Origin of the sequence: Mycetocola sp. (assembly GCF_025464835.1) — a bacterium.
Classification (GTDB): domain Bacteria; phylum Actinomycetota; class Actinomycetes; order Actinomycetales; family Microbacteriaceae; genus Mycetocola_A.
Genome location: NZ_JAODMP010000011.1, coordinates 1 through 54,435, shown reverse-complemented (window position 1 = coordinate 54,435; position 54,435 = coordinate 1). Strand labels below are relative to the sequence as shown.

Below are 54,435 nucleotides of genomic sequence, written 5' to 3'. Positions count from 1 at the left end.
CTGTGCCTGCAGCGCTTTTGCTTTGGCATCCACTTTCAGTGTGGCCGACTCGGCGATGGCGGAAATCTTCGTGGAAAGTTTCGGTGTAGTGCTCACCCTGAAAGGGTATCGCGTGCCGTATGCGCCGAACCGAAGGCGGGCGTCAGGATTGCGTGCCCTGCTCGGCCAGATAGACGTCTGGCCTTTCTCCGCAGCGACCGGATCCATGTGGCCGAGCTCGAGGATGTTCCCGCCCGGATCCTCGAGGTCACGGGAGTACATGAAGCCGTGGTCCAACCCAGCAAGGCGCTGAAGGTCCGCAGCAAGTCGACAGGCTCGGCGCAGGAACGCACATGTAGCGGCCTCAGTCGATGATGATGTGTGACCGAAAAACCGAGCGGGGCCGCTCGTCGCCGGACGCGTCAGAGAGGAAAGTAAGGCCTAGGTTCGGCCGCCTTGTTCCATGGACGCCCGAGGATCTGCCTGTCGACGCGCAACCGTATTGGCCCCGAAGTTGAGGCGGAACACGTTGCCGAGAAAGCGCAAACTCCTCTTCCGATGCGCCATCCCGTGCCGTAAGATCCATGACCCGTTCTGAGAGCATGTCTGCCACGAACGAGCACGCAGGCAGTCGGGGCGCGCAGGCGTGTCGTAATATCGGAGCCGTGATGAGACGGAGGATCTGATGCCGAAGGCGCCCACTGTCTACGACGTCGCGGATCTCGCTGGGGTGTCGATCGCGACCGTGTCACGTGTGTTCCGTAAGCCGCACAAGGTGTCGCAGGCGACCAAGGACCGCGTGGACGCTGCCGTCCTGGATTTGGGCTATGTGCCGAGCGGAAGCGCTCGCAGCTTGGCAGCGCGACGGGCCGGTGCGATCGGGTTGTGCTTTCCCGACTTCGACGGGATCGACGGTGGGCCGGCCCCGATCGCGTATGCGGATGGCAAGGTAATCGCGCGACTCGACCCGCCCGAGGACGTCGAACCGAGCGGGAACCTCTACATCAGCGAGGTAATGCTTGGCACGGAGATCGAGGCGTGGCGGCACGGCATGGCTGTGACTATCGCGGTGGCGCGGGGGGAACGGGGCAATGAGATCTTCGACAACCTCGCTGGTCGTGTCGATGGCATGGTCACGCTCTCGCAGACGGTGCCCGAGGGGCTGCTCGCGCACATCGCCCGGCGCATCCCGGTTGTGGTCATCGCCGGTCCGCGCGCAGGGGACGACTACGATCACATCGGCACCGACAACGTCGCCGGGATGGAGGCGATGACCAAGCACGTCGTCGACGTGCACGGAGTCCGCGACGTGGCCTTCGTCGGAGGCCCGGCCGACTCCCCGGACGATCGCGACCGCTTCGAGGGGTTCCGAATGGGGCTGCTGGCCGAGGGGATTGAGGCGCCGTCGGAGCCGCTCCTGCGAGGTGACTTCACCCGTGGTCACGGCCGGATGCTCGGCCGTCGTTTGGTCGAGGCGGGTCCGGTCCCGCGGGCGCTCATGTGTTCGAACGACCAGACCGCCCTTGGAATCCTCGACGCCCTGCTTGCCGCAGAGCTGCGGGTGCCCGAGGACGTCATCATCACCGGCTTCGACGGCATCGACGCCTCGGAGATGTCACGACCGCGGATCACGACCGTGCGTCAGCCCATGCGTGAGCTGGGGCGCGCGGCGGTGGACACCCTGCTGCGCAGACTGGGCGACCCGCTGATGCCACCGCAGACCAGGACCTTGCCGGTCACGGTTCTGCTGCGCGAGAGCTGTGGTTGCCTCCCCTGACCCAGGCAGTCATCGTCACCGTCCATCCCGCCGGCTCCCGCCTGGTGTCGAATCAGGAGTTGCGCAATGGAATGTATGCGCATACATTAAGCTAGACAACACAACTTGCCGACGTGATTCGCATGGATGCGCACCGCCCGGCCGAGGTGACGAAGATGACACTAAGGAGAAGACGTCCATGATCGATGGCACCCGTCGGACGCGCACGCGCCTGACTTCCGCTCTGGGGCTGGGGCTCGTCGCAGTCCTGTCGCTCAGCGCCTGTGCGGCTCCCGAGCCCGGATCCAAGACCGGAACGGCAGGATCGAGCTCACTCATGCTCGCCGCAGACAACGGTTCGCCGACGTTCGTCAAGAACTTCAACCCGTTTGTGATCGAGAAGCGCACCACCGCGACCATCATCAACGAGCCCCTCATGGTCGTGAACGCGCTCGACGGCAAGTCGACGAACTTCCTGCAGACGAACTACACGCAGCCCGACGCCAAGACGATCGTCTCGGACATCCGCGAGGGAGTCACCTGGAGCGACGGCGAAGAGTTCACCGCTGACGACGTCGTCTTCACATACAACCTCCTCAAGGAGTTCCCTGCCCTCGACAGCACCGGTGTCTGGTCGCGTCTCGAGTCCGTGAATGCCGAGGGCCAGAAGGTCACCTTCACCCTCCACGCCGAGGACTCTTCCGCGCCGATCATCGTGCTCGCCGTCCCGATCGTCGCGGAGCACCTCTGGGCCGACGTCGCGGACCCGGCCACCTTCACCAACGAGAGCCCGATCGGCACCGGGCCGTATACGCTCGGTGACTTCAACGCGAACCAGTACAAGCTCGAGAAGAACCCGGACTACTGGCAGGCCGACAAGGTCGCCGCCGAGCAGCTCGTGCTCCCCGCCGCGAACTCGCAACTGGACATCGTCAACAACGGTTATGACTGGGCCTACGCCTTCATGTCGGACGTCGAGAACACCTGGGTCGCCGCCGATGAGGGCAACCAGTTCTGGTTCCCCGCGGGTGGCACGGTCGCCATCGCGCCGAACCTCACAAAGGCTCCATACGACGACCCGAACTTCCGCAAGGGCATGTCCCTCGCGCTCGAGCGCGACAGCATCGCTGACAACGCCTCGGAGGGCACCGTCGATGCCGCCGGGCAGCAGGGTCTCCTGCTGCCGACGCAGGCCGAGTGGCTCACCGACGCGATCCCCGACGAGGGCATGGTCACGCAGGACACCGCCGCCGCCGAGGCGGCCTTCGCCGAGGCCGGCTACACCATCCAGGACGGCAAGCTCGTCGATGCGGACGGCAACCAGGCCACGATGACGATCACCACGCCGAACGGCTGGACCGACTGGCTGCGCGCAGTCCAGGAGATCCAGAAGCAGTACACCGCAATCGGCATCGACGTGAAGATCAATCAGCCGCAGCCCGCCGCCTACTTCCAGGCGGTCCAGAACGGCGATTTCGACGTCGCGATGACGTCCTTCGGCGGCAATGGCTCGGTCTACCAGGGCTACTACAACCTGCTGAGCTCCGACTTCCTTCAGCCGGTCGGCACCTCTGCGTCGTCGAACTACCAGCGGTACTCCAACCCGGAGGTCGACGCGATGCTCACCGAGTTCCGCACGACCGTCGACGAAGCCCGCCAGAAGGAGCTCGCCGGCGAGCTCCAGGAGGTCATGTACAACGACGTTCCGGTCATCTCGGTTTACTACGCAGGCCTCTGGGGTCTCTTCTCCGATAAGAGCTTCACCGGGTGGCCCGACGCCGACAACCCCTACATGACGCCGACGCCGTACACCTCGGCAGCGCTCGTCATCCTGACCACCATCACGAAGGCGGACGGCTGAGAGGTTTCCCCTCCGGCTGAGCGAGGTGCCCGTCAGCCCGCGCACCTCGCTCAGCTCCGCCCTATCCGCAATCTCCCGACGAAGGCGAGCACCCTGTGTGGTATCTCCTGCGCAAGCTTGGCTTGCTGCTCCTGACCGCGTGGGCCGCGATCACACTGAACTTCCTGCTGCCGCGGCTCATGCCCGGCACACCGGCTGACGCAGCCATCGCGAAGCTGGCGCAGAACGGCCCCGTTGACCCCGCGACCCGAGCAGCCATCGAGGCTCAGCTCGGCGTGCCGACTGGCGACGCCTGGTCGCAGTACGTCCAGTACCTCGGCAACGTGTCGCGCCTCGACTTCGGGGTCTCCTACACGTTCTTCCCGCAGAGCGTTTCCACGCTCGTCATGAATGCGCTCCCGTGGACACTCGTCATGGTCGGTCTCGTGACGATCATCGCGTTCGTCGTCGGAACCCTGCTCGGTGTCCTCGCCGCCTGGAAGCGCGGTACGTGGCTCGACACGCTACCCACGCTCGGTGGTACGTTCACCTCGGCGTTCCCATACTTCTGGACCGCCCTGCTGGTCGTCTTCTTCCTCGGCTACCAGCTCAAGTGGTTCCCGACGTCGGGCGCCTACGGCCTCGAGTCGACCCCCAACCTCAGCCTCGCCTTCATCAGCGACGTGATCGGGCACGCCTGGCTACCCGCCCTGACCATCCTCATCACCTCGGTCGGTGGCTGGATACTCGGGATGCGCAACAACATGATCAATACCCTCGGCGACGACTACGTGACATTCGCCGAGGCGAACGGTTTGCGCAGCCGCACCGTGGCCGTCAAGTACGCGGCCCGCAACGCGATCCTCCCGAATCTCACGGGCTTCGGCTTGTCGCTCGGTGGTGTGGTCGGTGGCTCGCTGCTCGTCGAGCAGGTCTTCAACTACCCCGGTGTCGGCTATCTGCTCTACAACGCCGTCACGAACCAGGACTTCCCGCTCATGCAGGCGCTCTTCCTCATGCTCACGATCAGCATGCTGCTCGCGAACTTCCTGGTTGACCTCTTATACGGACTCTTGGATCCGAGGACCCGCCGATGACTGTTGCAGTGAACCTCCCCGAGCCCACAGGCTCGACCCCGCCCCACCAGCCCCCGCGCGGAGCTGACACCGTGGTGCCCGAGCCGCACGGGCCCGCCTCGTCGCTGCGGGTCCTTTCGCGTGGTGCCGCGACGATCTGGAGCAATAAGAAGGCCCGTATCGGCGTGGTCCTGCTCCTCGCCTTCGTGGCTCTCGCAATTTTCGCGCCGCTCATCGCGCCCTACGGTGCGAGCGAGAACGGCTTCGGCCGCAACGAGGCTCCCTCCGGCAGCCACTGGTTCGGCACCACGGCCGCCGGCGAGGACGTCTTCTCGCAGATCGTCTTCGGCGCCCGGATCTCGGTGCTCGTCGGTTTCATCGCTGGGTTCCTCTCGACGCTCATCGCCGTCGTCGTCGGTCTTTCGTGGGGCTATATCCGTGGCCCGATCGCCGATGTCATCAACTTCGTCGTCAACCTGGTGCTCGTCATCCCGGGACTGCCGCTCATGATCGTCATTGCGGCCTACCTGCAGAACGGCGGCATGACGATGATCATCTTCGTCGTCGTGCTCACCGGCTGGGCGTACGGGGCCCGTGTGCTCCGCTCCCAGACGCAGTCCATCCGCGGTCGTGACTTCATCACTGCGGCGCAGTTCGCCGGAGACGGCGCGGCACGCATCGTCTTCCACGAGATCCTGCCAAACATGACCTCGCTCATCACCGGCAGCTTCTTCGGTGCGGCGACGTCCGCGATCCTTGCCGAGTCGGGTTTGTCCTTCCTCGGGATCGGCGACACGACGACCGTGAGCTGGGGATCCATGCTTTTCTGGGCGTCGAACTCCAACGCACTGCTCACCGGCCAGTGGGTGCTGCTTTTCGCACCCGGCCTGTGCATCGCGCTGCTCGCCACCTCGCTCACCCTCATCAATTTCGGGGTGGACGGCCTGTCCAACCCGCGCCTACGGGAAGGATCGGGACGATGAGCCTGCTCGAAGTCAACGGCCTGTCGGTCGTCTACGAACCGCGCGGCGCCGAGCCGACCTACGCGGTCAGGAAAGCCTCCTTCTCCCTCGAGCGTGGCGAGTTCGTCGGCCTCGTGGGGGAGTCCGGCTCCGGCAAGTCGACCCTCGGCTTCGCGGTCACCCGCCTCGCCAAGGCGCCGGCGCGCATCTCAGAGGGCACGATCCTCTTCGACGGTCGCGACATCGCGAGCATGGAAGAGGAGGAGCTACGCAAGCAGCGCCGCGGCGGCTTCGCGATGGTGCTGCAGTCGGGCATGAACGCGCTCAACCCAGTGCGCTCAATTCGCAAGCACTTCGGCGACATCTTCGCCGCGCACGGGCACGTACCCAAGACCAAGCGGCTGGCGCGAGCCTACGATCTCCTCGAGAAGGTCGAGCTGCCTCGCACTGTCCTCGACCGCTTCCCGGGTGAACTCTCGGGCGGCATGCGACAACGCGTCTCGATCGCCCTTGCACTGTCGCTCGAGCCCCAGCTCATGGTCTTCGACGAGCCGACCACCGCGCTCGACGTCCTCGTCCAGCACGCCGTCATGGGAACCATTCGGGACCTGCAGAAGTCCGAGAACTTCACCGCACTACTGATCAGCCACGACCTCGGCATCGTGCTGGAGTCGACGTCACGGGTCATGGTCATGAGCGAGGGCGTCATCGTCGAGGACGGGACCTCGCAGCAGATCCTGCAGGCCCCGCAGCACCAGTACACGCAGATGTTGCTCGGCCACTACGCCGACCCACGCGCTGAGGTCGTCCAAGTGCCGGGGCTCGTCGTGCGTGGCTCGACAATCTCGACCACCGGGCACAGCTCCGTCGTCGCCGCCGTCTCGCCGGAGCGCGGCGAGACGGCGACCGGTACGCCATCCGCACCAGCCCGGCGTCGGGCGGGGCGGCCCGAGGCGTCGGCGATCGTGGTCGACGGCGTCACCAAGGTCTACCCGCGACCGCGCCGCGGCCAGGACGCGGTAACGGCCGTCGACGGCGTTTCCTTCACGCTCGAGCAGGGCCAGTCCATGGCCCTGGTCGGAGCGAGCGGCTCGGGCAAGTCGACCCTCGCCAAGCTGGTCACCGGCATCGAGCGTCCGACGTCCGGCACGATCCACTTCGGTGAGGCCCGAGTCGACACGCTGCGGCGCAAGGGGCTGCGGGGGCTGCGCCGGGAGGTGCAGATGGTCTTCCAGGACCCGTACTCCGCGCTGAACCCGCTGCATACGGTCGAGTATGCGCTCATGCGCCCCGTCCTCAACTACACCGGACTGCACGGCGGCGCGGCTCGCACCCGCGTCCTCGAGCTCCTTGAGACCGTCGGCCTGACGCCCGTCGAGCAGTTCGCGGCGAAGCTCCCGCACGAGCTCTCCGGCGGGCAGCGTCAGCGCGTGGTCATCGCGCGGGCGCTCGCCTGTGACCCGCAGGTGATCATCGCGGACGAGCCCGTCTCGATGCTCGACGTGTCCTTGCGTGCCGGCGTGCTCGCGCTGCTGGATGATCTGCGGGTCACGTTCGGCGTCTCAATGCTTTACATCACCCATGACCTGCTCTCCGCCCGGCTGGTGACCGACCAGATCATGGTCCTCAACCAGGGCCGGGTCGTGGAGTCAGGACTGACCGCCCAGGTGCTCCGGTTCCCCGAGGACCCCTACACGATGGAGCTGCTAGATGCGATCCCGCAGCCGCATCGCGCCGGGGCCAGGCGATGACCGGCACCGGAAAGGGCGGGACGCGCGACCGTGTCCGCTACCTGCTCGGCTCCTTCCGGGCCACGGTCGCCGGGCGCGCCGCGCACACCACGTCCTGACCACACCCATCCCCAACAACCAAGCGAGGTACCCATGCTGCACTTCCCCGAAGGATTCCGTTGGGGATCCGCGACCGCCGCCCATCAGATCGAGGGCAACAACGTCAATTCCGACTGGTGGCGCCGGGAGCACCTCGTCGACTCCACGATCTCTGAGCCGAGCCTCGACGCCTGCGACAGCTACCACCGCTTCCGTGAGGACATGCAGGTGCTCGTCGACGCGGGCCTGAGCATGTACCGTTTCTCGATCGAGTGGGCTCGCATCGAGCCCGAGAAAGGCTTCGTCTCCCAGGCAGAGCTCGCCCACTACCGCCGCATGGTCCTCACGGCCCGGGAATTCGGCCTTGAGCCGATGATCACGCTGCACCACTTCACCATCCCGCAGTGGTTCGAGGACGAGGGCGGGTGGCGTGCGCCCGACGCCGTCGAGCGTTTCGTTTTCTACACGAAGACCGTGCTTCCCGTCCTCGAGGGCGTGGAGTGGGTGTGCACCATCAACGAGCCGAACATGGTCGCGATGATGGCGGGCGGCGACGGTCAGGGCACGACTTTGCAGGCCTTCGGCCAGCCAGGCCCCGACGTCAACGTGGCCCAGACCCTGCTCGAGGCCCACCGCGCCAGCCGAGCAGTGCTCGCTGAGGCGGGGGACTTCCGCACGGGCTGGACGGTCGCCACCCAGGACTTCCAGCCTGAGCCCGGGTGCGAGGACATCGCCCGCGCGTACGGCTACCACCGTGACGCCTGGTACCTCGAGATGGCCGCTGGCGACGACTGGGTCGGTGTGCAGGCCTACACCCGCACCAGAATCGGCCCCAAGGGGCCGCTCCCGATCGCCGACGGTGCCGAGCGGACCCTCACCGGATGGGAGTTCTATCCGCGTGCCCTCGAGGACGGTATCCGCCTGTCTCACGAGATGGCACCGGGGGTGCCCGTCTTCGTCACGGAGAACGGCATCGCGACCGACGACGACACGCGCCGGGTGGCCTACATACAGGGCGCGCTCGAGGGCCTGCACCGGGCGATCAGCGATGGGATCCAGGTGGAGGGCTTCCTGTACTGGAGCCTGCTCGACAACTACGAGTGGGGTTCCTACAGACCGACCTTCGGGCTCGTCAGCGTGAACCGCACCACCTTCGTGCGGACCGTCAAGCCCAGCGCTCGTTGGCTCGGCGACGTCGCGCGGGCCAATGCGCTCGCCGTCTGAGCCTGCCCGCTCGCGTCCGTCCCCGCTCGACCCGCACCTGCCTGTACTGAGGAAATAACCGTGATTACGCACACCGCCCATCCGTCCGCCACTGATCCTGCGGTAGCCACTGTCCTGCCTGCCGAGCGCCGCCCCATGAGACTTTCGCCGGCGGCGGTGCTCGAGGCGGGGACCACCCGTATCGAGCTGTCGGCGGCCGGTGACGTGCGCGCCATCACTCACGGGGAGTCGATGCTGGTCAACCAGTATGTGCCGAGCGGGCACGACGCCATGGTCGGCGGCGTCTTCCTACGCCGTCACGGCCTGGACGCCTCGGGTGTTCGCATGGTCGAGGGGGTGCCGCTCGTCGGCGGACGCTCGGCCGGGGACTTCACTGCGGAGCCGGCCGGCGCCCGCTGGTCAGGTCAGACGCTCGGGGCTCGCTACGCGGTGACCCTGACCCTCGACCCGCACGGTGACGTCTGGGTGTGGCGGGTGGACCTCGAGGCCGTTGGGCCCGCGTCGGCGGACGCCGTCTACGACGTCGTCTTCGCCCAGGACCTGGCCCTTGTACCGGTCTCGACGGCCGTCAACAACGAGCCATACGTGAGTCAGTACGTCGTGCACCACGTGCTCAACGACGCACGGGCGGGGGCCGTCATCGCGAGCCGGCAAACCATGGCGACCGCGCCAGTGCTGCCACTCGCGGTGACCGCTCTCGTCGAGGGGGCACGCGCGCACCTCACCGACGGGTTCTCCTTCTACGGGCTCGACGCGAAGGTCGACGGCCGCGCCCACAGCCTGGACGTGCCTGACTGGGACTCGCTCACCTATCAGTACGAGTTCGCTTTGCCGGTGCTGCTCGGCCCCGAGCTCGATCTCGCCGCCCCGCGCACCGTGCACGCGGTGACAGCCGTCGTCGCGGACTACCGCGGAGAACTCGGTGACGCCCTCGACGCGGTGCCCGGGCTGTTCGATCGCGCGCTTCGGCTCGCCACCGATAGCGCACGCTCAGCCACAGTCGATGCTGCCCCGGCTGCCGAGTCACCCGCGTCGGCGCGCTCCCTGCTGGTATCGGCCCCGCTGCTGTCTGGCCGCGACCTCTCGGAACCCGAGCTCACTGAGCTCGGGACTGCGTCGGCGAGATCCGATGCGTCGTCCCGGGTCCTCCAGCCCGAGCGCGACGATGCCGGGCGCCTATTGTCCTTCTTCACGCCTGAGGCCACTCACGTCGTCAGCCGCGCGAAGGAGCTCGTTGTTGAGCGACCGCACGGGCACGTCCTCAAAGCCGGCTCCGACGTAACCCCGAACGATAACATCCTCTCCGCGACGGCCTACGCCTATGGGGTCTTCGCCTCGCACGTCGTCGTCGGGAACACGACCGCCAACCGCTTCATCTCCGTCCAGCGCAACCACCTCAACCTGCTGCGTTCCTCAGGGGTGCGGGCGCTCGTGCGCACGGGTGACCGGTGGCAGCTGCTCGGCGTGCCCTCGGCCCTCGTCCTTGACCTGGGCGGCGTCCGCTGGATCTACGCGACCGAGGACGGTCGTATCGAGGTGCGCACGACGGCGAGCCACGACGGCCGTGCCATCGAGGTTCGTATCCATTCCGAGCAGCCGCTCGACATCATCTTCACGGCGGACATCGAGCTCGGCGAGCAGTCCTGGACCGCTAGCCGAGCCCTCGGCGGCCGCGGGCTTGTCTATGCCGCGGACGCCGGGACCGACGTCGCCGAGCACTGTCCCGATCTCGTCTACGTGCTCGCAAGCGCCGCAGGGCGCCTCGGCGACGACGCGATTCTTTTCGCCGATGGCCGCTCCCGCGGCACGAGCCTGACGACGGTCGCTTTCGACGCGACCACATCGGCCTCGCTCGTGCTCTCGGGTGATCTCGGCGGCGCGGCGGACGCCCTCGCCAGCGCCGAGGCCGTGCTTATCAGCCCGCTTGACGTCGACGCCGAGCTCGCGGCGCACCGAGGTTACATCGCCGACTTCACGCGCAACCTGCGGGTCGAGGGTGATGGTCGCCTCGCCGAGGCCAACCTTCTGCTGCCGTGGTTCACGCAGAACGCACTGGTGCACTTTCTCGTGCCGCACGGCCTCGAGCAGTACTCAGGCGCAGCCTGGGGCACGCGTGATGTCTGCCAGGGACCGCTCGAGCTCAACCTCGCGTTCGGTCACTTCGACACGGCGGGCGACATCGTCCGCCGGGTGTTCGCCCAGCAGATCCCCGACGGCACGCTGCCGCAGTGGTTCATGTTCGACGCCTACCGCGAGCGGTATTCCGACGAGGCCCACGGCGACGTCGTCGTCTGGCCCCTCATGGCGCTCGGGGAGTACCTGGCTGCGACCGGCGACGCGACGATTCTCGACGTGGAGGTGCCGTTCTGGGACGGCGAGCTGCGCCGCCCGGGCACCGTGGCGGTGCCCATCGCTGACCACGTGCGCGCCTCCCTGGATTACATCCGCAGCCACCGCGCCCCCGGGACCGAGCTGCTCTCCTACGGTGAGGGCGACTGGGACGACACCCTCCAGCCTGCCCAGGCCTCGATGAGCCGTGAGATGGCCTCCGCCTGGACCATCGCCCTGCTGTTCCAGGCGGCCAGCACCCTCGGTGCTGCGCTGCGCGGGACCGCGCACGACGCGCTCGCAGCCGACCTCCTGGCCGAGGCGACGACGATCGCGGCCGAGTTCACCGAGCGTCTCGTCATCGACGATGTGCTCGCCGGCTACGTCGTCTTCACCCCCGAGGGGCCGTGGCCCGTGCTGCATCCCAGCGACGACCGGACCGGACTGTCGTACCGGCTCATTCCGATGACCCGGTCGATCATCGCCGGGCTGTTCACCCCGGAGCAGGTGCAGCGTCACGAAAACCTCGTCGAGGAGCACCTGCACTTCCCCGACGGCGTCCGCCTCATGGACCGGCCCGCGCCCTTCCACGACGGACAGACGCGATTCTTTCGGCGTGGGGAACAGGCGGCGAATTTCGGCCGTGAGGTTGGGCTCATGTACACCCATGCCCACATCCGCTACACGCAGGCCCTCGCGACGCTGGGCCGTGAGCGGCTCGTCACCGAGCTGCTCAGGATCAGCCCGGTCGGCCAGTTCGAGCGACTGAGCACGAGCATTCCGCGCCAGCGCAACTGCTACTACTCTTCCTCCGACGCGGCCTTCAGCGACCGATACGACGCTGCCGCCAATTTCGACCGGCTGCGGGACGGCACGGTCGGGGTCAAGGGCGGATGGCGCGTTTACTCGAGCGGCCCGGGCATCTACCTGCGCCAGCTGGTGCAGGGAGCGCTCGGCCTCGTCGAGCAGGCCGGCGCGGTGGTCATCGACCCGGTCCTCGCCCTCGAGGACGACGGCCTCACGATCACCATCGACCTTGCCGGCGAGCGTCGCACGGTGCGTTTTCACGTCGAGCCCGGCAGTTCGGGCGTCCACGTGATGGCCGACGGAGCGCCCCTCGCCGGGGTCGAGACGACGGCGCACTACCGCCGTGGCGGTCTGTCCCTCGCGGTCGCCGACCTTGTCGGCATTTCGGTACTCGATGTCCACGTCGGCGTCGACCGCAGCACGCTCGACGCCTGACCATGGAAAATCGTCTGGTGAATTCGCCGTCGGCCAGCCCCGCCCCGTCGCTTGCGGCAGGTGAGCAGGAGCTGGCGCAGGCGTCCACGAGCCTGATCGACACAGACACCTTCGTTGATCCGGAGCTCGCCGCGCTGTGCCGTGAGTCCGCAGCCGATGGGGCGGTCCTGCTCCGCAACGACGGGACCCTGCCGCTGCGCGGAGGATCGCGCGTCGCGCTCTTCGGACGGGTCCAGATCGATTACTTCGCGGTCGGCTACGGCTCAGGTGGGGACGTCAACGCCCCGTACTCCTGGAATCTTCTCGACGCACTGCGCGACGGCGGTCAGGTCTCGGTCGACGCAGAACTCGCCGCGACCTACACCCGCTGGTGCGAGGAGAACTCGCCCGACGAGGGCACCTGGGGTAACTGGCCGCGCTACTTCGAGGAGATGCCCCTGGACGCCGGCACCGCTCGGGCCGCCGCAACCCGGGCGGACGTCGCCGTAATCGTCCTGGGGCGCGCCGCAGGGGAGGCGCGAGAGAACACCCTGACCCAAGGCAGCTACTACCTCACGGACGCCGAGAAGGGCCTGCTGGACGCGGTCACCTCAACCTTCACGAGCACCGTCATCGTGCTCGACTGCGGGAACATCATCGATCTCGCGTGGCTGGACGAGTACGGCGAAGCAATCTCCTCGGTGCTCTACGCCTGGCAGGGCGGCATGGAGGGCGCGCGCGCCATCGCGGACGTGCTGACCGGGGCGCAGGTGCCTGGTGGCCGGCTCACCGACACCATCGCACGCCACTACACCGACTACCCGAGCGCGGTGAACTTCGGCGGACTCGAGCACAACAACTACGCGGAGGACATTTACGTCGGCTACCGGTACTTCGAAACCTTCGCCCCCGACACGGTACTCTTCCCCTTCGGGTTCGGCCTCGGGTACTCCAAGCTCGATATGGTGCCCACGGCCCACGTCGACGGCGAGGAGGTCACGGTGACCGCTCGCGTGAGCAACGCCGGGACGGAGCACCCGGGCGCTGAGGTCATCCAGGTGTACGTCCAGGCACCGGACGGCAAGCTCGGCAAGCCTGCCCGGACGCTGGCGTCCTTCGCGAAGTCGCGACGGCTGGCCCCGGGCGAGAACGAGTCCTTGCACTTGACCTTCCCGATCGCCTCTCTGGCCTCTTACGACGACTCGGGGGTGACCGGCCACCGGTCCGCCTACGTCCTTGAGGCGGGTGTTTACACGGTCTTCGCAGGCACCGACGTGCGCGCGGCGACCGAGGTCGCCACGTTCACGCTCCGCGAACTGCGCGTCGTCGAACAGCTGACCGAGGCGTGCGCACCGGCCGCCGCTCACCCCTTCCAACGGATGATTCTCGACCGCGATGACGCCGGTCGCGCCGTCATCGGTTGGCAGGACGTGCCCACGCGTGAGGTCTCGCGTCGCGAGCGGCTCCAGGCGCGCCGGGTTCCGGCGCTGGAGCCGACCGGTGGCCAGGGCGTCACTCTGGTCGACGTGTCCGAAGGAACAGCGACGCTCAACGAGTTCGTAGCCCAGCTCTCCCATGAGGAACTGGAAGCGCTAACCCGAGGTGACGTAATCATGAACAGCCCGCTCGGGACGCCGGGAAACGCTGGCGTGTTCGGCGGCATCACCGCGTCGCTGCGCGCCAAGGGTGTGCCTCCCATTACGACGACGGACGGCCCCTCAGGTATTCGGCTGTCGGCTTATGCTTCGCTCCTACCGTGCGGGGCGGCACTCGCCTCGACCTGGAACACCCCGCTTGTGCGTCGACTTGCGGCGCGCCATGGTGCGGAGATGGTCCGCAAAGGCACCCACGTGCTGCTCAGCCCGGGGATGAACATCCATCGTGACCCTCTGTGCGGGCGGAACTTCGAGTACTTCTCCGAGGACCCGCTGGTCACCGGGCTCGTCGCGGCCGCAATCGTGGCTGGCGTCCAGGAAGCGGGAGTGGCGGCCTGTCCGAAACACTTCGCGTGTAACAACCAGGAGACCAACCGGAATGTCAACGACTCGAGGGTCTCGGAGCGGGCTCTGCGAGAGATCTACCTGCGAGGGTTTCAGATCTGCCTCGCCCAGGCGCGCCCGTACACCCTCATGACGTCGTACAACAAGATCAACGGCGTGTGGTCGCACTATAACGACGAACTATGCACGACGATCCTTCGCGAGGAGTGGGGCTTTGAGGGAACGGTGATCACCGACTGGTGGATGCAGCGTGCCGGCGACCCGGACTTTCCGGCTTTGGCCGACGACGCCTACCGGGTCCGCGCGCAGGTCGACGTCTTCATGCCTGGCGGATGGTTCGACCACGTCAACGGCGATTTTGACGCCTCAGCGGCATCGTCCCTGCTAGATTCGCTCGCCCGCCCGGACGGCATCACCCTCGGTGAGGTCCAGCGCACTGCCCGAACCGTCTTGCAGCTCGTCCTGGCGCTGCCCGCACTGAAAGGGGAGATTCTCAGGAACTCGCGGGAGAGGAGCCCGTGTGGCAGAGCGGACTCACGAAGTTAGGGTGTTCCTCTGTGCCGCGACGTCAACTCGCAGGGACACTCCGAGCAATTCAGTGTGTCGAACGAAGCAGCGTCATCGCTCATGGTGGAAGTATGCTCCCAGCCACGTTCAACGCGCTCCCTTCCGAGCGAACGCGGACCGTTGAACAGGCCAACGAGCCACGGGACGGCGGAGATGAGTCCGACCTGGCAGCCGACGTCCTGCCCGATCAGGCCGGAGGCCTGCTCCGGCAGGTAGAAGGTGGTGCCGTGAACCGCGATCTGGAGGCAGAAGCAGATGAGGGTGAGGTACCAGATCTTCCAGCTGCCCATGACCTTCCACACGCCGGTGGGTCGTCCTCTGTGCGGACCTTGTCTTCCCTGGCCATCACCTCCGCCAGGGTTTCACAGGAGGGGTGGTTGCGGCCGGGCGGCATGACGCTCTTGCGCTGCAGGTGAACGGAGGGGACCGACACCGTGCGGCTTGGCGATGGAAAGGGAACTCGCCCGGCGGGAGGGTTCGAGATCGGCGGGACGGACGTGGCTGGCGGCGAGTTCCTCGAGTGAGAAGCTGACGTCGGCGACCTGGGCGAACATGTCGTCCCTCGGCCGGAGCGTCGTGCATGGCCTGGCCCTGCTTGTCCACCGGCGGGAAAGCGTGAAGACACGTGGCGATCGGCCAGGCCTGGCGTTCAGCCGAGCGGGCGACCGTATTCCTCGAGAAGTCGCAGCCAGATCTCATTCACCGTCGGGTAGGCGGGCACGGCATGCCACAGACGGTCGAGCGGCACTTCTCCAACGACGGCGATCGTTGCCGCCTGCAGCAGTTCGCTGACGTCCGGGCCGACGAAGGTCACGCCGAGGACAACCTTCCGTTGTTCGTCGACGACCATGCGCGCTCTTCCCTCGTACCGGTCAGCGCGAAGACTCGCCCCAGCGACCTGACCGATCTGGTAGTCCACCGAGCGCACCTTGTAGCCGGCCGCGCGTGCCGAGGCATCCGTCAGTCCGACCGACGCCACCTCGGGCTCGGTGAAGGTCACCTGCGGGACGGCTTCGTGGTCTGCCGTGGCGACGTGGGCGCCCCACGGCTCATCCAGGACCGTCGCCCCTGCCGCACGTGCGGCGATCACGTCGCCGGCAGCCCTCCCCTGGTATTTCCCCTGATGGGTGAGGAGAGCGCGGTGGGTGACATCACCTGCCGCATAGAGCCAGTCGAAGCCGCGGACGAGCATGGTGTCGTCCGTGTCGATCCAGTCGCCCGGTGTGAGGCCGACGGTCTCGAGGCCGAGATCTGTGGTGCGCGGGATGCGCCCCGTTGCGACGAGCACTTGCTCGGCGGTGATCGACTGCCCATCGCCCGTCTCGACCGTCACGCACGAAGCCGAGCGATTCACCCTCGCGGTTTCGGTGTGGAGCAACACGGTTACTCCCTGCTTGCGGAGTGCGTCTGCGACGAGTTCACCGGCGAACGGCTCCATGCCGCCGAGCAACCCGCTTCGCGCGATCACCGTCACCGCGGCCCCGAACCCTGCAAACGCCGTTGCCATCTCTGCGGCGACCACGCCTCCGCCGAGAATCACCAGGCTCGCTGGGATCGTTTTCGTGCTGGTAGCCTCCCGGCTCGTCCACGGTGCAGCATCACGGAGCCCGTCGATGTGGGGGACGAGTGCGTTCGACCCGGTGGCGATGGCTACAGCATGCCTCGCGGTCAACACGCTCGTGTTGCCGTCCTCACCGGTCACGGTCACCTCGCGGGGAGCGGTGATGCGGCCGTGGCCCCGCACGAGGTTGATGCCGGCGCTGTCGAGCCACTTGACCTGGCCGACATCCGACCAGTGGGAAGTGAATGAGTCGCGGCGCGCCAGGACGGCGGGGACGTCCAGCGTGCCAGTCACGGCCTCCGCAGCGCCAGGGACACGCTGGGCACCCAGGAGCGCCTGGGCAGAGCGAAGGAGGGCCTTCGACGGCATGCAGGCCCAGTAGGAGCACTCCCCGCCAACCAGTTCGTCCTCGACGATCACGGTGGTCAGCCCGCCCTGCACGGCACGGTCAGCAAGGTTCTCGCCGGTGGCGCCCCCGCCAAGGACGATGAGGTCGTATTCGGTGGAGGTCATTCGTGCCGCCTTTCGGTTCGCTGCATTCGCCCGCTGACTCGACCATATGTCGCGGGTATCCTGGTGGCCAGTCGCCGCAGGAAATGGATGACCCGCGGCCCGGATGTCGTCGGCTTGGCGGAGCCATGATCGCCCTGTACACTTGTCCAGGTAGTTGAAGTCTGCCAAGCTTTTTTGCGCCTATTTTCTTCGATCCTTCCCGGATTTTCGATTTGCAAGCGAGATGGAGCGCGTCAGATTTCAGTGTCCTGACCGGGGAATGTCCGGTCCTAGGGCGGTGGCTCAATTGGTAGAGCAGCGGTCTCCAAAACCGCAGGTTGCAGGTTCGAGTCCTGTCCGCCCTGCGCGTCGGTAGTGAATTCATGAAGTGCCGACACACGAAAGGTGTAACCAGGTGGCCCGAAACGTGATCGACGAACCGAACGAGGAGATCGTCGCAGCAGCAAAGAAGGACCGTGCGGCCAAGCGCGGACCCTTTGCCGGGATCATCCTGTTCCTGAAGCAGGTCATCGCTGAGCTCAAGAAGGTCGTCACACCGACCCGAAAAGAGCTGTTCAGCTACACCGGCGTCGTTCTCGTGTTCGTCGTGATCATGATGGCTCTGGTGTACGGCCTTGACCAGTTGTTCGGCTGGATCGTCGTCTTCGTCTTCGGGACGCCCGCCGCCTAACGGCTCTGGCATCCGATCTGAGGATCGACAACACGAACGGTGGCCTCCACGGCCACACCACAAGCAAAAGGAATGAGATTTAGGTGTCTGAGAGAAATCTGGACGACGTCGACTGGGCAACTGCCGCAGAGCAGTCCAGCGAGGACGACGAAGCACAGGAAGGCAACGTGCTGGCCGCCGAGGAGCACTCGGTCGAGCCCGCCGAGCACGAGGCCCTGCACGTCGAAGACTCGAACGACGTCGTCGACCTTGACGCCGTCCTCGACGCCCTGGCTGAGGTCAACGACCCCGAGGCGGACGCGGTCGTCGATGACGCCCTGGAGATCGACGAAGCTGCCGAGGTCGAAGCCGCAGCGCTCGCCATCGGTGACGAGAACGAAGTAGAGCAGGAAGAAGCCGACTCCGAGGCGGACGTCACCCCGTACGACGGGGAAGAGCCCGAAGCGGCTGACGTCGACCCGTACGACGCTTTCCGTGCCGAGCTTCGCACCCTGCCTGGCAAGTGGTTCGTCATCCACTCGTACGCCGGGTTCGAGCGCAAGGTCAAGGCCAACATCGAACAGCGCAAGGGTTCGCTCGACGTCGCCGACTTCATCTACCAGGTCGAAGTTCCGATGGAAGATGTCGTCGAGATCAAGAACGGCCAGCGCAAGATGGTCACCCGCGTACGCATCCCCGGATACGTTCTCGTGCGGATGGACCTCAACGAGGACTCCTGGTCTGTCGTGCGCCACACCCCGGGTGTCACCGGGTTCGTCGGCAACGCGCACAACCCGACGCCGCTCCGTGCCGAAGAGGCCTTCAACATGTTGAAGAGCCTCGTCGAGGTCAAGGACACCACCCCGGCGAAGTCCGGTGGCGGCAAGGGTGGCCAGACCGCTCGTGCCATCCCCGCCGAGGTCGACTTCGAGATCGGCGAAACGATCACCATCAAGGAAGGCTCGTTCGCAGGCCTTCCCGGTTCGATCAGCGAGATCAAGCCGGAGAGCGGCAAGCTCACCGTGCTCGTCTCCCTGTTCGAGCGCGAGACCCCCGTCGAGCTCAGCTTCGACCAGGTCACCAAGCTCTAGATTTCCCATCCCACCGCGGCCCAACCGGGTCGGCGGGAGAGCATCCGTCATTCGGCGGGAGCTCGAAACCCAATAAGAAGGAAGAAACATGGCACCGAAGAAGAAGGTTACTGGTCTGATCAAACTTCAGATCAAGGCCGGCGCCGCCAACCCCGCCCCGCCCATCGGCCCGGCACTGGGTCAGCACGGCGTGAACATCATGGAATTCTGCAAGGCGTACAACGCCCAGACGGAAGCCCAGCGCGGAAACGTCATCCCGGTGGAGATCACCGTCTACGAGGACCGTTCGTTCACGTTCATCCTCAAGACCCCACCGGCCGCTGAGCTCATCAAGAAAGCCGCAGGCGTTGCGAAGGGTTCAGGAACCCCCCACACCGTCAAGGTTGCGAAGCTCACCAAGGACCAGGTCCGCGAGATCGCCGAAGTGAAGATGGCCGATCTCAACGCGAACGACATCGAGGCTGCCTCGAAGATCATCGCCGGAACCGCCCGTTCCATGGGAATCACCACCGAGGCGTAAGCCTTTCCCGGTCTCGAGCACCGCTCGCGGCCTCAGGACACCAGCACCGCTCGTGGCCTTTAGGATTTCGACTGATTCGCCCAGCGTGGCGAATCGCTCAATCTCCTCCAGTTGCGAGCTTCGCTCGCAGCTTCCAGATTTATTCGTGGCAGCGCCGGCCAGGCGCAGATGACCACATTCTCGAATTGGAGAAATTCACATGGCACAGAAGTCAAAGGCCTACCGGGCCGCCGCCGAGAAAATCGGCACTGACAAGGTTTACTCGGCACAGGAAGCCGTCTCTCTTGCTAAAGAGACCGGCTCGGCCAAGTTCGACTCCACCGTTGAGGTCGCCCTCAAGCTCGGTGTCGACCCCCGCAAGGCTGACCAGATGGTCCGCGGTACCGTGATTCTTCCTCACGGCACCGGGAAGACCGCCCGCGTCATCGTCTTCGCAACGGGCCCGGCAGCAGAAGCCGCTATCGCGGCCGGCGCTGACGAGGTCGGTGGCGACGAGCTCATCGAGAAGGTGGCCGCCGGCTACACCTCGTTCGACTCGGCCGTCTCGACCCCGGAGCTCATGGGCAAGGTCGGTCGTCTCGGTAAGGTCCTCGGACCCCGCGGCCTCATGCCGAACCCGAAGACCGGCACCGTGACCCCCGACGTCGCGAAGGCTGTCTCCGAGATCAAGGGTGGAAAGATCGAGTTCCGCGTCGACAAGCACTCCAACGTGCACTTCGTCGTCGGCAAGGCCTCGTTCGCTCCCGAGCAGCTGACCGAGAACATCCACTCCGCTCTCGAGGAGATCAACCGTCTCAAGCCGTCCTCCTCGAAGGGCCGCTACATCCTCAAGGGCACCGTCTCGACGACGTTCGGTCCTGGCATCCCGATGGACATCAACGCCATCTAGTTCTCTGCACGTTCGAAAGGCCCCGCGGTTCTCCGTGGGGCCTTTTCGCATGCCGGGGCTTCCACGCGTCATCTCTGCACCCGTTGGACCGGAACAGGTGATCTCGTGGGTGCCGCTGCCAATAAGCTGGGCCTGTGACAGCTACCGTGCGACAGGCCATCAGTGCGGATGCCGCAGGTCTGGCAGCGCTGGCTGAGGTCACGTTCCCGCTGGCCTGCCCGCCCGGAAGCGCACCAGAGGCGATCGCCGAGTTCATCGCCACCCACCTCAGCGTGGAACGGTTCACCGAGTACCTCGCGGATCCACGCCGTCTCCTGACCGTGGCGGAAGAGGAAACCGGGTTGTGCGGTTACACGATGCTGATCACGGGGGATCCGAGCGACAACGATGTGGCCGCAGCCATCGGCATCCGACCCACGATCGAGCTCAGCAAGGTCTATGTGCTGCCCGGCTCCCACGGTAGGGGAGTCGCAGCGCCCCTGATGCTGGCGACGCTTGACGCCGCCCATGGCACCGGAGCGGTCGGGATCTGGCTCGGTGTGAACCAGCGGAATGCCCGAGCCGTGCGTTTCTACGAGAAGAACGGCTTCATCATCGTCGGCGAGAAGACCTTCTCGCTCGGGCCTGAGTTGCACTCGGACTTCGTCATGGAGCGGGCACTGTAGCTCCTGCGGTGTGCCGAACGGTGACCCCCCAGATCCCGACGGCGGACGCCAGGAAGATGGTCCCGAGCAGTACCCAACCGGGCGTGCCGAGGCTCAGCGTCCACGTCACGACGAGCGGTGCCGCCCTGGCGCCGAGCGAGAAGCCGTCCTGCGGAGCGAACTCGGCCAGGCGCTCCTGGGCGGCCCGGTCAGCGGCCAGGTACGGTGAGGACGATCTTGCCCCGCGTGTGTCCTGACTCGACCGCGCGGTGGGCGTCGGACACGTCAGCGAGGTCGAAGACCTGATCGACGAACACCCGCACGTCGCCAGACTCGAGCAGCCGGCTGATCGTCGAAAGCGTGTCCCCATCCGGCGCAACCTTGTAGGTGGTCGCTCGCACGCCGGCGGCCGCTGCCTCATCGAGGAAGGTCGGCCAACTGCCCGTCGGAGCGTTCACGATCAGGCCGCCTGGGTTCAGGGTGGACAGTGACCTGGACCCGGTCTCGTCGTGCACGTTGCCGATCAGGTCGATGACGACGTCGATGTTCGTGGCCACATCCTCGAATCGAGTCGTCGAGTAGTCCACGACCTCGGCCGCCCCGAGTTTGCGGAGCCAGTCCTGGTTGAGGGTGGAGCCGGTGGCGATGACGTGGGCGCCGAAATAGCGCGCGAATTGCACGGCGAAGTGGCCGACCCCGCCGCTTCCTGCGTGGACGAGCATCCGCTGGCCCTGGTGCGCCTTCGCGACCTCGACGACCATGCCCCACGCTGTCAGGGCGGCGAGGGGAACCCCGGCGGCCTCGACGTGGGAGAGGCTGGACGGCTTGCGGGCGAGAGACAGGCTCGACACGGCGATGTACTCGGCGTAGGTCCCTGGCTGGCGGGGCACGGGAACCATCCCGTAGACCTCGGTGCCGGGGGAGAGCGGGTGCGCTTCGTACGGTGACTTCACGACGATGCCGCTGAAGTCGCTGCCGAGAATGGCCGGGTACCGGAGTCCCGATGACACACCCTTGCCGGCCCGGGTCTTCGCATCGATGGGGTTGACGCCCGCAGCGATCACCTTGACAACGAACTCGGAGGTGAACGAGGCAGGTACTGGCACGGTATCCAGCCGGAACACGTCGGCGTCGCCTGGGTTGTCGATCACCGCAGCGAGCATCGTGTCGGGAACCGTGAGGTCGTCTGCATCATCTGAGAACGCGTTCGTCGTCATACCCCGAGTCTGCCACGCCAGCCACACACCTTCACGCATGAGAGCCCCCGATCGCCGATGCCATCGCCCCAGTCAAGCTGCGGAATGCGTCGTCCGTGTTACAGCGTCGTTCCGGTCGGGAACGAATCAGATCAGGGGATGTCGTGCGGGTCGTCGTGGACGAGGTAGCGCGACGGGCGGGTGGTTCTGCGGTGCAGCTCGTCGATCAGGTTGTTGGCGAGGCCGACCAGCTTGCTGATCTCCTTCTCATCCCGGTCGACCCAGCGGCAGCGCGGCTCATCATCGACTGGGACGAAGTTCGTGTGTTCCTCCCACACGACGAGGGTGCGTTCGGCGCCGAGCACGTACTGCTGCCACCAGATCTGTCGCAGGTAGTTGCGAGGGACGGAGCGCCACGCTTTCGTCGTCGTCTTGATCTCGGCGAGCACGAGCGCGCCCGATGACGTCAGCGCAAGACCGTCCGGAGTAGCAAGGTGGCGTCGCTCGATCTCGGCATGGAACAACGCCGACGAGGGGGCTATGCCGTGTGTCGCGGCCACCCACCGGGCGATCTCTGGCTCCCGGACACGCCCATGGTCGGTGTACGCGTTGCCCGAGAAACCTGAACCGCCGCCGAGCTTCTCCGTAGCGACCGCGTCGATTGCCGCCGGACCCGACAGCCGTGCCACATCCGTTGCGGTGATTCCGCGTGAACGCGCACGCAGCCAGGCGACCCGATCCGTCGAATCGGCGACGAGTCGGTCGAGGTAGGTGGAAGGCACCCCTCTATTCTGCCCCGCGACCAGCGACACGCCCGCCAGCGCCGACCGTCGGCGCGTCCGGCGCTCGGAAAGGTCCTAGAGTGCCTTCGCCGCCGCGGTGAGCACCTGGTTCAGGGTGGGAACGCCAACAGCGCGGAAAACCTCGATGCCCGCGTCATCGAGAACGACGACGGTCGGGGTCATCCGGATGCCGTCATCGGCTGCCAGTACGTTCTCCCTGGCCACGTCCCGCTCGATCACCGTCGCCTGCGGAACCAGCCGCGCGGCGTCCGACAGCACCGATCGTGCCTGGGCGCATGGGGCGCAGAACGCCGAGGTGTAAAGAACAAGTTGCATGATTCAAGCCAACCACGCCCGGCGCAATCCCATTTCCCTCGTCGAGCGGTATAGGTCAGACTGGCGCCATGAGAATCGCAGTCACCGGAGGATCAGGCAAGCTCGGCAGGACCGTTGTGCGGGAGCTCCGCAACGCGGAACATGATGTCGTCAACCTCGACGTCGCCGGTGAGAGGGGCCGGAACTTCGTGCGCATCGATCTCACCGATTACGGGCAGACTCTCGACGCACTGCTGGGGGTGGACGGCCAGAGCGGCGGGTTCGACGCGGTTGTGCACCTGGCGGCAATTCCCGCCCCGGGTCTCACGAGCAACGTAGCGACGTTCTCGAACAACATGCAGGCGACCTACAACGTCTTCGCGGCGGCGATCAGGGCAGGCATCCGCAATGTCGTGTACGCGTCGAGCGAGACCGTGCTCGGTCTCCCGTTCGACGTGCCGCCGCCATACATCCCGGTCGATGAGGAGTACCCGGCTCGCCCGGAGAGCACATATTCCCTCGTCAAGCACCTCGAGGAGCAGATGGCCATCGAACTCGTGCGCTGGCATCCCGACCTGAAGATCGTCGCGCTCCGCTTCTCGAACGTCATGGACGAGGAAGACTACGCCCAGTTCCCGTCGTGGGATGCCGACGCGAACGAACGCAAGTGGAACCTGTGGAGTTACATCGACGCCCGTGACGGCGCGCAGGCGGTGCTCCGCGCGCTCGAACAGGAGGACGTCGGCTTCGACCGGTTCATCATCGCGGCGGCCGACACGGTGTCTGCCCGCCCGAACGCCGAGCTCCTCGCCGCAGCGTTCCCCGATGTGCCGGTGACCAGGGACGTTGGCACGCATGAAACCCTGCTCTCGATCGACAAGGCCCGCCGGATCCTCGATTACTCGCCCAAACATTCCTGGCGGGACTGAGCCACCAGTTGCCGGGTCTGCGGGGAATCCGGGCCCCTGCGACAACCTCCCAACGTCAGTAACCCGCGCGTGTTGTAGCGTGAGCACGGATGTCAGGAAAGCCGGCGCGGGCCAGATTCACCGAGCAGCAAGCCGAGGGCGAACTCTCGCCCCCGGTCGATGACCGCAGCGTCGCTGCCCGGCTGTTCGCCATCCTCGACGCCTTTACCGCACCCACCCAGGCCTCATCGCTCACTCTCACGGCAATCGCCGACCGGGCGGGGCTCCCGCTCTCAACCACACACAGGATGGTTGCCGAATGGGTGTCATGGGGCGGCCTTGCCCGGCAGGAGGACGGCCGGTACTCGCTGGGGATGCGGCTGTGGGAGGTCGGAGTGCAGACGCCGACGGCGCGGAATCTGCGCACCATCGCCCTGCCGTACCTGGAGGACCTGTACGAGTCCTCCCGTGAGCATGTCCACCTCGCGATTCTCGACGGGCGAGACGCCCTCTACCTCGAGAAGCTGTCCGGCCACCACGCGGTTCGCGTGATCTCACGCGTCGGAGGCCGCTTGCCCCTGCACTCGACGGGGGTCGGCCTGGTACTGCTCGCCTACGCCCCGAACGACCTGATCGACGCATACCTGTCCGAGTCGCTGGACAAATACCTGCCGGGCACCGTGACCTCGCCGGGCGAACTGCGCAAGCGTCTCGCCGGCATCCGCGCGCACGGTGTTGCGGTCATGTCGGAGGAGATGACGGCAGGCTCCAGCTCCCTCGCCGCCCCCATCAGGGATCGCACCGGTCTCGTCGTGGCTGCCGTGTCGATCGTCACCCGGACCAACCCCCAAGCTCCCCGCGGACCGCACCCGGCGCATGAACAGGCGGTGCGGGCGGCCGCCCACGGGGTCAGCCGTGCTCTCGGTTACCGCCGCTCCGAGGCCTAGTATTCTTCCACTCAGTGGAATACGCGTTGGGAATGGCGCCCCCGGCTTCCAGACTGATGCCATCACCCGGTTCGCGGCCCACCCGTGCGCTCGAATCGCCCGTTATGCAGCGAAAGACCCACCATGACAGTGAACACCCAAGACGAGATCACCGACGAGATCCTCGCCATCGAAGCGGATGCGCGCAGGGCGGTCGAGGCCGGCGGAGCGCCAGAGTTGCATCCTCGCCGCGACTACGCCCCGTACCGAAGCTCGCTGCTTCGCCACCCGACTCACGAGCTCGTGCGAGTGGACCCTGAGGAGATCGAGCGGGTCTCCCCGGCGTTCGGGCACACCGATGTGAGTCCCCTCGAGAGCGACCTCACCATCGCGCACTCCGCTGAACCGCTCGGGGAGCGCATCACGGTCAGCGGCCGGGTGCTCGACGGGGAGGGTCGCCCGGTCCGCAACCAGCTGGTCGAGATCTGGCAGGCGAACGCCGCCGGGCGGTACGTGCACAAACGTGACCAGCATCCGGCGCCGCTCGACCCGAACTTCACCGGGGTCGGCCGCGTAATCACCGGCGACGACGGTGGATACAGTTTCCGGACGATCAAACCGGGCCCATACCCATGGCGCAACCACCTCAACGCCTGGCGGCCGGCACACATCCACTTCTCGTTGTTCGGCAACGCGTTCACGCAGCGTCTGGTGACCCAGATGTACTTCCCCAGCGACCCGCTGTTCGCTCTCGACCCGATCTACCAGTCCATCGCCGACCCGGCCGCTCGCCAGCGACTCATCGGGACGTACGACCACGACCTCAGCGTGCCCGAGTACTCCCTCGGCTACCGCTGGGACATCGTCCTGACCGGCCCGAAGTCCACCTGGATGGAAAGTGAAGACGCGCATGAGTGATGGCAGGCAGACCCCGTCGCAGACCGTCGGGCCGTTCTTCGGCTACGCCCTGCCATACGAGAAGGGGTGGGAACTGGTCCCACCGCACCACCCGGAGGCCATCCGCGTCCACGGAACCGTGTTCGACGGGAACGGCGACGTCGTCCCCGACGCCATCCTCGAAATCTGGCAGGCCGACTCGGCCGGCGTGATGAGCAGCAAGCGCGGCAGCCTCAAGCCCGACGGTTACGCCTTCACCGGTTTCGGTCGAGCCAGCGTCGACCTGGCCGGACACTACGCGTTCACAACGGTGAAGCCGGGAGCCACCTCCGCCGCCGCGGCCCCGTCCGTCCTCGTCACGGTTTTCGCCCGCGGGCTGACCCACCATCTGTTCACGCGGGCGTATTTCCCCGAGGACGTCCAGGCTCACAGCACGGACACCGTGCTCGCTGCGGTGCCGGCCGACCGGCGCTCGACTTTGTTGAGCGTCCCAGACGGGCCAGGGTCGTACCGCTTCGACATCCGCCTGCAGGGCGAACAGGAGACCGTGTTCCTGGAGTTCAATGAGTGAGCGGCGCGAAGGCGCGATTCCGGAGTCCACTCACCATGCGACGACCCCCGCCTTGCCCAGGTCGGCGTGGGATGCGGGGCTGCTGGAGCCCCTCGGTGTCGGCACGCGTGCCACCGAACTCACCAGCGACGCCGCCTGGCTGCAGGCAATGGTCGACGTCGAACTGGCTCTGACCCGGTCGCTGATCGATGCGAGACTCGCGCCGGAGTGGATGGGCGACGTCTCTGACCGGGTGAAGGATGCCGCGTCGCTAGACCTTGCCGCCATCGCCGCCGAGGGGCGGGGAGGCGGGAACCCGGTGATCCCGCTGGTCAAGCACCTGGGCGCCGCGGCTGAGTCTGTGCGCGCCGGGTCTTCAGACCATATCCACGTCGGCGCGACCAGCCAGGACATCCTCGACACGGCGACGATGGTCATCGCCTCCCGGGTAGCCGGGGAGGTTCGTCGGCAGCTCGCTGCGCTCGCCGACGCTCTGGCAGGCCTCGCCGATTCGCACCGCAGCACGGTGATGGCGGGGCGTACCCTCGGACAACAGGCTTCGCCGACGAGCTTCGGCCTGCTCGCGGCCGGCTGGCTCGATGCCGTCCTCCGTGCCGGTGAGCGACTCGACGCCGCTCGCGCTGCCCTGCCTGTGCAACTGGGAGGAGCCGTCGGTAACCTCGCCGTGCTCACCGACATCGTGAGAGCCCGGCGTGCGGAGACCGAGCCGAACGCTGTCGTGGGCGACGTGCTTGCCGGTTTTGCTGCCAGGCTCGGTCTCGCGGAACCGGCGCTCAGCTGGCACACCGATCGTCTGGTCATCTCGGAGCTTGCGTCAGTGCTTGCCGGAGCGACGAGCGTCGCCGGCGCTTTCGCCCTCGACGTCACTGTGCTCGCCCGCACCGAAATCGCCGAAGTCGGTGAACTCCTGGGCAGTGGACAAGGCGGGTCGAGCGCGATGCCGCACAAGCGCAACCCGGTGACGGCTGTGCTCGTCGCCGCTGCAGCACGCCGCGTCCCCGGGCTGGTCGCCACACTGTACGGGAGCATGCTCGCCGAAGACCAGCGCCCGAGCGGGGCCTGGCATGCCGAGTGGCAGGCGTTGAGGGAACTCGAGCGACTCACCATCTCCGCCGTCACGGGGGCCGCTTCGCTCGCCGAACGCCTCATCGTCGACGACGACCGGATGCGTGCCAACCTCGACATCACCGATGGGCTCGTCTTCAGCGAACGGGTGACGACGATCCTGGCCGAAGCGCTGGGCAAGACGGCAGCATTCGACCTCGTCACCCGCGCGTCCTCCGAATCGGTCAACACGTCCCGTCCGTTGCAGGTCGTCCTGGCAGGGGCATTGGCCTCGACCGGTGCATCCGAGGATCTCCGCCGCCAGATCTGGGCGGCATTCGACTACTCCGGCGACCTCGGCCAGGCCGATGCGGGAATCGATCGGGTGCTGGAGAAATACCGCGGGCGTCGTGCCCGCACCGAGAACACAGAAAGCGGACACCCGTCATGACCCAACCCATCCTCCGTTGCCTCGTCGAGCCCGCCGCAACGGGGGAAGCGAACGGTCCGCTGATCGTGCTCGGGCCTTCTCTCGGGACCACCACCGCACTATGGGACGGCGTCGTTGGTGCTCTCGCGGCCCAGCACCGGGTGTTGCGGTTCGACCTGCCCGGGCACGGCATCAGCCCCGCAGCCGGCGAGCGTTTCACGGTCACGGAACTCGCGGCATCCGTGATCGCGGCCGTAGAAGCGGCAGGGGGAGGCTCGTTCCACTACGCAGGCATCTCGCTCGGCGGGGCCATTGGACTGGAACTCGCTCTGCGATACCCGGAGCGGGTGCTCAGCCTGGCCGTGGTCTGTTCCGCCGCCAGAATCGGGACGTCCGACAAGTGGCTGGAGCGGGCAGCGCAGGTTCGCGCAAGCGGCACACCCGCGCAGGTGCAGGGCAGTTCGGAGCGCTGGTTCGCGCCAGGCTTCCTCGACCGCAACCCCTCCGCCGGATCCACGGCGCTCGAAACTCTGATGGAGGTCGACGACGAGTCCTATGCGCTGGCCTGCCAGGCTCTCGCCGGCTTCGACCTCACGGATGCCGTCGGCCGCATCCGTTCGCGGACCCTGTGCGTCGCGGGGGAGTACGACGTGCCGACGCCGCCGACGCTGCTTGCTGACCTCGCCGCCGCCATCCCCGGTGCCCGCCAGGTGACGATCCCCGGTGTCGCTCATCTTCCGGCGTACGAGCGACCGGACGTTCTCTCCGCGCTCCTCCTCGAGAACATCGGTGCCGCCGCCCCTGAGTCCCGGACCGCCGCAGACGCATATGCGGCGGGTATGGTCGTCCGCCGCGCGGTGCTCGGCGACGCCCACGTCGACGCGGCAACCGCTGCCATCACACCAGAAACGGCGGCCTTCCAGGATTTCATCACCCGATACGCCTGGGGTGAGATCTGGGCGCGGCAGGGGCTGGATTTGCGCACCCGAAGCTTCCTGACCATCGCGGCTCTCGTGACCGGCGGCCACGAGCACGAGCTCGCCATGCATGTCCGAGCCGCGCTCACCAACGGGCTGACGCGGATGGAGATCAGTGAAGCCATCATGCACACGGCGATCTACGCCGGGCTGCCGGCGGCGAACTCGGCGCTCGGGATAGCACGCGACACGTTCGCGAAGCTGGACGCCGCAGGGTCCTGACCGGGGTTGCTTATCCGGCGCTGTTCCGGTGTCTCAGACAAGTGGTTGGAACGGTTAGCAGGAGATCGCACGATTATCAGGATGTTTTCGCAACTTCGGTCCTGATGAACGTGTGATCTCCTTCCGTGCGTGCGACCACGGAGCTTTTACAGGCCGAGGAGAGAATCTTCATAGGATCCTCATAGGCGGATGCCGATACTGGAAAGGTGAGTGCATTTGTCTCGTCGTCCCGGCCCGCAGCGTCCGTTCCCCTCCTGCGTGCCGATGGAAGCGCCGTGCGGGTCCTCGTCGTCGACGACGAACGAAGCCTCACCGACCTTCTCAAGATGGCCCTTCGCTACGAGGGTTGGGAGATCCGGACAGCGGAAACCGGCAGGCAGGCCCTCGACGCCGCCCGCGAGTTCCGCCCGGACGCCATCGTGCTGGACATCATGCTTCCCGATATCGACGGAATGACAGTGCTTCACCGGCTGAGGGCCGACGGGGATGACGTCCCTGTGCTTTTCCTCACTGCCAAGGACGCGCTCGACGACCGGATCGCCGGTCTGACCGCCGGCGGCGACGACTACGTGACCAAACCGTTCAGCCTGGAGGAGGTGGTTGCCCGCCTTCGCGGCTTGATCCGGCGTTCATCACTGAGCGGGGCATCCGACTCTCCGATCCTCTCGATCGGTGATCTCAGCCTCAACGAGGACAGTCACGAGGTTTCCCGCAGCGGCGTGCCGATCGAACTGACCGCGACCGAATACGAGCTCCTTCGCTTCCTGATGCGCAATCCCCGCCGGGTGCTCTCCAAAGCGCAAATCCTCGACCGGGTCTGGAGTTACGAGTTCGACGGCAAGCCGAGCGTCGTGGAGATCTACATCTCCTATCTGCGCAAGAAGATCGACGCCGGGCGCTCGCCCATGATTCACACGGTGCGCGGCGCCGGGTATCTGCTGAAGGTCGCCGAGGCGACGGGGTGAGCCGTTTGTCCCGGTGGACGCTGCGCAAGCGACTCGTGGTTGCCGTAGTCGCCCTGCTAGCACTCGCCGCTGTGATCATCGGGTCCGCGAGCGTCGTTAGCGTGCAGACCGTGCTGCTCGGCCGCGTCGACGCGCAGTTGACCGCAGCGACGACCCGGTCGTCGGGGGCTGTTGTGGAGCGGCCGGGCCGGGGCGGATTCCCACCGTCCTCGGAGCCCCCGGTTCCGGAATTTGTCGGTGTGCCCGGGCAATCCGCGGGGACGCTCGGGGCCATCATCGCCGGGGGAGCGGTGCGCTATGCCGGCTACCTCGGCGCCGCCGGCGACCTGCAGCCCCTGACAACCGGCCAGGTGTCGACCTTGCTCACCGTCGGGCTCGGCGGAGAGCCCGAGTCGATCGATCTCGGCGGAGATCTGGGCTCCTACCGTGTCGTCGCTGTCGAAACCGGCAACGGTGCCATGATCGTCGGTTTGCCTCTCGCCGACCTGGAATTCACACTGGGGCAGCTCATCGCGGGGATCAGCGGGATCGCCCTTGGCGTGCTCATCCTCGCGGGAACGGCGTCCTACTTCATTGTCAGGCTCGCCTTGCGCCCGCTCGACCGGGTTGCGAAAGCCGCGTCCGATGTCTCGGAGCTTCCGCTCGACCGCGGCGAGGTGGCCCTGGCCGTCCGGGTCTCCGATCACGATGCCGACCCGCATACCGAGGTGGGGCGGGTCGGCGCGTCGATCAACCGGATGCTCGGCCACGTCGCTGCAGCGCTTCACGCTCGCCAGGCGTCCGAAAACAAGGTCCGGACGTTCGTGTCGGATGCCAGCCACGAACTCCGTACCCCGCTGACCTCCATCCGCGGGTACGCCGAACTCACGCGACGATCAAACGAAGATTTGCCCGAAGACGCGACGTACGCCCTCGGGCGGATCGAGTCCGAGGCGATGCGGATGACGGCGATCGTCGAGGACCTGCTCCTTCTCGCGCGGCTCGACGAGGGTCGCGAGCTGGCGAAGGATCCGGTCGAACTTTCCGCGCTCCTCGCCTCCGCCGTCAACGACGCGCGCGCGGCGTCGGCCGACCACGAGTGGGTCCTCGCTCTCGAGGCGACGCCGGTCACCGTCATCGGGGACTCACAACGACTGATGCAGGTCGTGGCCAACCTGCTGGGGAACGCCCGTGTGCACACTCCACCGGGAAGCCGGGTGGTGGCCCGGCTGTCCGTCGTCGGCGACAACGCAGAGATCAGCGTGATCGACAACGGGCCCGGCATCGACCCTGAGGTCCTCAACCGGGTCTTCGAACGATTCGTGCGCGGCGACGCCTCCCGCCAGCGCGCTTCCGGTGGGACCGGGCTGGGGCTCGCGATCGTGGCCGGTGTGGCCGAGGCCCACGCGGGGGCGGTCGTGGTCGAGTCGGTACCCGGCCGCACAGAGTTTCGGGTCCTGCTTCCGCTGGCGGGCCCCATTGCTGAGGCGAGCCGCTGACCGAAGGTCTAGAGTAGCGGGCACACGAAGGAGCGTGAGGCCATGTCCCAGACGCCGCGAGCCGTCCTGTTCGATGTCGACGGCACTCTTGTCGACTCGAACTACCTGCACGTCGAGGCGTGGATGCACGCCTTCAGCGACGTCGGCGCTGACGTGTCGGCCTGGCGGGTGCACCGTGCCATCGGCCAGGACTCAGCACGGCTGCTTCGGGCCCTTCTCGGGGATGACGCGGACAAGCTCGGCGAACGCGCGAAGGAACTCCACTCCCGCTACTACAAGGAACTCGCCCCCCGACTGGTACCGCTCAACGGGGCGCGGGAGTTGCTGAGCGCTCTCAAGAACCAGGGCCGCACGCTCGTTCTCGCCACCTCCGCTCCCGAAGACGAACTGCAGCTGCTCACTGAGACGCTCGACAGCGACGACGTACTCGACGCGACGACGAACGCCGATGACGTCGACACGGCGAAACCCGATCCATCGATCGTCGAGGTCGCCCTCGAAAAAGCCGGCGTCGGCCCGGACGACGCCATCTTCGTCGGGGACACCGTCTGGGATTGCGTCGCCGCCTCGCGCGCGGGAGTCCGCACCATCGGCTTGCTCTGCGGCGGCTCTTCCTCCGCCGAACTCCGGTCGGCCGGTGCGATCGCCGTCTACGACGACCCTTCAGCGCTCCTCCGTGAGATTCACCTGAGCCCCCTCGCCTGAGCGGCCGTGTCGACGCGATTTGGCCCGAGGCGACGGATGCCATAAGCTGAGACAAAACCAAAGACCGCAGGTTTTCGGCGTGCGTGCGCAAGCGAGCATCCGATCGAAGGTTCTCAACTGAGACGACCCGCGCAGGTGGACGAAACATTTCCGAGATTTTCTCTCTGACTGCTCCGTGCGCTTGCGCCGGAGCTTTTCTTATTTCTGGGCCGACTGCCTCTTTGGCTCGTGCCGCTTCCGCGGTACGAGGAAGACTAATCAAGGAGTGGCTATGGCGAACAAGGAAGCCTCGGTTGCCGAACTCACGGAGAAATTCCAGAGCTCGACTGCCGTTCTGCTGACCGAGTACCGCGGCCTCACTGTTGCTCAGCTCAAGACGCTGCGCACCGACATCAGTGCAGACGCAACCTACGCCGTGGTGAAGAACACGCTGACCAAGATTGCCGCGAACAACGCGGGCATTTCGTCGTTTGACGAAGAGCTCGTCGGTCCGTCGGCGGTCGCATTCGTGCACGGAGACCCTGTCGCCGTTGCAAAGAGCCTGCGTGCCTTCTCCAAGGCAAACCCTCTCCTGGTGATCAAGGGCGGTTACTTTGACGGTAACCCTCTGACCGCCGCAGAGGTAGGCAAGCTCGCCGACCTCGAGTCCCGCGAAGTTCTGCTCGGCAAGCTTGCCGGCGCCTTCAAGGCCTCGCTGTTCGGAGCCGCATATCTGTTCAACGCACCGCTCTCGAAGGCCGTTCGCACGGTCGACGCGCTGCGTGAGAAGCAGGAGTCCGCTTCCTAGGTTTCAACCTGGGACAGCGGTGAGTAGACCAAGAAAATCTAGAGGAGAAAATCATGGCAAAGCTGTCAACTGAAGAGCTGCTTGAGCAGTTCAAGGGACTCACGCTCATCGAACTCAGCGAGTTCGTGAAGGCATTCGAGGAGACCTTCGAGGTCACCGCCGCAGCACCCGTTGCTGTTGCCGGACCGGCTGCTGCCGGTGGCGAGGCCGAAGAGGTCGAAGAGAAGGACTCCTTCGACGTCGTTCTCGAGTCTGTCGGAGACAAGAAGATCCAGGTCATCAAGGCCGTGCGCGAGCTCACCTCGCTGGGTCTCGGCGAGGCCAAGGCCGTCGTCGATGGCGCTCCGGGCAACGTCCTCGAGGGTGCAAACAAGGAAACCGCCGAGAAGGCAAAGACCGTCCTCGAAGAGGCTGGCGCAACCGTCGTTCTCAAGTAATTGACGCCCTTCGGGGCTTCAGCGTGAAACGGAACGCGCTACCGATTCGGTAGTCGATCGTGGGCGTCACCCCGTGCGGGGTGGCGCCCTTCGGCGTTTAACCGGATGCCGGCATCCGGTCGCCGCTCAGACGGCGTCTGCGTTCGCCCTCGCGTATGCCGTGCTTGCCCGCACAACCAGCCGGGCAGGCATGTCCACGACGTCGGCGGCCATCGCCTCTCCCGACACTGCAGCGAGAAGATCAGCCACCGCGGCCTGCCCCTGAGCGCGAGGTTTCTGCTCGATCGTCGTGAGCGAGAACATCTCCGCATACTCGTGGCCGTCGATACCGACGAGCGACAGGTCAGCGGGCACTCGCACGCCAAGCCGGCGCGCGGCGATCATCACTCCGATGGCGATCTCGTCACATGCGGCGAAGACAGCGGTCGGGCGCGAGCTTGGGTCGCTGAGCGAGTGCGCGCCAGCCTCGTAGCCGCCGGGCACGCTCATCGCCGTTTGCGCGAAGCTCAACTCGCTCTCGAGGCCCGCCTGGGTCATGGCGCCGACGTACCCTCTCAGTCGTCTTCCCTGCACACTCGCATCATCGTCCCCGGTGACCGGGCCGCCGATGTGCAGGATTCGGCGATGCCCCAGTCCCAGAAGGTGTTCGGTCGCCAGCCGCCCGGCGGCCGCATCGTCGATGGTCAGGGAACGCACGCCGGCGACGGGCGCGCCGACGCTCAGCAGCGGGATACCCAGCCGCAGCAAACGTTCCGTCTCTTCCGGCGTCGAATCGACGCCGATCGCGATCACCCCGTCGAATCGTTTGCGGGCGAGGAAGAAGTCGAACACCCGGTCGCGGTCGGCGGATCCCGGGTAGATGTTGTACAGGGTCATGTCGTACCCGCGGTTCAGCAGTGCTTGCTCGATGCCTTCGAGGATCTCGCCGAAGAACCAGCGATTGATGAAAGGGATGACCACGCCGATGTTCTTGGTCTGGCCGGTGACAAGGCTCGCGGCATTCGGCGAGGCGACGAAGCCGATCTCCTTCGCGGCGAGAACCACCCGTTGTCTGGTGGACTCGGCGACGTAGCCCTTGCCGGACAGCGCTCGGGAAGCGGTTGCCTTGGACACGCCAGCGCGCGCGGCGACGTCTGCGATCGCACTGCCCACGGTGGCCTCCCGACGTTGGGGGCGAGCCCGGCCCCCTCGGCCGAAACGCACTAAGGACAGAAGAATAGCAAAAGAGCGCCGCCTTATGGAACCGGTTACACATCTCTCGAGGCTCCATCTGCGACCGGGCTCTCATTCACCCGCGTATTTCCGCCGAGAGAGCGCGATCATCGCTGCAATGCGTTCGGCGTGGATGCTTGTGAATCCGGGTGCGGTGCCGTAACTTTTGCATGGAACCGGTTCCCTAACGGGCAGCCGGAGTTGCACCAGCAGGGCTGAGGCTCCCCACCTCGACCCGCAATCACACTCAATGAGGAGAACAGAGATGAGCTTCACGACCAAACGTCGTATCCTGCTGCCGCTCGCTGCAGCAGGGATCGTCGGTCTCGCACTCACCGCCTGTACGGGCGATGTCGCGGCCGGCAACAAAGCGGAGACGGACTGCTCTGACTATGAAGCGTACGGAACCTTCGACGACAACCCCGAAGTGACCATCGGCGGCACCATCCAGGACATCGAGGCGGACCGCCTCGTCGAGTCGTGGAAAGACTTTTCCACCTGCACGGGAATCGACGTGTCGTACCAGGGCACCAAGGAGTTCGAGGCGCAGATCGCCGTGCTCGCTGAGGCAGGCAACGCGCCCGACATCGGGATCGTCCCGCAGCCCGGTCTTCTGGGCCGGCTGGCCGCAGGCGGCTGGCTGAAGCCGGCGCCGAAGGCCGTCGAGGAGAACACCGACGAGTTCTGGGGCGAGGACTGGAAGCAGTACGGGAGCTACGAAGGCACCTTCTACTCAGCGCCGCTGATGGCAAGCGTCAAGGGCTTCGTCTGGTACTCGCCGAAGGAGTTCAAGGACAAGGGTTATGAAGTCCCGACGACCCTCGACGAGCTGAACCAGCTCTCGGAGACCATCGCAGCTGAAGGCGACCACAAGCCGTGGTGCGTCGGTCTCGGTTCCGGTGACGCCACCGGATGGCCGGGAACCGACTGGATCGAGGACTACGTCCTCCGCCAGGCTGGCGCGGATGTCTACGACCAGTGGGTCAAGCACGAGATTCCGTTCAACGACCCGCAGATCGTCGAGGCCTTCGACGCCGTCGGTGAGATCGTCAAGAACCCCGACATGGTCAACGGTGGCCTGGGTGACGTTTCCAGCGTGATCTCCACCGAGTTCGGTGACGCCGGACTGCCGATCCTCGACGGCACGTGCTCCCTGCACCACCAGGCATCCTTCTACGAGGGATTCTGGCCAGAGGGCACGGACGTCAGCCCGGACGGTGACGTCTTCGCGTTCCTCCTCCCCTCGGTTGAGGCCGGTGGAGAGAAAGCAGTCACCGGTGGTGGCGAGTTCCCCGTCGCGTTCAGCGAAGGCACGGAAGTCGACGCCGTCCGCGCTTACCTGTCCAGCGACACGTGGGCGAACAACCGCGTCAAGCTCGGCGGTGTGATCAGCGCCAACAAGGGCCTCGACCCGGAGAACGCGTCAAGCGACGTGCTCAAGGAGAGCATCGAGATCCTGCAGGACCCGAAGACGGTGTTCCGCTTCGACGGCTCCGATCTCATGCCGGCCGCTGTTGGCTCCGACTCCTTCTGGAAGGGCATCGTCGCCTGGGTCTCCGGCGACAACACACAGAAGACGGTGGACGCCATCGAATCCAGCTGGCCAAAGAGCTAGCTGACATTCCCCAATCGAGGGCGGAGTTGCCGACGGCGGCTCCGCCTTCGATCTCCCTCTTCCGAAAGGCGTAGTTCAATGACGACCGCTGACCTCATCGGCAAAATCATCCAGGTGGTGGGCGGGCTCGCCATTTTCGCCGCCATCGTCGGCCTCCTCTTCTTCCTCCTCGACAAAGCGCCCAGGCGGGGCAAGGACTACTGGCAGCTCGTCGTGTTTCTCGCGCCGGCTCTCATCCTCGTCATCCTCGGCCTGATCTATCCGGCGATCCGCACGAGCCTTCTCGCCTTCACCAACAACCAAGGCGACTTCAACGGCCTGAACAACTTCGTCTGGATGTTCACCCAGCCGGCCATCCTCAACACCCTTCTCAACACCGTGATCTGGGTGCTGCTCGTACCGACGATCTCCACGACGGTCGGCCTCGCCTACGCGGTCTTCATCGACAAGTCGCGAGGCGAGAAGATCTACAAGGCGCTCGTCTTCATGCCGATGGCCATCTCCATGGTCGGCGCAGGCATCATCTGGAAGTTCGTGTACGACTACCGTCAGTCCGGTACCCAGCAGATCGGTCTTCTCAACCAGATCGTGATCTGGTTCGGTGGTGAGCCGGTCCAGTGGCTGCAAACGTCACCGATCAACACGTTCCTTCTCATCGTCGTGATGATCTGGATCCAGACAGGGTTCGCGATGGTTGTGCTTTCCGCCGCCATCAAAGCCGTGCCGGTCGAGCAGCTCGAGGCTGCAGAGATCGACGGCACCACCCCGTGGCAGAGATTCACCAACGTGACCCTCCCGGGCATCCGCGGCTCGCTCGTCGTCGTCATCACCACGATCTCGATCGCCACGCTGAAAGTCTTCGACATCGTGCGGACGATGACCGCCGGTAACTTCGACACCAGCGTCATCGCGAATGAGATGTACACCCAGGCGTTCCGCGCCGCTGAACCCGGCCGTGGCTCCGCCCTCGCCCTGGTGCTGTTCATCCTCGTTCTGCCGATCGTCATCTACAACATCCGAGTCATGCGGAAGCAGAGGGAAATCCGATGAGCACCACACCGATCGCCGCCACGACGCCGGATCCTGACACCGGCAACCGACTCGCCCGGGGCGCCGACGCTGAAGTCGGCCCGAAAGCAAAACGGGTCAAGAGACGGCTCACATCGCGCACAGCCACCGTTGCCTCCCTCGTCATCGCGGTTCTCTGGACCATCCCCACCTTCGGCCTGTTCATCTCGTCGTTCCGCCCGGCCGAACTGATCCAGTCGACCGGCTGGTGGACGATCTTCCAGAACCCGGGATTCACCTTCGAGAACTATTCCGAGGTGCTTCTTTCCGCCTCCCAGTCGTCACCGCAGCTGGGCTCATACTTCGTGAACTCCCTGGCGATCGCCATCCCAGGAACGATCTTCCCGCTCATTCTCGGGGCGATGGCCGCCTACTCCTTCGCCTGGATGAAGTTCCGGGGATCGAACTGGCTGTTCATCCTGATCTTCGCCCTGCAGATCGTGCCGCTCCAGATGGCACTGCTGCCCCTGCTGCAGATGTTCACCACGTTCCTGCGCCCGCTGCAGAACCAGTTGCACGACGTGCTGCCGATGATTCCCGAGCAGAACTACCTGCCGGTGTGGATCGCGCACACGATGTTCGGTCTTCCGCTCATCATCTTCCTGCTGCACAACTTCATCTCGGAGATCCCGGGCGAAGTGATCGAGGCGGCGCGGGTCGACGGGGCCAGCCCCGGGCAGATCTTCTTCCGGATCGTCCTGCCGCTTGCCCTCCCGGCCATCGCGTCGGTCGCCATCTTCCAGTTCCTCTGGGTGTGGAACGACCTGCTTGTCGCGTTGATCTTCTCCGGTGGCACGCAGGATGTCGCGCCACTGACTCAGAGGCTGGCTGAACTGACCGGTACTCGAGGGCAGGACTGGCAACGGCTGACGGCTGCGGCGTTCGTGTCGCTCGTCATCCCGCTGATCGTGTTCTTCAGCCTGCAACGTTACTTCGTGCGCGGCCTGCTTGCCGGTTCGACCAAGGGATAGGCGCTCGAGCGAGCGTCCACGTCCGGATCTCCCGGACCCCGGCATCCGTCCTCCGATGCCGGGGTTAGGGTGAATCCATGAGTATGCATGGGAGCGGTGGCCGCGGCGGCGGTGGACGCATGCGCGGCGGCGGCGATGAGGAAGCCCAGCGCGCCGTCAACGCCGAAGCGCCGCGGATACCCCATCTCTTTCGGCGGATCGTGACGCTGTTCCAGCCGCACCGGGCGAAGATCACCCTGACCGTCGCACTCGTGTTGGTCGGTGCGGCGTTGAGCGTCGTGCCTCCGCTTCTCGTCGAGCGGGCGTTCGACGAGGGGCTGTTCCCGAAGAGCGGGGGACCGAACCTTCCGGCTCTGGGGCAGATCGTCGGCGTGATGATCCTGATCTACGTGATTGCCACGGGTCTCGGCGTCTGGCAGACGTGGCTCACCGCGACGGTCGGAAACACGGTGATGGGGGAACTCCGGGTGGCGCTGTTCCGCCGCCTGCAATCGATGGAACTGGGCTTCTTCACCAGGACCAAGACCGGGGTGATCCAGTCGCGGCTGCAGAACGACGTGGGCGGAGTCGCCGGTGCGCTCAGCAACACGATCGCCAGCGTGCTCGGCAACACGGTGACCGTGCTCGCGGCGTTCGTCGCCATGCTGCTGATCAACTGGCAGCTCACGGTCGTTGCGCTCGTGCTGATGCCCATCCTCGTGATCGCGCAGCGTCGTGTCGGGCAGGTACGGGCGAGGATCGCCACGAAGACGCAGGAATCCCTCTCCGATATGACGGCCATCACGCAGGAGACGTTGAGTGTTTCCGGTGTGCTGCTGTCGAAGAGCTTCAACCAGCAACCCGCCGAGATCCAGCGTTACCAAGGTGCGAACGAGGAGCAGGTCCACCTGCAGGTGAAGCAGACGATGAGCGGCCAATGGTTCTTCGCCATGGTCAACATCTTCCTCTCATCGATCCCGGCGATCGTCTACCTGGTGGCCGGATCGCTCATGGCCGGCGGCGCCCCCGACATCACGGCCGGCGCCATCGTCGCCTTCACCACCGTGCAGTCGCGGTTGCTGTTCCCGCTGATGGCGCTGATGCGGGTGGGACTTGACCTGCAGACATCCGGAGCCCTCTTCGCCCGTATCTTCGAATACCTGGACCTCAAGCCGGCGATCGCTGATCGCCCGGGTGCGGTTCCCGTAGCGGATGCCGGGGGTCGCCTCGGCAGCGTCGCGTTCGACGAGGTCTCCTTCCGTTACCCGGACGCCGCTCAGGGGTCCCGGCCCACCCTCGACCGTGTGTCGTTCTCGATCCAGCCTGGGCAGTTCGCGGCCTTCGTCGGGCCGAGTGGGGCTGGGAAGACCACAGTGTCCTACCTCGTGCCGCGGTTCTACGACGCGACCGGCGGACGGGTGCTCTTCGCCGGCACGGATGTGCGCGACCTCACGGCGGAGTCACTCGTCTCTCACATCGGCATCGTCAGCCAGGAGACCTACCTTTTCCACGCGACGATCGCCGACAACCTCCGGTACGCGAAACCGGATGCGACCGACCTCGAACTCGAGCAGGCGGCGCGCGCGGCGAACATCCACGACACGATCGTGTCGTTCGAGCAGGGCTACGAGACGGTCGTCGGGGAGCGGGGTTACCGCCTGTCCGGCGGGGAGAAGCAGCGCATCGCCATCGCCCGCGTCCTGCTGAAGGACCCGCCGGTGCTGGTGCTCGACGAGGCGACCAGCGCTCTTGACACCCTCTCGGAGCGGGTGGTCCAGCGGGCGCTTGAGGCGGCATCCGCTGGACGCACGACCATCGCCATCGCGCACCGTCTTTCGACGATCGTGCAGGCCGACGTGATCTTCGTGATCCAGGATGGGCGGATCGCCGAACAGGGCACGCACGCGGAACTGCTCGCCCTGGACGGCACGTACACGCGGATGTTCGAGGAGCAGCTGGGGAGCCGGCCGCTCGTCGATTGAGCGTTGCTAGCTGTGCGCTTTGCTCCGGTTGAGCGCCTTATTCACCTCGAGGATGCGTTTCCGCGCGTCCAAGCACATCGGGTTGAGATAGCGCAGGTCTCTCACGGAGATACCCAGCCGTGCGGCGACTTCATCCGCGAGGTCGTCATGGGCGACGGTGTAGCTCCGCGGGACTTTGTCCTCGGAAGTCACGCCGCAGACGCCCGCCGGTCTCGCCGGAGTCCTTCACCGTGAGCCGGGTCGCATGTCGGGAAGCGTCCCGTCGATGGCAGCTGTCGAGAGCTCTCGGCGAGCTCTGTGGTCCGTGTTGATGATCAGCAGCGTCCGAAGAGAACCGGAATTCCCCTCGACGATCTGAGTCATCACAGGAAACGACTGGTCGGGTTCCTTCGTAGGGGGCATATGGGAGGGATCGGCTCATCATGGTGTTGCATCCCGCGTGTGGTTCCACCGTGATCGCAGACCAGCGCATGGCCGTCTCGCCCTCGTATTCCGAGCGGACGTCGAGCAACCGAAGTTCGACGGTACCGACCGACGTGACACCTCGACGTCGCCGGAGATGTGGTCGTCGCCGATGAACGTTCCCGTTGGGACTACCGTTCCTGGCTCAAGTTCCGGGACCGCGACTGTGGATTGCGGCGTAGGCGAGATGGATGCTCCGGGTGGCAGCGCGGCAGCGGCAGCGGCAGTGGCAGTGGCAGTGGCAGCGGCAGCGGCAGCGGCAGTGGCCGTCGCCGTCGCCGTCGGTGTCGCCGCCGCACGTGAGTCGAGGCTGGCGCAGCCCATCGCCGGATCGCGACGACGCAATCGGAGGGTGGGGCGGAGAGGGGCCTGGGTTCGGTTCGTCCGGCGCGAATGCCGGGAAACGGCGGCGGGAGCCTGTAGATGGGACGGATGAACGCATGCCGTCGTGCGTGCCGACGGTTCGTCCGTCGCGAATGCCGGGAAACGGCGGCGGGAGCCTGCAGGTGGGCCGGATGAACGGGTGCCGTCACCACGACACTGCCCGCTGTTCGCGCGCCAGCGATACACGCCGCACGACCTCGGCCGGATCCGCGAACACGTGCCGCTTCGTGAGCCGCACGATGCGCCATCCGTTTTCGACCAACCGGTTGAGTCGGTCGATGTCGTGCTGGAACTGCTCGGCCGTCATCCAGTGATGCTCGCCCTCGTACTCGATGGCGATCTTGAGGTCCGGGTAAGCGAGGTCGATGCATCCGAGGAATCGGCCCTCACCGTCATATGCGTCGAAGTTCAGCTCCGGTTCTGGAAGTCCTGCGTCCATGAGGATGAGCCGCACCCAGCTTTCGAGCCGCGACCAGGAACCGGTCCGGATGCGCCCGAACGCATTCCGGAGCGCGCCGATGCCGGGTCGTCGCCCGGCGTCGATCGCGGCGCGCAGCTGGTCGAGCGTCGCCAGGGGAGCCGGGCCGGGCATGCCGCCCGCTGATCCCCGGATGCACACGATGGCGTCGCCGACGGCGACGAGGTCGTATGGGCTGAGCACGGTGCCGAGCGTTGCCCAGGTCGATGCCGGCGTGGTGAGTCGCAGGCCGTCATGGACGGTGAGATGGAAGAGGCGCGAGTCGATCTCGTGCCCGCGGACATTCGCACCGCGCGGCGCCCGTCTGGGGCGGGATACCGACACGTCGAGAAGTCGATCGCCGAGAAGCGGAAGCGGCAGGCCCCAGAGAACCGCAGCCGTCGTGTGACTGAAAAACTCAGTCGGCCGCATCCGTGACGCGTAGGCGTGGGTCAGGCGCACTACCTCCGCGCGTATGTGCTGCGCCCGTCCCGTAGAAACGTCATCGAGCGCGCCCGCGGGAAGTGACGAACGGACACCGTGGAACGGGCGCTCGAGGTCTGCGGCGGCGAGGCGAGATCTCCCGACGCCGAGTTGGCGAGCTTCGGCAACGGTGAAAGCGGGGGCAAGCTCGGACGGAAGCCGACGGGGGATGCGCATCCGTCAACAGTTTCACCAGACAGGTCCGGTAGCGGCTGGACGCCGAAATCTGTGGACAACAGGCGCCCTGTGGAGAAAGGTCATCCGGGATGTCGGCGGAGCGCACGGTGCCGTCCGAGTGCGAGCGGGAGGTGTTCGTCCGTCCCGAATGCCGGCTTCGCGGTGCAGAAACCGGCGTTTGTGACGGATGGGGTTCGCGGGCTCCCGTGGCCCGGCGTTCGTCCGTCCCGAATGCCCGAATTGCGGTGCGAAAGTCGACGTTTGTGACGGATGTACGCAACGCATCGGATGCCGCAACCGCCCCGCGAGCGGACGCGCCTACGGGGCCGGGCGCTCCGCGAGCATCTCGTTCATCAGGTCGATCTCGGATTCCTGGCTCTCCACCACTCCGGTGGCGAAGGTACGCACCGTCTCGTTCGTGCTGCGGTCGAGCACGGCGTTGGCCATGTCGATCGCGCCGACGTGGTGGGCGATCATGAGCTCGAGGAACATCCGCTCGGCGGCAACCCCCGTGAGGCTCTTGAGCTCCGCGATCTGCTCAGGCGTCGCCAGCCCTGGCATCGGTTCGCCCGGCTTATGGGCGCTCTCATCCGTGCCGTGGTCGTGCCCGGCGCCTTCGAGGGTGGGGCGCATCATCCAGGTCATCTGCGGCTCGCTGGAGTGCGCAGGCAGGCGCCAGATGTCGAGCCAGCCGCTCATCCTGCCCGATTGCCCACCCTGGGTCAGCGCGATGTCGTAGGCGAGCAGCCGAACCGCTTCGTCGTCGGTCAGGTCGCGAATGATCATCGACAACTCGACGCCCTGGTCATGGTGGGTCTGCATGTCACGGGCGAACCCAGCCTCCGCACTCGTGTTCGTCGGCGTCGGATCGCCCAGTGTCGACAGGCGGCCGACGGAGAACGCGACGATACCGACGACGACCACAACGGCAAGGGCGAGCAGGAGCAGGGCGAGCGGTGACCGTCGCCGTGAAACGGGGGCCATCGACTCCTCGGATGCCACGGCATCCGTCTCGAAGGCGGGGCCAGTCAACTTACGCCTTGCCTGGTCCGTCGACGGCACCGGTGCACGGTGCGTTCGGCTCGGGAACGTCGCCGCTCCTCCAGTACTCCTCGAAGAACTCAGAGATGCGCTCATCCGAGGCTTTGTCGACCTGCAGCTGGGTGTTCCAGACGGAGAGGACGATCGGCGACGGCAGACCCTCGAAGGGGGAGAGGATCACGAAGGTGGATGGCAGCTTCGTCTTGAGCAGGTCGAGCTCTTCGGCGGAGATCGACGGGTCATAGGTGACCCAGATCGCCCCGTGCTCAAGCGAGTGGACGGCATTCTCGTTTGGCTGCGGTTCTGTGTAGATGCCACAGTTCAGCCACGCCGGGTTGTGGTCGCCACCGGCTGGAGGTGTCTGCGCGTATTCCACACTCGTCTGCACGTGGTTGTTCGTGTTCTGGAACGTCTCCACGCCCTCGATCTTGGCTCCTGAACCGCCCGCGGTGTAGCTTGCGCTTCTCGGCGTCGTGAGGATCAGGGACGTGACCAGAAGAGCCAGCACCGCGACACCGGCGACGATGGCCGAGATGATGCCGATCTTCTTGGTGCGACGCTTCTTCGCCTGCTCCCTCTTGAACGCCTCGACCTTTTGCGCGCGCTGTTCGGCACGCTGCTCCTTGATCGTCAACTGCTTCGCAGGGTTGCCGCTCTTGCTACCGGGGGAATCGCTTCGCGGGGTCACTGTGGCCTCTCGTGTATCGGGAAAGCCCGGCATGGCGTCACGCGCGCAGACAATCCGGGTGTGCGTCCAGCTTAGAACCCCGAAATCCCGTTTGCTGAGAGCGCGGTGAACGGATGCCCGGGACGGCTCCCCCAGAAGGGGCGCCGTCCGCTTTCGACCGAGAGCGCCGAGGCAGCAGCTCAGCTCGGAACCTGTAACAGAACAGGACCAGCGGCTAGGCTCGAACAGGCGGCCACGAGCCGCTCCCCGGGCCGCATGGATCCGCGCCCGACGCACACCACACCATCACCGAACGGACGCATGTGAAGTACGCAGAGAGCATTGTCGATCTCGTGGGAAACACCCCGCTGGTCAAACTCAACCGGGTGACCGACGGCATCAGCGCCACGGTGCTGGCGAAGGTGGAATACCTCAACCCAGGCGGAAGCGTGAAGGACCGCATCGCCGTCCGCATTCTCGACGCCGCCGAGGCATCCGGCCAGCTGAAACCGGGAGGAACCATCGTCGAACCGACGAGCGGCAACACCGGAGTCGGCCTCGCCCTCGTCGCCCAGCAGCGCGGCTACCGTTGCATCTTCGTCGTACCTGACAAGGTCGGCGAGGAGAAGCGCAACGTGCTGACCGCGTACGGCGCCGAAGTCGTGGTCACGCCGACCTCGGTCGCCCCCGAGGACCCGGAATCGTATTACAGCGTCTCCGACCGCCTCGCCGCCGAAATCCCCGGCGGGTACAAGCCCGACCAGTACTTCAACCAGAACGGCCCGCTCAGCCACTACGAGACCACGGGTCCCGAAATCTGGAACGACACCGACGGCCGCATCACCCATTTCGTGACCGGCGTCGGCACCGGCGGAACGATCACCGGCACCGGCCGGTACCTGCGTGAGGTGTCCAATGGGGCCATTCGCATCATCGGCGCAGACCCCGAAGGTTCGGTCTACTCAGGCGGGACCGGCCGGCCATACATGGTCGAGGGGGTCGGCGAGGACATGTGGCCCGGCGCATACGACCCGGGCGTCGTACATGAGGTGATCGCGGTGTCGGATGCCGAGTCCTTCGCGATGACGCGCAGGCTCGCCCTCGAGGAAGGTCTCCTCGTCGGCGGATCGAGCGGTATGGCTGTCGTTGCTGCCCTCAAAGCGGCCCGTGAGCTTGGCCCGGACGACGTCGTCGTCGTGCTCCTGCCCGACGGCGGCCGCGGCTACCTCGCCAAGATTTTCAATGACCAGTGGATGCGCTCGTACGGCTTCCTCGAGGAGGCGACCGAGGAACGCACCGTCGCAGACGTCGTCCGCGCCCGGACAGGCGAGCTCCCCCCGCTGCTGCACGTTCGGCCTACCGACACCGTGCACGACGCGATCAGTGTGATGACCAGGCACGGGGTATCCCAGCTGGCCGTGCTCAGCGCCGAACCCCCCGTCGTCATGGGCGAAGTGCTCGGGGCGGTCTCCGAAAGCTCCCTCCTGGACAGCGTCTTCTCAGGGGATGCGAAGATGACGGATGCCATCGCGACCGTCAATCAGCGTCCACTGCCGGTCATCGGATCCGGGGAGACGCTGGCGGCGGCTTGGGAAGCGTTGAAGGCGTCCGACGCTCTGATAGTGGCCCGAAACGGTAACCCGCTAGCTGTTCTCACCCGCCAGGACCTGTTGGGCTTCCTCAGCGCCTGACCTCAGATTCATGAGACCCATCAAAATTCAGGAGAATGAGGCCGACACGCCGTCCAGTCGCGTCGCGACACGGCGTGTCGCGAAGGATCTCCTGAATCTGGACGAGCAGCACACGACGAACATGAGAGAGACAGCATGAGCTCGCAGGAAACGAAGAAGAAAAAGGACACCGGCTTCGCCACCCGCGCAATCCACGCCGGGCAGGACTTCGACCCGACGACCGGTGCGGTGATCCCTCCGATCCACCAGTCCTCGACCTTCGTGCAGACGCACATCGGCGGACTGCGCAACGGCTACGAGTACGGCCGCGGAGGCAACCCGACCCGCAACGCGCTCGAGGAACAGCTGGCGGCTCTCGAGGGAGGCAAGCACGGGCTGTCATTCTCCTCAGGCCTCGCCGCCGAGGATGCGCTGCTCCGCGGCATCCTCAAGCCCGGCGACCACATCGTGCTCGGCAACGACGCATACGGCGGAACGTATCGGCTGATCAATCGCATCTTCGGCGCCTGGGGCGTCACCCACAGCGTGGTCGACATGTCGAACCTGCGTTCGGTGCAGTCGGCGATCACGGAGAACACCCGGGTGCTCTGGGTGGAGACGCCGTCGAACCCGCTGATGAAGATCACAGACATCGCCGAATTGGCAGAGATCGGCCACGCTGCGGGGCTCACCGTCGTCGTCGACAACACCTTTGCCTCGCCGGCGCTGCAGAATCCGCTCGCTCTCGGCGCCGACGTGGTCGTGCACTCGACCACCAAGTACCTCGGCGGACACTCCGACGTCATCGGTGGAGCCCTCGTGCTCAACGACGACGACATGCACGAGAAGGTCCGGTTCATGCAGTTCGCCGCTGGAGCGGTCTCCGCACCGATGGACGCGTTCCTGACCAGCCGTGGCATCAAGACCCTCGATGTGCGCATGCAGCGCCACACCGAGAACGCCGAGGCCCTCGCCGCGTACTTCGCCGAACATTCCGCTGTCGAAACGGTGTACTACCCGGGTCTCGAGTCGCATCCGGGGCACACCCTCGCCGCAAGCCAGATGTCGCGATTCGGCGGGATGCTCGCGCTCGGCTTCGCCGGCGGAGAACGGATGGCACGCCGATTCGCCGAATCGACGCGTGTCTTCCAGCTGGCCGAGTCCCTCGGCGGCATCGAATCGCTCGTCAACTACCCGGCGGAGATGACGCACGCCTCCGTCGCCGGCACTGAACTGGCCGTGCCAGCCAACGTCGTACGGCTCTCGGTCGGCCTTGAGACGGTCGACGACCTGCTCTCCGACGTGGATCGTGCGATCGGCAAGGCGCTCAAGAAACGTTGACCGCGCGCGCATAACTCCGCCTCGGCGGCGTCCGTTGCCGGCGGCGGGCCCGGGTCGGCGGCCGGGCCCCGACGGCCCGTCGTTCTGGCGGAGTTGTGCGCAACCGGGCGTTCCCGACGCACCGGCGAAGGTCTAGGCTCGACGGGTGACGTCCGACGCCAGGCTCGGTGCGGCATCCGGCAATCGGGCACCGGATGCACCATCCGGGATCTTCTCGTCCCGCTATCTGTGGGTGACGATCGGCGCGTGCTCGCTGGTGTTCCTGGCAGCGTTCGAGTCGCTCGCGGTGACCACGATCATGCCGCTGGTCAGCGCCGACCTCGACGGCGCCGCACTGTACGCGCTGGCGTTCGCCGGTCCCCTTGCCACCGGCGTCATCGGCATGGTCGTCGCAGGCAATTGGTCTGACCGCAACGGCCCCATCACGCCCCTGCTGACCTCGGTGGTGGTCTTCATCGTCGGACTGTTCATCGCCGGCCTTGCGACGGACATGACGGTGTTCCTTCTCGGCCGGCTCGTGCAGGGGCTCGGCTCCGGCGCGCTGAACGTCGCGCTCTACGTCGTCGTCGCCCGTATCTATCCGCCGGCGCTTCACGCTCGGATCTTCGCCGGTTTCGCCGCGGCCTGGGTGGTGCCGTCGCTCATCGGACCGTTCGCCGCCGGCGTCGTCGCTGAGGCCACAAGTTGGCATTGGGTGTTCCTCGGAGTCGTCGTGCTGGTGCTCTTCGCCATGCTCATGGTCGTGCCGGCGATTCGGATGCTGCGGGCCGGCCCGCAGCTCGACCGCACCACGCGCCCGGCCTGGGCCTTCGGTAAGATCGCCTGGGCTGTGCTCGCTGCCGTCGCGGTGCTCGGGCTGAACCTCTCTGCCCGCCTGGACGGCGCCGTCGTTGGCATTGTTGCTGGTGCGGCGATCGCGGTTGCCCTGCTCGCGGTGCGACCGTTGATCCCCGCCGGTAGCCTCCGAGCGGCGAGGGGGCTGCCCACCGTCATCCTGCTGCGCGGACTCGTCTCAGCGGCTTTCTTCGGTGCCGAGGTGTACATCCCTTATCTGTTGAACGAGCGTTACGGGTTCTCGGCCTCGCTCTCCGGCCTCGCGTTGACGGGTGCTGCGCTCAGCTGGGCGAGCGCATCGTGGCTGCAGGGCAGGCTGGACGGCGTCCTCAGTCACATTCGGGCGATGCGGATCGGCACCGTTCTCGTGCTTGCTGCGATCGTCCTCGCCGTGGCGACCGCCGCAGCCGGGCTGTCACCCGCGGTGATCATCGGCGGCTGGCTTCTCGGTGGTGCAGGGATGGGGCTGATGTACCCGCGGCTGAGCGTCATGACCCTCTCCTACTCGAGCGACAGCGACCAGGGGTTCAACAGCTCTGCGCTGTCGATCTCTGACTCGCTCGGCGCCGCGATCGCCCTCGCATCGACCGGCATCGTCTTCGCCGCGCTCGTCGAGCTCGGCGGCTCGTGGCCTTTCGCCGGATGTTTTCTCCTCGCAGCTGCGCTTTCCTGTGTGTCGCTCGGCATCGGCTCTCGGGTGGGCGACGGGCGGCGCACCGTCTCCGGCGGAGCCATATAGCTTTCCGGGAATGTGGCGCCGTCCGCAGCGCCGCTCGCCGATGTGACAGGCGTGTGACAGCGCGGGACGCTCGTCACACGGTTGTCACATCCGTCCCTGCCCACCGCCGATGCGTGCATAATTGACGTGATCGCTCGGATGTGACCGTGCACATTCAGGAGGAGGTGTCCTGTGTCAGAGTCCGTGCCAGAGAGCGTAGACCGGGGACGCGCGCCGAACATCCGTGACGTCGCACGCCTCGCCGGGGTGAGCCACCAGACCGTTTCTCGCGTTCTCAACAACCACCCGAGCATCCGTGAGTCGACGAAGCAGCGCGTGCTCGAGGTGATGACCGAACTGCAGTACCGGCCGAACCGGGCAGCCCGTGCGCTCGTCACCAGTCATTCCCGGACGATCGGCGTGCTCGCCTCCCAGCGGTCTCAGTACGGCCCATCGAGCATCATCCAGAGCATCGAGCTGGCTGCGCAGGATGCCGGTTACCTGGTCTCGACCGCGAACATCACCGCGACGGACGAGGACTCGATCGTCACGGCGCTCGACCACCTCAACGCGCAGGCCATCGAAGGTCTCGTGATCATCGCGCCGCAGGTTCGGGTGGTCAGGGCGATCTCGAATCTCGACCTCCGGGTGCCTTTCGTCACCATGAGCACAACGGACGGGACGGAGGACCATGCCGTCGCGGTCGACCAGGTCGCCGGGGCGCGGCTCGCCACCCGGCACCTGATCGAGCTCGGGCACCGGGACATCTACCACCTGGCCGGCCCGCAGGACTGGATCGAGGCGGAGGCGAGGATGCATGGGTTCCTGCAGGAGATGAACGCGCAGGATGTCCCGACCACGGCCCCGATCCTCGGCGACTGGTCCGCCGATTTCGGCTACTACGCGGGCCGTGAGCTCATGAGGGTACGCGACTTCACGGCGATCTTCTCGTCGAATGACCAGATGGCTCTCGGCCTCATTCACGCGATCCGTGACGCAGGGCAGGATGTGCCGCACGATGTCTCGATCGTGGGGTTTGACGACATCCCCGAGGCCGCACATTTCTGGCCGCCGTTGACGACGGTGCGGCAGGACTTCCCCGAACTCGGGCGGCGTTGCGTCGCCCAGCTGCTCGGGACGATGGGAAAGGCTCCTAGCGGTTACGCTGGCCCGATCCAGCCTGAACTCATCGTGCGCCGGTCGACGGCAGCTCCCTCGTTTTGACGAGGAACCTGCTGCGCCACTCCCACATCCCGAGCCCGTGCGAGGGCCAGATCGCTGGCACCCGGGTCGCGGTTACGCAATCGAGATCTTCGGGCTTGACATGATCGCGGGTTATCTGAGTAACATGTGACAGTAATGTGAACGGTCACATTGCGCCACCGAAATCGACAGCGTCGAATTCGACCGTGTCGAAGTTCAGTGACGAAGGAGTCCCCACACACTTTCGCGGTTACCCGCCCCGGCACGCTTCGGCTGCCGACTCGAGCTAGGTTCTCATGGACGCAGCCTGCTCTCGCGGTGCACCACCCTGTCTGATTCCTCAGACGACAACGACGTCCATGGCACCGATTACAGAACCGATTACAGAGAGGTAAACACAGTGAAGAAGATTCTCATCGCGACACTGGCGGCCGGCGCAATGGTCGTGTCGCTCGCAGCGTGCTCACAGGGCGGTTCAGCCAGCGAAGACGCAGCCGGCGGAGGCGCCCTCGTCGGCGTCGCCATGCCGACCAAGTCCAGCGAACGCTGGATCCAGGACGGCAAGGCCGTCAAGGAGCAACTCGAAGCCGAGGGCTTCAAGGTCGACCTGCAGTACGCAGAGGACGACATCCCGACCCAGGTCTCGCAGATCGAGAACATGATCACCAAGGGCGCAGAAGCCCTGATCATCGCATCGATCGACGGAACAACGCTGACGCAGGTCCTCCAGGATGCTGCGGACGCCGAAATCCCCGTCATCGCCTACGACCGCCTGATCCGCGACACCCCGAACGTCAGCTACTACGCCTCGTTCGACAACTACAAGGTCGGTCAGCAGCAGGCCAACTCCGTGCTCAACGGGCTCGGCCTGGTCGACCTCGAGGGCGAGCCGGTCGACGGGGCACCCGCCGGACCGTTCAACATCGAGATGTTCGCCGGCTCGCCCGACGACAACAACGCAACCTTCTTCTGGGATGGCGCGCAGGACGCCCTGAAGCCGTTCATCGAGGCAGGCACGCTCGTCGTCAAGAGCGGGCAGACCGACTTCGAGCAGGCTGCAACACTCCGCTGGGACGGCGAAACCGCTCAGAAGCGGATGGAGAACATCCTGACGTCGAGCTACTCCGACGGCACGAAGGTCAACGGGGTGCTGTCCCCGTACGACGGCATCTCTCGAGGCATCATCTCGGCACTGACCGACGCTGGATACACCACCGGTGAGGAATGGCCGGTCATCTCCGGCCAGGACGCGGAGCTCGACTCCGTCAAGGCCATCAACTCCGGCGAGCAGTTCGCGACCATCTTCAAGGACACCCGCAAGCTGGCAACAGCTGCCGTCGAGATGACGGTCGCCGTTCTGGACGGCGGGAAGCCAGAGGTCAACAACGAGAAGGACTACGACAACGGTGAGTTCGTCGTGCCGTCCTACCTCCTCGACTCGCAGATCGTCGTCAAGGACAACGTCAACGACGTCCTGGTCGACTCCGGCTACTGGACCGAAGAGGAAATCGGATAACATCCGCATTTCCCAGCTCGACGCCGGTGGGGGAGTAGTGTTTCCCCACCGGCCGTCGGGTGCAATGAAGCAGGTTTTCGGTATGGAAAAGGTGCGAAAGTGACCACAAACATCCTCGAGATGCGCAGCATCACCAAGACGTTCCCCGGTGTCAAGGCACTGTCCGACGTGACCCTCGACGTCGAGCGGGGCACCGTCCACGCCATCTGCGGCGAGAACGGGGCGGGCAAATCGACGCTCATGAAGGTGCTCTCAGGCGTGTACGGGCACGGCACCTACGCCGGAGACATCGTTTTCGAAGACGAGACAGTCGAGTTCAAGGACATCCGCGACTCCGAGGCAAAGGGCATCGTCATCATCCACCAGGAACTGGCCCTGAGCCCGTACCTGTCGATCGCCGAGAACATCTTCCTCAACAACGAGCAGACCGGGGCATTCGGGCTGATCGACTGGAACAAAACCAACCACGAGGCGGCCACACTGCTCGCCCGCGTCGGATTGAAGGAAAACCCGACCACCAAGATCCTCGACATCGGTGTCGGCAAGCAACAGCTCGTGGAGATCGCCAAGGCCCTGTCGAAACGGGTCAAACTGCTGATCCTCGACGAGCCGACCGCGGCGCTCAACGACGAGGACTCCGACCACCTCCTCGACCTGATCCTGCACCTGAAAGAGCAGGGCATCACGTCGATCATCATCAGCCACAAGCTCAACGAGATCAAGAAAGTCGCAGACACGGTCACCGTGATCCGCGACGGCAAGACGATCGAGACGATCCAGAAAACGGATGTCACCGAGGAGCGGATCATCAAGGACATGGTCGGTCGCGACCTCGAACACCGCTATCCGGACCACACGCCGAACATCGGCGAGGAGATCCTGCGCGTCGAGGACTGGACAGCCCACCACCCGCAGGACCCCACCAGGGTCATCGTCGACGAGGTGAGCATCAACGTCCGCGCCGGGGAGATCGTCGGAATCGCCGGGCTGATGGGTGCCGGGCGCACAGAATTCGCGATGAGCCTGTTCGGGCACTCCTACGGCTCCCGGATCTCCGGGAAGGTGTTCAAACGCGGCGTCGAAATCAAAACCCGCACCGTCTCCGAGGCCATCAAGAACGGCCTGGCCTACGCCACGGAAGACCGCAAACACTACGGCCTGAACCTGCTCGAGGACATCAAACGGAACATCGCCCTCGCGTCACTCGACAAGCTGTCGTCGAACGGCCTCGTGAACGACAACGAAGAGTACAAGGTCGCCAACGGCTACCGCACAAGCATGAACATCAAAGCCCCCAACGTGCTCGCGAAGACCGGCAAACTCTCCGGCGGCAACCAGCAGAAGGTCGTGCTGTCGAAGTGGATCTACGCCGACCCCGACGTGCTCATCCTTGACGAGCCCACCCGCGGCATCGACGTCGGCGCCAAATACGAGATCTATGCGATCATCAACGCTCTCGCCGCCGAGGGGAAGGGCATCATCGTCATTTCGAGCGAACTGCCTGAACTCCTCGGAATCTGCGACCGCATCTACGCCCTCAGCGAGGGTCGCATCACCGGCCAGCTCCCGATCGAGGACGCCAACCCGGAATCCCTTCTCAAGCTCATGACCATGGAAAAGCCGCGCTGACCCGCCGGCGCCACCAAGGAGAACCGCGACAATGACAAACACCCAGACCCCGGTGACGGAAGAAACCGCTGCAGGCGGCGGAGTCCGCCTCGTCGAGAACAGATTCACCAGCTGGCTCAGCCACCTGGTCTCCGACCTCGGCAAGAACGGAATCTTCATCGCGCTTCTCGCGGTGGTCCTGTTCTTCGCCGTCGTGACCGACGGCATCCTGCTGCGCCCGCAGAACATCTCGAACCTGATCGTCCAGAACGGGTACATCCTCGTGCTGGCCATCGGTATGGTGATGATCATCATCGCCGGTCACATCGACCTTTCGGTGGGATCGGTCGCCGCGTTCGTCGGCGCCTGCTCCGGCGTCTTCGCTGTCTCATGGGGCCTGCCCTGGTGGCTGGCTGTCGTGCTGTCGCTCGGGATCGGTGCGCTCGTCGGGGTGTGGCAGGGTTTCTGGATCGCGTACGTGGGCATACCCGCGTTCATTGTGACGCTCGCGGGCATGCTGATCTTCCGAGGGCTCGCGCTCGTCGTACTCGGGAACGCCAACATCGGTTCGTTCCCCACCGAGTACCGCGCCCTGGGCAACGGCTTCCTCAGCAACGTCTTCGGTGACCTCGAACTGGACCCGCTCACTCTCATCATCGCGGGCGTCGCGGTCGTGGCCCTGATCGTGCAGCAGTTCCGTACCCGTACCGGGCGTCAGAAGTACGGCCAGGATGTCGAACCGATCGTCTGGTTCGTCGCCAAGCTCGTGCTCATCGCCGTCGCGATCGGCTTCTTCGCCTACGCGCTCGCATCGTACAAGGGCATCCCGGTGACCCTGATCGTGCTCGCGGTCCTCGTGCTCATCTACGGCATCATCATGAACCGGAGCGTCTTCGGCCGCCACGTCTACGCGATCGGCGGGAACCGGCACGCCGCTGAACTGTCGGGCATCAAGACACGCAAGACGGACTTCCTGCTCTTCGTGAACATGGGAGTCCTTGCGGCCCTCGCCGGCCTGATCTTCACAGCGCGACTCAACCTGGCCGGACCGAAAGCCGGCGACGGCTTCGAGCTCGAGGCGATCTCAGCCGCGTTCATCGGTGGGGCCGCGGTGCAGGGCGGTGTCGGCACCATCGGTGGTGCAATCATCGGCGGTCTGATCATTGGCGTACTCAACAACGGGATGTCGATCCTGGGCCTCGGAATCGAATGGCAGCAGGCCGTCAAGGGCCTGGTCCTGCTCCTCGCCGTCGCCTTCGACGTCTACAACAAGCGTCGCTCGGGCGGAAAGTAGCGACGCCGCGGTCGTCGGCTCTGCTCAGGCGACCCGGGGATTCCCATGAACAAGAAACGGATGTCTCCCCTCGGCGCGCTGCCCGACGGAGCGCGGCTGATCGCCGTGCTCGGCGACCTGCCTGCTGTCGATGGTGTGCCCGTCCTGGGCATGGAATCCCTGCTCCTCCCGTTCCAGAGTGTCGCCGACAACGTTCTTCTCGGCTCCGAGGAGGCAGGCGGGTTCTTCTCGGGCAGGCAGAAACGGGAACAGCGCGCGGTCCAGCTGCTCGACCGAGTGGGACTCGCCGTGCCGCCGGCGATACCGGTACTCCAGCTCGACGCCGTCGACCAGCGCATCGTCGAGCTGGCCGGGGTGCTTGGACGCACGCCGGACTTCGTCGTCGTCGATGAGCGCTCGAACACCTTCGGCACGGACGAGACGCTGCGCTGGCACACCGCTCTCGCCCACGCCAGCGAAACCGC

At 65.8% G+C, this 54,435-nt stretch carries 47 protein-coding genes and 1 tRNA gene; 37 read left to right on the top strand and 11 right to left on the bottom strand.

All coding sequences use genetic code 11. From position 1 onward, the window contains the following. The first annotated feature begins 664 nt into the window (after positions 1–664). From JWP90_RS01750 to JWP90_RS01715, 8 genes are all read left to right on the top strand, one after another. Positions 665–1,756 carry a LacI family DNA-binding transcriptional regulator gene (locus JWP90_RS01750; RefSeq protein WP_297358956.1) on the top strand — a complete coding sequence of 364 codons (1,092 nt, stop codon included), beginning with the start codon at positions 665–667 and terminating at the stop codon, positions 1,754–1,756. Between the two features lie 178 nt (positions 1,757–1,934). Next, a complete protein-coding gene (locus JWP90_RS01745; RefSeq protein WP_297358955.1) occupies positions 1,935–3,596 on the top strand; it encodes an ABC transporter substrate-binding protein in 1,662 nt (553 codons plus the stop codon). A 95-nt stretch (positions 3,597–3,691) separates the two neighbouring features. After that, positions 3,692–4,672, top strand: a complete 981-nt coding sequence (locus JWP90_RS01740; RefSeq protein ID WP_297358953.1) for an ABC transporter permease — start codon at positions 3,692–3,694, stop codon at positions 4,670–4,672. Further along, positions 4,669–5,634, top strand: coding sequence for an ABC transporter permease (locus JWP90_RS01735; RefSeq protein ID WP_297358951.1), 966 nt, complete (start codon positions 4,669–4,671; stop codon positions 5,632–5,634). Before JWP90_RS01740 ends, JWP90_RS01735 begins: the two co-directional genes overlap by 4 nt. Beyond that, positions 5,631–7,364, top strand: a complete 1,734-nt coding sequence (locus tag JWP90_RS01730; RefSeq protein WP_297358949.1) for an ABC transporter ATP-binding protein — start codon at positions 5,631–5,633, stop codon at positions 7,362–7,364. Before JWP90_RS01735 ends, JWP90_RS01730 begins: the two co-directional genes overlap by 4 nt. 132 nt (positions 7,365–7,496) lie before the next feature. Continuing rightward, positions 7,497–8,666, top strand: coding sequence for a glycoside hydrolase family 1 protein (locus JWP90_RS01725; protein WP_297358947.1), 1,170 nt, complete (start codon positions 7,497–7,499; stop codon positions 8,664–8,666). A gap of 135 nt (positions 8,667–8,801) precedes the next feature. Next, entirely contained in the window at positions 8,802–12,236 is a 3,435-nt protein-coding gene (locus JWP90_RS01720; RefSeq protein WP_297358945.1) for a hypothetical protein, read from the top strand. Positions 12,237–12,253: 17 nt separating this feature from the next. Continuing rightward, positions 12,254–14,761, top strand: a complete 2,508-nt coding sequence (locus JWP90_RS01715; RefSeq protein ID WP_297358943.1) for a glycoside hydrolase family 3 C-terminal domain-containing protein — start codon at positions 12,254–12,256, stop codon at positions 14,759–14,761. Here JWP90_RS01715 and JWP90_RS01710 read toward each other — a convergent pair. The 3 genes from JWP90_RS01710 to JWP90_RS01700 form a co-directional block, all read right to left on the bottom strand. After that, positions 14,758–15,072 carry a hypothetical protein gene (locus tag JWP90_RS01710; protein WP_297358941.1) on the bottom strand — a complete coding sequence of 105 codons (315 nt, stop codon included), beginning with the start codon at positions 15,070–15,072 and terminating at the stop codon, positions 14,758–14,760. The genes JWP90_RS01715 and JWP90_RS01710 overlap by 4 nt on opposite strands. 72 nt (positions 15,073–15,144) lie before the next feature. Beyond that, positions 15,145–15,336, bottom strand: coding sequence for a hypothetical protein (locus tag JWP90_RS01705; RefSeq protein ID WP_297358939.1), 192 nt, complete (start codon positions 15,334–15,336; stop codon positions 15,145–15,147). A 95-nt stretch (positions 15,337–15,431) separates the two neighbouring features. Then, positions 15,432–16,856: an NAD(P)/FAD-dependent oxidoreductase gene (locus JWP90_RS01700; RefSeq protein ID WP_297358936.1), complete on the bottom strand. Its 1,425-nt coding sequence runs from the start codon at positions 16,854–16,856 to the stop codon at positions 15,432–15,434. Positions 16,857–17,127: 271 nt separating this feature from the next. On the opposite strand from JWP90_RS01700, the gene JWP90_RS01695 reads away from it, so the two are divergent. The 6 genes from JWP90_RS01695 (at position 17,128) to JWP90_RS01670 (ending at position 20,670) form a co-directional block, all read left to right on the top strand. Further along, positions 17,128–17,200 (top strand) — tRNA-Trp (locus JWP90_RS01695). 50 nt (positions 17,201–17,250) lie between these two features. Then, entirely contained in the window at positions 17,251–17,526 is a 276-nt protein-coding gene (gene secE, locus JWP90_RS01690; protein WP_297358934.1) for a preprotein translocase subunit SecE, read from the top strand. A gap of 83 nt (positions 17,527–17,609) precedes the next feature. Next, positions 17,610–18,596, top strand: coding sequence for a transcription termination/antitermination protein NusG (gene nusG / locus JWP90_RS01685; RefSeq protein WP_297358932.1), 987 nt, complete (start codon positions 17,610–17,612; stop codon positions 18,594–18,596). An 88-nt stretch (positions 18,597–18,684) separates the two neighbouring features. Beyond that, positions 18,685–19,116, top strand: a complete 432-nt coding sequence (gene rplK, locus JWP90_RS01680) for a 50S ribosomal protein L11 (protein ID WP_121674022.1) — start codon at positions 18,685–18,687, stop codon at positions 19,114–19,116. A 199-nt stretch (positions 19,117–19,315) separates the two neighbouring features. After that, positions 19,316–20,005, top strand: a complete 690-nt coding sequence (gene rplA, locus JWP90_RS01675) for a 50S ribosomal protein L1 (protein WP_297358927.1) — start codon at positions 19,316–19,318, stop codon at positions 20,003–20,005. Positions 20,006–20,139: 134 nt separating this feature from the next. Then, a complete protein-coding gene (locus JWP90_RS01670; protein WP_297358925.1) occupies positions 20,140–20,670 on the top strand; it encodes a GNAT family N-acetyltransferase in 531 nt (176 codons plus the stop codon). Positions 20,671–20,858: 188 nt separating this feature from the next. Here the strand turns inward: JWP90_RS01670 and JWP90_RS01665 are convergent, their stop codons facing one another. The 3 genes from JWP90_RS01665 to JWP90_RS01655 form a co-directional block, all read right to left on the bottom strand. Further along, complete coding sequence (locus JWP90_RS01665) at positions 20,859–21,866, bottom strand: NADP-dependent oxidoreductase (protein ID WP_297358923.1); 1,008 nt, start codon at positions 21,864–21,866, stop codon at positions 20,859–20,861. A gap of 131 nt (positions 21,867–21,997) precedes the next feature. Next, on the bottom strand, positions 21,998–22,627 hold the full coding sequence (locus tag JWP90_RS01660; protein ID WP_297358921.1) for a YqaJ viral recombinase family protein: 630 nt from the start codon (positions 22,625–22,627) through the stop codon (positions 21,998–22,000). Between the two features lie 75 nt (positions 22,628–22,702). Next, a complete protein-coding gene (locus JWP90_RS01655; RefSeq protein ID WP_297358919.1) occupies positions 22,703–22,963 on the bottom strand; it encodes a thioredoxin family protein in 261 nt (86 codons plus the stop codon). Between the two features lie 68 nt (positions 22,964–23,031). Between JWP90_RS01655 and JWP90_RS01650 the strand changes: the two genes are divergently transcribed. From JWP90_RS01650 to rplL, 11 genes are all read left to right on the top strand, one after another. After that, positions 23,032–23,871, top strand: coding sequence for an NAD(P)-dependent oxidoreductase (locus tag JWP90_RS01650; protein ID WP_297358917.1), 840 nt, complete (start codon positions 23,032–23,034; stop codon positions 23,869–23,871). Positions 23,872–23,960: 89 nt separating this feature from the next. Beyond that, positions 23,961–24,797 (top strand): IclR family transcriptional regulator, encoded by an 837-nt coding sequence (locus tag JWP90_RS01645; RefSeq protein WP_297358915.1) that lies wholly within the window; start codon positions 23,961–23,963, stop codon positions 24,795–24,797. 123 nt (positions 24,798–24,920) lie between these two features. Further along, positions 24,921–25,694 (top strand): protocatechuate 3,4-dioxygenase subunit beta, encoded by a 774-nt coding sequence (pcaH, locus tag JWP90_RS01640; RefSeq protein WP_297358913.1) that lies wholly within the window; start codon positions 24,921–24,923, stop codon positions 25,692–25,694. Then, complete coding sequence (gene pcaG, locus JWP90_RS01635; protein ID WP_297358912.1) at positions 25,687–26,244, top strand: protocatechuate 3,4-dioxygenase subunit alpha; 558 nt, start codon at positions 25,687–25,689, stop codon at positions 26,242–26,244. The genes pcaH and pcaG overlap by 8 nt, the downstream gene beginning before the upstream one ends. Further along, the gene (locus tag JWP90_RS01630) at positions 26,237–27,739 is read left to right on the top strand and encodes a lyase family protein (RefSeq protein ID WP_297358910.1); all 1,503 of its coding nucleotides are present in this window, start codon (positions 26,237–26,239) and stop codon (positions 27,737–27,739) included. Before pcaG ends, JWP90_RS01630 begins: the two co-directional genes overlap by 8 nt. Further along, positions 27,736–28,917 carry an alpha/beta fold hydrolase gene (locus tag JWP90_RS01625; protein ID WP_297358908.1) on the top strand — a complete coding sequence of 394 codons (1,182 nt, stop codon included), beginning with the start codon at positions 27,736–27,738 and terminating at the stop codon, positions 28,915–28,917. The genes JWP90_RS01630 and JWP90_RS01625 overlap by 4 nt, the downstream gene beginning before the upstream one ends. A 206-nt stretch (positions 28,918–29,123) precedes the next feature. Further along, positions 29,124–29,882, top strand: a complete 759-nt coding sequence (locus tag JWP90_RS01620) for a response regulator transcription factor (protein ID WP_297358906.1) — start codon at positions 29,124–29,126, stop codon at positions 29,880–29,882. Continuing rightward, complete coding sequence (locus JWP90_RS01615) at positions 29,879–31,360, top strand: ATP-binding protein (RefSeq protein ID WP_297358904.1); 1,482 nt, start codon at positions 29,879–29,881, stop codon at positions 31,358–31,360. The genes JWP90_RS01620 and JWP90_RS01615 overlap by 4 nt, the downstream gene beginning before the upstream one ends. A gap of 42 nt (positions 31,361–31,402) precedes the next feature. Then, complete coding sequence (locus JWP90_RS01610) at positions 31,403–32,065, top strand: HAD family hydrolase (protein ID WP_297358902.1); 663 nt, start codon at positions 31,403–31,405, stop codon at positions 32,063–32,065. 271 nt (positions 32,066–32,336) lie between these two features. After that, on the top strand, positions 32,337–32,852 hold the full coding sequence (gene rplJ, locus JWP90_RS01605) for a 50S ribosomal protein L10 (RefSeq protein WP_297358900.1): 516 nt from the start codon (positions 32,337–32,339) through the stop codon (positions 32,850–32,852). A 53-nt stretch (positions 32,853–32,905) separates the two neighbouring features. Continuing rightward, positions 32,906–33,289 (top strand): 50S ribosomal protein L7/L12, encoded by a 384-nt coding sequence (rplL, locus tag JWP90_RS01600; protein ID WP_297358897.1) that lies wholly within the window; start codon positions 32,906–32,908, stop codon positions 33,287–33,289. A gap of 126 nt (positions 33,290–33,415) precedes the next feature. Here the strand turns inward: rplL and JWP90_RS01595 are convergent, their stop codons facing one another. Then, positions 33,416–34,441: a LacI family DNA-binding transcriptional regulator gene (locus JWP90_RS01595; protein WP_297358895.1), complete on the bottom strand. Its 1,026-nt coding sequence runs from the start codon at positions 34,439–34,441 to the stop codon at positions 33,416–33,418. 325 nt (positions 34,442–34,766) lie between these two features. On the opposite strand from JWP90_RS01595, the gene JWP90_RS01590 reads away from it, so the two are divergent. The 4 genes from JWP90_RS01590 to JWP90_RS01575 all read left to right on the top strand — a co-directional run bounded on the left by JWP90_RS01590 (position 34,767) and on the right by JWP90_RS01575 (position 40,116). Continuing rightward, complete coding sequence (locus tag JWP90_RS01590; RefSeq protein ID WP_297358893.1) at positions 34,767–36,116, top strand: ABC transporter substrate-binding protein; 1,350 nt, start codon at positions 34,767–34,769, stop codon at positions 36,114–36,116. Positions 36,117–36,194: 78 nt separating this feature from the next. Next, positions 36,195–37,166, top strand: a complete 972-nt coding sequence (locus JWP90_RS01585) for a carbohydrate ABC transporter permease (RefSeq protein ID WP_297358892.1) — start codon at positions 36,195–36,197, stop codon at positions 37,164–37,166. Further along, positions 37,163–38,155: a carbohydrate ABC transporter permease gene (locus JWP90_RS01580; RefSeq protein ID WP_297358890.1), complete on the top strand. Its 993-nt coding sequence runs from the start codon at positions 37,163–37,165 to the stop codon at positions 38,153–38,155. Before JWP90_RS01585 ends, JWP90_RS01580 begins: the two co-directional genes overlap by 4 nt. A 77-nt stretch (positions 38,156–38,232) precedes the next feature. Beyond that, positions 38,233–40,116 (top strand): ABC transporter ATP-binding protein, encoded by a 1,884-nt coding sequence (locus tag JWP90_RS01575; RefSeq protein ID WP_297358888.1) that lies wholly within the window; start codon positions 38,233–38,235, stop codon positions 40,114–40,116. Positions 40,117–40,122: 6 nt separating this feature from the next. On the opposite strand, the gene JWP90_RS01570 is transcribed toward JWP90_RS01575, so the two are convergent. The 4 genes from JWP90_RS01570 to JWP90_RS01555 all read right to left on the bottom strand — a co-directional run bounded on the left by JWP90_RS01570 (position 40,123) and on the right by JWP90_RS01555 (position 43,808). Further along, positions 40,123–40,308 carry a hypothetical protein gene (locus JWP90_RS01570; protein ID WP_297358886.1) on the bottom strand — a complete coding sequence of 62 codons (186 nt, stop codon included), beginning with the start codon at positions 40,306–40,308 and terminating at the stop codon, positions 40,123–40,125. A gap of 799 nt (positions 40,309–41,107) precedes the next feature. Beyond that, complete coding sequence (locus JWP90_RS01565) at positions 41,108–42,079, bottom strand: hypothetical protein (RefSeq protein ID WP_297358883.1); 972 nt, start codon at positions 42,077–42,079, stop codon at positions 41,108–41,110. 318 nt (positions 42,080–42,397) lie between these two features. Next, positions 42,398–43,111, bottom strand: coding sequence for a DUF305 domain-containing protein (locus JWP90_RS01560; RefSeq protein ID WP_297358881.1), 714 nt, complete (start codon positions 43,109–43,111; stop codon positions 42,398–42,400). 1 nt (position 43,112) lies between these two features. Beyond that, positions 43,113–43,808 carry a DUF3105 domain-containing protein gene (locus JWP90_RS01555; protein ID WP_297358879.1) on the bottom strand — a complete coding sequence of 232 codons (696 nt, stop codon included), beginning with the start codon at positions 43,806–43,808 and terminating at the stop codon, positions 43,113–43,115. A 302-nt stretch (positions 43,809–44,110) separates the two neighbouring features. Here JWP90_RS01555 and JWP90_RS01550 point away from each other — a divergent pair, with 302 nt between their 5' ends. The 8 genes from JWP90_RS01550 to JWP90_RS01515 form a co-directional block, all read left to right on the top strand. Then, the gene (locus JWP90_RS01550; RefSeq protein WP_297358877.1) at positions 44,111–45,478 is read left to right on the top strand and encodes a cystathionine beta-synthase; all 1,368 of its coding nucleotides are present in this window, start codon (positions 44,111–44,113) and stop codon (positions 45,476–45,478) included. A gap of 135 nt (positions 45,479–45,613) precedes the next feature. Further along, complete coding sequence (locus JWP90_RS01545) at positions 45,614–46,798, top strand: cystathionine gamma-synthase (RefSeq protein WP_297358875.1); 1,185 nt, start codon at positions 45,614–45,616, stop codon at positions 46,796–46,798. Between the two features lie 208 nt (positions 46,799–47,006). Then, positions 47,007–48,371: an MFS transporter gene (locus JWP90_RS01540; RefSeq protein WP_297358960.1), complete on the top strand. Its 1,365-nt coding sequence runs from the start codon at positions 47,007–47,009 to the stop codon at positions 48,369–48,371. A 171-nt stretch (positions 48,372–48,542) separates the two neighbouring features. After that, complete coding sequence (locus JWP90_RS01535; protein WP_297358873.1) at positions 48,543–49,574, top strand: LacI family DNA-binding transcriptional regulator; 1,032 nt, start codon at positions 48,543–48,545, stop codon at positions 49,572–49,574. Between the two features lie 418 nt (positions 49,575–49,992). After that, a complete protein-coding gene (chvE, locus tag JWP90_RS01530) occupies positions 49,993–51,069 on the top strand; it encodes a multiple monosaccharide ABC transporter substrate-binding protein (RefSeq protein ID WP_297358958.1) in 1,077 nt (358 codons plus the stop codon). Positions 51,070–51,168: 99 nt separating this feature from the next. After that, the gene (gene mmsA / locus JWP90_RS01525; RefSeq protein WP_297358871.1) at positions 51,169–52,698 is read left to right on the top strand and encodes a multiple monosaccharide ABC transporter ATP-binding protein; all 1,530 of its coding nucleotides are present in this window, start codon (positions 51,169–51,171) and stop codon (positions 52,696–52,698) included. A 31-nt stretch (positions 52,699–52,729) separates the two neighbouring features. Continuing rightward, positions 52,730–53,971 (top strand): multiple monosaccharide ABC transporter permease, encoded by a 1,242-nt coding sequence (gene mmsB, locus JWP90_RS01520; RefSeq protein ID WP_297358869.1) that lies wholly within the window; start codon positions 52,730–52,732, stop codon positions 53,969–53,971. 45 nt (positions 53,972–54,016) lie between these two features. Next, on the top strand, positions 54,017–54,435 hold a 419-nt coding region (locus JWP90_RS01515; RefSeq protein WP_297358867.1), incomplete at its 3' end, for a hypothetical protein.

What these genes read in the sequence shown, in the direction of transcription:
- JWP90_RS01750 (WP_297358956.1), top strand. Translation starts at nt 665, where the DNA reads ATGCCGAAGGCGCCCACTGTCTACGACGTCGCGGATCTCGCTGGGGTG.
- JWP90_RS01745 (WP_297358955.1), top strand. Translation starts at nt 1,935, where the DNA reads ATGATCGATGGCACCCGTCGGACGCGCACGCGCCTGACTTCCGCTCTG.
- JWP90_RS01735 (WP_297358951.1), top strand. Translation starts at nt 4,669, where the DNA reads ATGACTGTTGCAGTGAACCTCCCCGAGCCCACAGGCTCGACCCCGCCC.
- JWP90_RS01730 (WP_297358949.1), top strand. Translation starts at nt 5,631, where the DNA reads ATGAGCCTGCTCGAAGTCAACGGCCTGTCGGTCGTCTACGAACCGCGC.
- JWP90_RS01725 (WP_297358947.1), top strand. Translation starts at nt 7,497, where the DNA reads ATGCTGCACTTCCCCGAAGGATTCCGTTGGGGATCCGCGACCGCCGCC.
- JWP90_RS01720 (WP_297358945.1), top strand. Translation starts at nt 8,802, where the DNA reads ATGAGACTTTCGCCGGCGGCGGTGCTCGAGGCGGGGACCACCCGTATC.
- JWP90_RS01710 (WP_297358941.1), bottom strand. Translation starts at nt 15,072, where the DNA reads ATGGGCAGCTGGAAGATCTGGTACCTCACCCTCATCTGCTTCTGCCTC.
- JWP90_RS01705 (WP_297358939.1), bottom strand. Translation starts at nt 15,336, where the DNA reads ATGTTCGCCCAGGTCGCCGACGTCAGCTTCTCACTCGAGGAACTCGCC.
- JWP90_RS01700 (WP_297358936.1), bottom strand. Translation starts at nt 16,856, where the DNA reads ATGACCTCCACCGAATACGACCTCATCGTCCTTGGCGGGGGCGCCACC.
- rplK (WP_121674022.1), top strand. Translation starts at nt 18,685, where the DNA reads ATGGCACCGAAGAAGAAGGTTACTGGTCTGATCAAACTTCAGATCAAG.
- rplA (WP_297358927.1), top strand. Translation starts at nt 19,316, where the DNA reads ATGGCACAGAAGTCAAAGGCCTACCGGGCCGCCGCCGAGAAAATCGGC.
- JWP90_RS01665 (WP_297358923.1), bottom strand. Translation starts at nt 21,866, where the DNA reads ATGACGACGAACGCGTTCTCAGATGATGCAGACGACCTCACGGTTCCC.
- JWP90_RS01655 (WP_297358919.1), bottom strand. Translation starts at nt 22,963, where the DNA reads ATGCAACTTGTTCTTTACACCTCGGCGTTCTGCGCCCCATGCGCCCAG.
- JWP90_RS01650 (WP_297358917.1), top strand. Translation starts at nt 23,032, where the DNA reads ATGAGAATCGCAGTCACCGGAGGATCAGGCAAGCTCGGCAGGACCGTT.
- JWP90_RS01645 (WP_297358915.1), top strand. Translation starts at nt 23,961, where the DNA reads ATGTCAGGAAAGCCGGCGCGGGCCAGATTCACCGAGCAGCAAGCCGAG.
- pcaH (WP_297358913.1), top strand. Translation starts at nt 24,921, where the DNA reads ATGACAGTGAACACCCAAGACGAGATCACCGACGAGATCCTCGCCATC.
- pcaG (WP_297358912.1), top strand. Translation starts at nt 25,687, where the DNA reads ATGAGTGATGGCAGGCAGACCCCGTCGCAGACCGTCGGGCCGTTCTTC.
- JWP90_RS01630 (WP_297358910.1), top strand. Translation starts at nt 26,237, where the DNA reads ATGAGTGAGCGGCGCGAAGGCGCGATTCCGGAGTCCACTCACCATGCG.
- JWP90_RS01625 (WP_297358908.1), top strand. Translation starts at nt 27,736, where the DNA reads ATGACCCAACCCATCCTCCGTTGCCTCGTCGAGCCCGCCGCAACGGGG.
- JWP90_RS01610 (WP_297358902.1), top strand. Translation starts at nt 31,403, where the DNA reads ATGTCCCAGACGCCGCGAGCCGTCCTGTTCGATGTCGACGGCACTCTT.
- rplJ (WP_297358900.1), top strand. Translation starts at nt 32,337, where the DNA reads ATGGCGAACAAGGAAGCCTCGGTTGCCGAACTCACGGAGAAATTCCAG.
- rplL (WP_297358897.1), top strand. Translation starts at nt 32,906, where the DNA reads ATGGCAAAGCTGTCAACTGAAGAGCTGCTTGAGCAGTTCAAGGGACTC.
- JWP90_RS01590 (WP_297358893.1), top strand. Translation starts at nt 34,767, where the DNA reads ATGAGCTTCACGACCAAACGTCGTATCCTGCTGCCGCTCGCTGCAGCA.
- JWP90_RS01585 (WP_297358892.1), top strand. Translation starts at nt 36,195, where the DNA reads ATGACGACCGCTGACCTCATCGGCAAAATCATCCAGGTGGTGGGCGGG.
- JWP90_RS01580 (WP_297358890.1), top strand. Translation starts at nt 37,163, where the DNA reads ATGAGCACCACACCGATCGCCGCCACGACGCCGGATCCTGACACCGGC.
- JWP90_RS01575 (WP_297358888.1), top strand. Translation starts at nt 38,233, where the DNA reads ATGAGTATGCATGGGAGCGGTGGCCGCGGCGGCGGTGGACGCATGCGC.
- JWP90_RS01565 (WP_297358883.1), bottom strand. Translation starts at nt 42,079, where the DNA reads ATGCGCATCCCCCGTCGGCTTCCGTCCGAGCTTGCCCCCGCTTTCACC.
- JWP90_RS01545 (WP_297358875.1), top strand. Translation starts at nt 45,614, where the DNA reads ATGAGCTCGCAGGAAACGAAGAAGAAAAAGGACACCGGCTTCGCCACC.
- chvE (WP_297358958.1), top strand. Translation starts at nt 49,993, where the DNA reads ATGGTCGTGTCGCTCGCAGCGTGCTCACAGGGCGGTTCAGCCAGCGAA.
- mmsB (WP_297358869.1), top strand. Translation starts at nt 52,730, where the DNA reads ATGACAAACACCCAGACCCCGGTGACGGAAGAAACCGCTGCAGGCGGC.